The organism is Parasphingorhabdus sp., from assembly GCF_039939955.1.
Taxonomy (GTDB): Bacteria; Pseudomonadota; Alphaproteobacteria; order Sphingomonadales; family Sphingomonadaceae; genus Parasphingorhabdus.
On the sequence record NZ_JBDVHS010000005.1, the window covers coordinates 804,277 to 860,819 of the forward strand.

The following is a 56,543-nucleotide window of genomic DNA, read 5'->3' on the forward strand; positions in this document are numbered from 1 at the left end:
GCCGCCGGCTACAATTGCAAGCGGGCTATTGGAAATTGTTTTTTCTGACTTTGCGACAGCCTTTTTCGCGACATCCTTGGTCGCTGCGACGCGTTCCGCTGCCTTTTCACGACCCTCGCCGAGCAGGGATGCTGCGCGTGCTTTGCTATCGGACATTTTCTCGCGCGCTGCGAGAGAGCCTTCGCTCGCCATGTCCTTTGCTGTTTCAAACCGTTCCCGAGACGCGGCGCGGGCTTTATCGATATTGTCGGTCAATCTGCTCATATTCTAATCCTCGATTTTGTCCGTCTCGGCCGTTTTCTGTTTGGCGACAAGCTTGGCAATGGGTCTGCGCATCGCGATCAGGGTTGCGGTCGCTGCTACTGTTGCCGTGATGCCGGGATTTTGTCTCATCCCGTTGATGGCGCTTTGCCCCGCTTTCTTGACGCTGTCTGCGGCTTTCAGCTTCGCTTCGGCTATAAGATTGGACGGTTTCAGTCTTTCCTTGGTTTCAGCGCCATTGTCCTGCAGATTTTCTCGGGCTTGATCCCGTTCCATCGCAAGATTGCGCAGGCTAAATATATCATCATTATTTTGCGGCATTGTCATTCTCACGCATCATTTTCATCCAGTGGCAGTTTTCGGGCCCGCTTGATTGCCATGCTCATCATGATCGTCGCAATCAATAGTGCTGAACCGGCGGTTATGCCTGTTGCTGCCAATGGACCAAAATAGTCCGACAGGACAAGTAAAAGCCCTAAAATTAAGGCGATGATTGCCATGGTCCCCGAGATGATCGCAATTCCGAACAACAGCAAAAGTCGTTTGGTTGCGGCCATGTTGACCGACAATTTGGTACGGAAATACTCCACTTCGGCATGCGCCAGAATGCGAGCGTCTTCGATCAGGTCCGACACCTGCGACTTGAGAGATTTTACATCTGCTTCATCCGCCACAGAGGCTGCGGCTTCATCCGGAAGACGCTCTTCATCCAAATCTGGAATATTTTTGTCCTGCAACATCCGTCACCCGTTAATATGGTGGCGCCATGCTACACTCATGCGTCGCGATCATCCATCCCTGATTTGATCAAGCGGGATACCAGAAAACCGACGACGGCTGCGGCACCAATTGCGACGGCCGGGCTCTTGCGAACGAAACCGCGCGCGTCTTCAACCATTTCATCGACTTCCTTCGCATTCACTTTATCCGCGAAGGAGGAAACTGCATCGGCGGCCGAACGGGCATAATCACCATATTTCTCACCAACATTATCGTCGATGGTTTTGGCGCTATCCTCGATCAGCTTGCTGAGGTTTTCGATCGCGTCGCCGGTGCGCTCTTTCCCCTGATTGGCAGCCGATTTAGCTTTTGTCAGGGCGCGATCCTTAAACTCTTCGGTGGTGTTTGCGGCAGTGGCTTTCAGCGGAGCGGCTTTGCGCGCTTTTGATGCGGCTTTCTTCGGGGCTGCTTTTTTGGGTGCGGCTTTCTTCGCAGCGGGTTTCTTGGCCGCTGTTTTTGCCGTGGTCTTTCTGGTCGTTTTCTTGGCTTCTGCCATGATTAATATTCCTTCTTCATTTGCCCCTTGCCAACATCCAGCAAACAGATTGGCTTCTATTTGCGGTTCCCTTGCAAAAGAAATGGTAGCATTTGGCTAGAAATCAAGGGGCAAGGCGATGATAAAAGCGGTTCAATGGATTGCAAGAAGCCGGTCAGCGCGATAAGGGCGGGGCCAACTTCTTACTTCACCCGGAGCATTTCCATGACTGCAATAATTGATCTTCATGCCCGCCAGATTCTCGATAGCCGCGGCAATCCAACTGTAGAGGTGGATATTCTGCTCGAAGACGGCAGCTTTGGCCGTGCAGCGGTTCCTTCTGGTGCGTCCACTGGTGCTTATGAAGCAGTGGAACTGCGCGATGGTGATAAGAGCAAATATTCAGGCAAGGGTGTTCTCAAAGCAATTGATGCGGTCAATGGCGAAATTAAAGACGCCTTGGTTGATTTCGATGCCGAGGACCAAGAAGAACTCGACGCCCGGATGATTGCCCTTGATGGTACGGCGAACAAAGCCCGTCTGGGTGCGAACGCGATATTGGGTGTTAGCCTGGCTGCCGCAAAAGCAGCCGCTGATGCGCGCGGCCTGCCGCTCTATCGTTATGTCGGCGGTGTTTCTGCTCATGTTCTGCCGGTTCCGATGATGAACATCATCAATGGCGGTGAGCATGCAGACAATCCGATTGATTTTCAGGAATTCATGGTGATGCCGGTCGGCGCGGACAGCCTTGCTGAAGCCGTACGCTGGGGATCGGAAATCTTCCACACACTGAAAAAAGGTCTGTCTGACAAAGGGCTGGCGACCGCCGTGGGTGATGAAGGCGGTTTCGCGCCGAACCTTGGTTCCACGCGTGAAGCGCTCGACTTCATCATGGCATCGGTTGAAAAAGCCGGTTTCAAGATCGGCGACGAAGTGGTGCTCGCGCTGGATTGTGCCGCGACCGAGTTTTTCCGCGACGGCAAATATCATATCTCGGGCGAGGGCAAAGTGCTCAGCCCCGCTGAAATGTCCGACTATCTCGCGGCTCTCTGTAAAGACTATCCGATCAAATCGATCGAGGACGGCATGTCGGAAGATGATTTTGAAGGCTGGAAACTGATCACCGATGCGGTTGGTGATAAAGTGCAGTTGGTCGGCGATGATCTTTTCGTGACCAACCCGGAACGTTTGTCGATGGGCATCGACGACGGTCTGGCCAATTCGCTGCTGGTGAAGGTCAATCAGATCGGAACATTGTCCGAAACTTTGGCTGCGGTACGGATGGCGCATAATGCCTCTTATACGGCGGTCATGTCGCATCGTTCAGGTGAGACCGAAGATTCCACTATTGCCGATCTCGCGGTTGCGACCAATTGCGGTCAGATCAAAACCGGTAGCTTGGCGCGGTCTGACCGGTTGGCCAAATATAACCAGCTGATCCGGATCGAAGAAGAATTGGGAGATGTTGCGCATTACGCAGGGCGGTCCATATTCAGTTGATTGGCATTTCCTCTCTATTTTGAGGCATTTGGGCTCTCTTCATGCGAAATAATCATGAATAGTCTTGCCAGCGAATCACTTTTCTGATTCAAGGCTATTCCATGGCGCAGCGAGAAAAAATTGGAGACTTGATCAAGGCAGCCCTCGGGCCGGGCTTTGCACTCATGACTCTTCTTGCCATTGCCGGTTATGCGGTGCTCGGACCGACTGGAATTTTGGCGTGGGGCGAATATCAGGCGAAGCTGGAAACAAGCGGTGTCGAGCTGGCCAAGCTGGAAGCGGACCGAGATGCGCTGAAGAACCGGGTCGAATTGCTTGATCCAAAGGGTGCTGACCCGGATTTGATCGGTGAACTGCTGCGCAAGAAGGTCAATGTTGTCCATCCAGACGAAATTATCGTCCCGCTTAAATAGCCTTTTGCCGTTTCAATTCTCTATTCCAATTATTTAATCGGTCACTGAACCTAAGTACTTGGGTAACGGAACAGTTTTGGCTATGCTACCGGCTCGTTAGAAAAAGGATCCCGCTCGCGTGGCAAAACCTCCCCGGAAAACCGCCTCAACCAAAAAAACAAATGCGTCCAAACGGCCACCTGCCAAAACCAAGCCAGTGAATTCCACGGGCGGGTTGAAGGCGCCGATTTATAGCGCAACCAAAGCAGAGATGCTGGACTTCTATGAGCAAATGCTGCTCATCCGGCGTTTCGAAGAAAAAGCAGGGCAGCTCTATGGGCTCGGCTTGATCGGCGGATTTTGTCATCTTTATATCGGGCAGGAAGCGGTCGTTACCGGTCTGCAATCAGCGATCAATCCGGGTAAGGATAGCGTCATCACCGGTTATCGTGACCATGGTCATATGCTGGCTTGCGGCATCGACCCGAATATCGTGATGGCCGAACTGACAGGCCGCGCTTCCGGTATTTCGAAAGGCAAGGGCGGTTCGATGCACATGTTCTCGGTCGAACATGGTTTCTACGGCGGTCATGGTATCGTTGGTGCGCAGGTGTCACTCGGAACGGGTTTGGCCTTTGCCCATAAATATAAAGAAGATGGCGGCGTTTGCTTGGCCTATTTCGGCGATGGCGCATCCAACCAAGGGCAGGTCTACGAAAGTTTTAACATGGCGGAGCTTTGGCAGCTACCGGTGATCTTCGTGATTGAGAATAACCAATATGCCATGGGCACGAGCGTCAACCGCTCCTCCGCCGAAGACCAGCTCTATCGGCGCGGCGAAAGCTTCCGCATCCCCGGCGTGCAAGTCGATGGCATGGATGTGTTGGCCGTTCGCGGTGCTGTGGAAGAAGTGCTGGAAGATGTCCGCAGCGGCGGCGGCCCGGTGTTGATGGAACTCAAGACGTACCGCTATCGTGGCCACAGCATGTCGGACCCGGCAAAATATCGTAGCCGCGACGAGGTACAGGACGTGCGTGAAAAATCCGATCCGATTGAACGTTTGAAAGCGACCTTGCTAAAAAAAGGCGTGAAAGAAGAGGATTTGAAAGCGTTGGATAAGAAGGTTCGCAAGACAGTGATGGAAGCAGCTGATTTCGCTGAGGAATCTCCCGAACCGGAACTGTCCGAACTCTATACCAACGTGCTGGTGGAGCAATATTGATGGCGATCCAATTGAAAATGCCCGCCCTGTCGCCGACCATGGAAGAAGGCACATTGGCCAAATGGTTCGTCAAGGAAGGCGACGAAGTCACCTCTGGCGATATCTTGGCGGAGATTGAAACCGATAAGGCGACGATGGAATTTGAAGCCGTTGATGAAGGCGTGATTACGAAAATTCTGATTGCAGAAGGAACGGATGAAGTCGTCGTCGGCGCTGTCATTGCCGAAATGGCTGGAGAAGATGAAGAGGCTGGTTCGTCGACTGGCCATGCGCAACCAGATGATCCGAAACCGGAAGTGGTCAAAGAAGCCAAGCCGGCCGTGTTGGAAGTCGTGCCACCAGCCGCGGTTTCAAGGGCGGATGATCCCTCTGTTCCGGCGGGTACTGACCTGAATCCGCTCACGGTTCGTGAAGCTTTGCGCGATGCGATGGCCGAGGAAATGCGCAAGGACGGAACGGTCTTTGTGATGGGCGAAGAGGTTGCCGAATATCAAGGTGCCTACAAGGTCACTCAGGGATTGCTTGAGGAATTTGGTCCAAAAAGGGTGATCGACACGCCTATTACCGAACATGGATTCGCTGGTATTGGTGCCGGTGCCGCCATGGGTGGCTTGAAGCCAGTCGTCGAGTTCATGACCTTCAACTTTGCGATGCAGGCAATTGATCAGATCATAAACTCGGCCGCGAAGACCAATTATATGTCTGGCGGCCAGATGCGTTGCCCGATTGTTTTTCGGGGACCCAATGGCGCGGCATCGCGTGTCGGCGCGCAGCATAGCCAGAATTACGGTCCATGGTACGCCGGCGTGCCTGGTTTGATTGTTATCGCACCTTATGACGCAGCGGATGCGAAGGGTCTTTTAAAGGCGGCAATTCAATCTCCGGATCCCGTTGTGTTTTTGGAAAACGAGCTGCTTTACGGGCGGTCATTCGAAGTGCCGACGATCGACGATTATACGCTTCCCATTGGCAAGGCGCGGATCATGCGAGAGGGCATTGATGTCACGATCGTCAGCTATTCCATTGGCGTTGGATTGGCTTTGGAAGCCGCCGACAGCCTGGCATCTGAAGGCATAGACGCGGAAGTTATCGATCTGCGTACCTTGCGGCCCTTGGATACGGAAACCGTGCTAAAAAGCCTCGCCAAAACCAACCGTATCGTGGTTGCAGAGGAAGGCTGGCCAGTGTGTTCGATATCGAGCGAGATCAGCGCGTTGTGCATGGAGCAGGGCTTTGACGATCTGGATGCGCCGGTGTTGCGGGTGACCAATGAAGATGTGCCATTGCCTTATGCGGCCAATCTGGAGAAAGCAGCCTTGATCGACAGCGACCGTATCGTCGCGGCGGTGAAAAAGGTTTGCTATCGATAGCTGCGGAGCAAGCGTTGGACAGCCGTCTTAGCTAGGCGGATTGTCTATCGTCCCATAGACATCGCATTTCCACAATTGGCCGTTCGGGATAGAGCTGGCGTTTTTGAGGACATGGTCATCGCGTTCGCGGGTCACAAATGCGCTTTCATAGCGGATGACCGTATTGCCAAAAAACCGGTCTGAAACCAGTGGCTGGTATTGAAAAACGACTTCCGCAAAATTGACCGCGGTTGCACCGGATGCCATGATTTTCTTGCCGTCCGGTCCCATGCCGTCCGCTAGGGTGGCATCATCATGCCCGTCATCCTCATCCCCATAGGAGGATGCAAAGCTTCCATTGCCGCCGTAACAGCGCTGCCAACGGATCCATTGGCCTGCATCGGAGCCGGTTTCGCCATTGTCTTCCAAACTGGACAGAATGATGCGGGCATTTGACGAGAAGTCGATCGATTCGCCGGTCAGATGCGCACCGGTGAATATTTCCCGGATATCGGCCTCGTCAATGGACTCGCGTGCACGGGACGCATTGTCGGCGACCAGCATTGCAATCTGGCTGACCTGCATATGGGCGACGGCGAGATTGATGGTTTCCATACCAGCCATGCCGATGAGGAGCATTACCGGTGCGGTAAAGGCAAATTCGACAAGCGCTAGACCCTTGGTGTTTTGAACGATCGGTAGATTCTTGAATCTATCGACCATCTTTAGGCCACGGGATTTCAATGCATTGTTCATTTTACTCTGCCCCGTCCTAGTCCAGCGTTGATATGCAGGTTTCGATGAGCTCGACCTGCGCGCCAAATGGTTGATTGCGGACCGCTGTGCTGTTGGTGATGGTCATGTTTTCATCAAGGCCGATCATCGATGCCAATGGAAAGAGGCGCGGCGAGACAATATGGATTTTATAATTCACAATATCGTCGGGGCCGCCGGTCCCGCCGACACCATAGTCTACGTCAAATTCGCCGTTACCATTATTGTCGATGTAGCAGTCGCCCGGATCTACTGTGCCATTACCGTTGTTATCGGTGGTCAGTTTCTCCGGTTTGCCGATGTTGGTGAAATCATAATAGCTTTCGGTCGACACGGTGACGACCGCGTTTTTGAGAACCAGATCTTCCAGTCCATCATTAACCTGTTCACTGATTTCATCCGCTGTCATTTCCCCAATTGAGGCGTCGCGCGCTACCCGATGGAGCACTGATTCCGCCACGGTGTCCACATATCCGCGATAGCCGATATCCATGATGCCCAGCAGCATTAGCAGAAACGGTCCGGCGATAAGCCCAAACTCGACCAAAGTCGCGCCGGTTTGATCGGCCAGAATCCGGATTCTGTTGGAGATAGAACGGATCATTTAGACAACCTCAGTCCACCGATAGTCTTCGCAATATCGCCAAAAGCTGACTGAAGCGCTGCGTTGCTGGTTGCAGCGGCAGCATGTTCCGTACTGGTCGAACAGCTTGCGAGATGTGGCTGAATGGTCGAGCTATTGGTAAACTGGATCACCCAGATTGTGATGCCCTTCGCTTTGGCCGCACTGCACATCAGCTGGAAGCGCTGGGCCTGCCTCGCCTGATAGTCGTTTTTGTTTAAGTTCGTCGGTCCCAGGCGTCCGTCAAGGTCGTTATAACCGTAAACATTATATCGATCTTCGTAGACGTTCAAATCGCCATCGGTCATGAAAATCAGGTGCCGTGTGATGTTGAAGCCGTTCTTAGACTTCGAATTTTCGGTAGCAAACAAACCGGTTGGTGAGAGGAAGCGAGCGCCCCAGATCATACCAATCGTATGGTTTGTATTCCCGTCGGGGTCGAGAGCATCAATATAATCTTCGAGATTACCACCATAAATCGTGTTGCCGTCGGAATCCAAGCCAGGATCGGAATCATAGCTCGCATATTCGGCTAGGCGTCTGCCGGGCGCTGGGCAATCTGAAGAGTCAGCGTGATATCCACTTCGAACATATTCTACGCCGCTCCAATATGGCCGCCAACGCGTTGCTTTGTTGGTAGGAAGGAGGTCGATATCCAAATCATAGGCGTTGGCCGGAATGGCGTTGGTTGTTGATGTGATATCTGCATAGGTATCACGTTCCTCGATACATCCATTCCATCGGTCCGATGGGCCGTCCGTATCATCACTTGGATTATTATATAGTGTGGGCCGTAAAGCCGAAGGATTGCCAGATTTTATTGATGCGACATAGGCAGATACGTCATGATCAAATTCATCATATTCCCAGAAATCAAATTGAGCGCCGGGCTCCCAAACGGTTGTTTTGACCTCGGGTGAATCATAGCGTTCGACCTTGCGGATGCATTTTTTGTTATTGTTGTTTTTCCGCTTGTAGCTGTAATAGCTGAATTCATAAGTGACGCCGTCTTGAGCCAACGGGCTACCGGAACCATATCCATCATCGCCGGGATTCCATAGCGGCGGCGTTGACAAATTTCTGCCAAACTTGTCTTCGCACGCATCGCGGTCATTGCCATGGGCACCGGCAACATTGATTTCTTCATAGCTTACCACAGGATTGCTTGCAGGAATGACCCAATGGGCACGTCGGGTTTGGTAGTTCCATTCATCTTCTGCGGTTGTTCCGACGCCGCCGACGAGCCAAGATGGTTGTTCATCATATAATGTCTCACCGACATTGATCATCGCATTATAGGGCATGAAACCGTAACGAATCTGACTACCGCTGGTTCCACCACCGCTACCAAGAATACCGTAAAAATCCTCTACGGCGTCCTTGAGGCCGGTAATTTTCTTCTGCGATTCATTGCTAGTGCTTTGGCCGTTGGGTTTTCGATCCATCGAACCGGTAACGTCGAGAACCATCATGACATCGACATTGCCAATATCGAGGCGACTGGAGCAATCGGTTTTCAACTTCATCTTTGTATATCCGAAGATCCGCATGATCGACGTATTCATCGTGGTTTCCATGAAACCGTTGACGGTTTTGTCGCCGGAACCGTCTACAAATCGTGGATTATCTTCGCCGTTGATCTGGACAAAAGGGTCGGTATCGAATGTGCCTTCGGGAAAGTTAAAGTCGAAAAACCGACGGGCTTCGGCTTTGTCGGCGGTGGACAGGGTTGATCCTGACATCGCGCGGCGACCGGCGAGCACGCCGGCATCGCAAGCCTGTTGCAAACGGGCTTGGGCCATATAGGCGCGACCAATATCGACGCCACCGCCGATAATCCCGGCGATCGGGAACATTGCGGCTGCTGCCAAGATATAGACGTTACCCGCAGTGTCTGATCGCAGTGCGTTTAAAAAGCCTAAAACTGAACCGTTGTCTTTATTGCCAAGCATACGCTCTGGCCCCCTAGAAATAACCCAATTAGAACAGTTCAAATAGAGGAAAAAGGGTTAGTGCCGGTGCAAGAGACATGGTTAATGGGACGTTTACCTTGATTTTGCCGTCAAAACTCGCAACCGCAGAAACATGAATGATGCGCTGCAAGAGCTGGAACCGCTACATCGATTGATCGTGGCCTACGCAAAACCGGCGGATCGCGACCGCTATGCGCTGCTTTTCGCCCTAGATACGCGATTTGCGGAAATCTTCCGTTCAACATCGGAAGTATTGATTGGACAGATGCGGTTAACATGGTGGCGGGATATTTTAACCAAGACTGCCGCGGATAGGCCATCGGGCGAGCCATTGATCGAGCAGCTTAATCTGCTCGAAACGCAAGGCGGAAATGTTACGCCGCTTTTGACGTTGCTCGATGGCTGGGAAGTGATGCTCGAGGATTTTCCTTGGGAGCAACGCCAGTTTGACAATTACGCGATAGCCCGCGGCCGAGGGTTTTTTGACTTCGGTCTGGGTGGCGCGGATTCGTTAAGTGAGGGGCAGGCCGCCCATGGGCAGGCGTGGGCCTTATGGGATTTCGCGCGACATTGTTCCGACGAAAATATGCGGCGGGTCGCTTTTGAACGCTGCACGGAAATTTTGAATTCCGCGCAGCAGCCGGGTTTTGACAGAAGCGGACGACCACTCTCAATACTCTGCAAGCTGATGATCCGGGATGTTAAGAAGGGGAAACTGGCAGTAGATCTTTATAATCCGGCTAGCGCCGCGCGCATCATATGGCACGGGATAGCTGGTCTCTAGATTGATAGCCGCTGATCCGCGAGATCCGCTTATGAAGAAATTTGTCGCCGGTGCCGCCGGTATGATGCTGATGATGACGGCAGGGCTGTTTGTCTGGATCGGTGCGCAGGGGCAGGATATCCCCATTCCCGCTGCACCCCCGCCGCCCGAACAGGTAGAACCGGAAGGCCTGCCGGAAGCCGTATTGGATGCCGAAACTCTGGGTGCAGCACCCCCGACACCGCCCAAAGCCTATAAGCTCTCTCGCGAGGAAGTCCGGTTTAACCGCTATGATCGCAATCGTGATGAAATCATCACGCGTCTGGAGATGATGAGCAGCCGAACCGATTCATTCCGCAAACTTGACAAGGATGGCAATAATCTTTTGACCTTCGAGGAATGGGCCGTTGCGACAAGTGATCGTTTTGCCGGCGCGGATGGCGACGGCAACAATCAACTGACCCGCACCGAATTTCGGACCACGCGGCCCAAGCGTTCTAAGCCTCGATGTAAATGTTAGGCGTTTTGATGGTCCATTGCCGTCGAAGCATTTAGCCATGAAGCGAAATCTTCTCGGGCTCGCTTGGTATAGGCCTCTTTGCGTTCTTTCTTTTTGATGCGCTGTTCAAACGGGGGAAACAGACCGAAGTTGACGTTCATCGGTTGATAGTCCCGCGCATCGGCGCCCCCTGTGATATGGGACAAGAGGGCGCCAAATGCAGTTGTTTGCGGCGGCAAGGTGAACGGCTCGCCTCTGATTTCTGCTGCGACCATCCGACCGACCATGAGCCCGACTGCTGCGCTTTCCACATAGCCTTCACAGCCCGTAATCTGGCCGGCGAAACGGATATGCGGTGCTTTCTTGAGACGCATTTGCTCGTCGAGCAATTTCGGCGCGTTGATGAATGTGTTGCGGTGTAGGCCACCCATTCGCGCAAATTCTGCATTTTCAAGGCCAGGAATGGTTTTGAGCAGGTCGGTTTGTGCACCATATTTCAACTTGGTCTGAAAACCGACCATGTTCCAGAGCGTGCCGAGGGCATTGTCCTGCCGGAGTTGCACCACGGCATGGGCGCTTTCACCCGTATGGGCATTGGTCAAGCCGACGGGCTTCATTGGGCCAAATCGTAGTGTTTCCCGCCCACGTGAGGCCATTACCTCGATCGGCATACAGCCTTCGAAATAGGGCGTATTCTTCTCCCATTCCTTGAAGTCAGTTTTCTCGCCATCGAGCAAGCCTTGGATGAAGGCGCTATATTGATCTTGGTCCATCGGACAGTTGATATAGTCCTTGCCATCGCCTTCCGGGCCGACCTTGTCCCAGCGCGACTGCATCCACGCGATGTCCATGTTGATGCTGTCTTTATAGACAATCGGCGCGATGGCATCGAAAAAGGCGAGGGATTCTTCTCCCGTCGCTGCGCCGATGCTTTCCGCTAGCGTCATCGCTGTGAGCGGGCCGGTGGCAACAATAGTCAAGCCGCTTTCCGGCAGTTGATCGACGCGCTCGCGGACAATCTCGATATTCGGATGTTCGCTTAGCCGTTTTGTTACGCCATCAGAGAAATGGTCGCGATCGACGGCAAGCGCAGAACCGGCAGGCAGGCGATGCTGATCGCCTTCGCCGATGATGATCGAATTCAAGTCACGCATCTCCTGATGCATGAGCCCGACGGCGTTTTTTTCCGCGTCATCCGACCGGAAGCTGTTTGAGCAAACGAGTTCGGCCAAGCCATCGGTTTGGTGCGCTGGCGTCATATCACCGCTACCTCGCATCTCGGAAAGACGTACTTTTACGCCTGCTTCCGCCAATTGCCATGCAGCTTCTGATCCGGCGAGTCCGCCACCAATAATATGTACATCTGTCATGCGCGCCCTACTGTTGTGGTCAGGCAATAATGTCAATCTGGCAGTTCAGCCTTTCACCTGTTAGAAACCAAGAAATATTATTTGGGGCCAAGTTATGAAAAGCGCATTTGCCGAATCCAGACCGTTTCTGCTGCTCAGTCTGCTATTCGGGATTAGCTATTATTTTGTCAGAGACAGCAATATTCCGGGTCTATATCTGATTGCCTGGAAAGGGGCAGGGGTCGCGTTCCTTGCCATCTATGCATGGGTTCGCCTGCACCGCCTTGATGGGAAGGTCGTTGGCGGGATTATGGCGCTGGGTGCACTGGGCGATATGGTCTTGGAATATGATCTGACCATGGGTGCTGTAGCATTCATGGCCGGTAATCTACTGGCGATATTATTCTATTCCCGTTTTCGACGACACAAGCTGGGTTTCAGCCAGAAACTCTTCGCGATCCTATTGGTGCCTATCTCTGTGTTGATAGCCTGGAGCCTGCCATCTGATCGATCGGCGGCGCTTGGCGTGGCATTTTATTGTCTGTCTATTTCAGGAATGGCGGCAATGGCATGGACCAGCCGCTTCTCGCGCTACCAGGTCGGCGCCGGTGCGGTTCTGTTTCTGATCTCCGACTTGTTAATCTTCGCGAGAATGGGCCCGCTGTCGACAAGCGTCGTCCCGCATATCTTTATCTGGCCGCTATATTATTTCGGTCAGTTCATGATCGCGACTGGGATTGTGAGAACGTTGCGGCACGAAATGGCGGCGGACAGTGCCGACCCGGTTCACGGCTGATGCGCGGCAATTGTTGTCCGGTGCAGCAGCCGGTCATGGCCGTCATAGCCGCCGGTTGCGCAATGTAGCAGCGAGCGATTGTCCCACATGACGAGCATGTCGGACTGCCATTGGTGGCGATAGATAAATTCATCGCGGCTTTGCCAAGCATATAATTGTTGGAGCAAGGGCAGGGCGTCTTCTTGCGCCATGCCTTCGAAACCCATGATATAACCCATGCAGCTGAACAGCCCTAGGCGTCCGGTTTCTGGATGTTCGCGGACCAGCGGGTGGGTCTGTGTTTCCCGCGCCGATTCATCGGGACGAATGGCCATGCTGCGGCCCTCGTCCTTTTCGCCATAAGCGCCGTCGGGAGCGTAGGCGAGCCCCGCGCTGTGAATAGCGATCAGCCCGCCATATTGCGCGCGCATCTCGTCGGGCATCGCATCCAGTGCGGCATGTTGGTTGGCGAATAAAGTATCGCCGCCGACCGGCGGAATAGTGATCCCAAACAGGCAGGTTCCCGCTGGCGGATGGGCTTGAAAACTCCAGTCGGTGTGCCAGTTTTCTGCAAAAAGCGGGCTTTTCTCATCCGCATCGCGCCGGATAGCGGCAATATTCTTGCGACCCTCGATAGGATCGAAAAACGGATCATGGCCGAAGTCGCCAAAATAGCTTGTGAACCGCTCCAGATCATCATCGGTCATCGCCTGATCCGGGAAGGATAGAACATGGTGTTCCAACCATGTTGATCGAATGGCTGCGACTATGTCGTCGGAAAGCGGTTGGGTCAGGTCAACGCCCGTTACTTGCGCCCCGCAGGACTGTCCGGATGGCGTAACCTTAATCAGATTCGCCTTCTGGTTTTTCTGGTGTCGCTACATTGTCATCGGAGGCTTCACCTTCAGAAACGTCCTGTTCGACCATTTCGTCGGCAACGGAATCTTCTGCTTCGTTTTCTGATTCCTCTTCCTCGTCGATCTTGGCGGCACCGACGACCTGCTCGCCGTCAGCAACGTCGAACAGTTTTACGCCAGAGCTATTGCGGCCAATCACGCGCATATCCGCGACTTTCATGCGGATAAGCTTGGCCTGATCGGTGACCAGCATGACCTGCTGGTCGTCGGTGGCGCGGAAGCTGGCGACGACGGTGCCGTTGCGCTTGATATTGTCGATATTCAAAATGCCCTGACCACCGCGACCGGACTGGCGATATTCATAAGCGCTGGACCGCTTGCCATAGCCGTTGGCGCAGACGGTGAGGACAAATTCCTCCATCTCGGCAAATTCGGCCATGCGTTCGGCGGACAGTTCCGGCGCATTTTCATTGTCTTTCCATGATGCCGCTTTCAGATATTGATCGCGCTCTTCGGTTGTCGCTTCAAAACCGCGCAGCACCGACAGAGAGATGACCTCGTCATCGCCCTTCAGCGCAATGCCGCGGACACCGGTGGAAGTGCGGCTCTGGAAGGAGCGCACGGCATCGCCGGCAAAGCGGATCGCCTTGCCATTTCTGGTCGCAAGCAGGACATCGTCATTATCTTCCAGTAATTTCACGCCGATCAGCCGGTCGTCGCTGTCCTCGTCGAATTTCATCGCAAACTTGCCGTTCGACGGGACGTTGGTGAAACTGTCCATACTGTTGCGGCGCACGCTACCCTTGGCAGTAGCGAACATCACGTGCAGGTCGGCCCATTCCGCCTCGTCTTCCGGCAAGGGCAGGACGGTGGAGATCGTCTCGCCGTCTGCCAGAGGCAGCAGGTTGATCATCGGGCGGCCTTTGGTCTGTGGTCCACCTTCGGGCAATTTCCAGACCTTCAGGCGATAGACTTTGCCGTGGGTCGAGAAGAATAGCACCGGTGTATGGGTGGAGGTCACGAACAATTCGGTGACCGCATCCTCATCCTTGGTCGCCATGCCAGCGCGGCCTTTGCCCCCACGACGTTGGGCGCGGAATGTGTCGAGCGGTGTCCGCTTGATATAGCCGCCATGGGTGACGGTCACGACCATTTCGGACCGCTCCATCAGATCTTCGTCTTCCAGACCGTCCCAGGCAGCGGTGATTTCGCTGAGGCGCGGCGTTGCGAACTGATCGCGTACTTCTTCCAGCTCTTCGCGCATCACCGCGTAGAGTTTTACGCGATCGGCCAATATTGCGAGATATTCCTCGATCGCTGTCGCCAGTTCCTTCAATTCGTCGCCGATTTCTTCGCGACCAAGGGCTGTCAGTTTCTGCAGACGCAGATCCAATATGGCCTTCACCTGAACCTGAGATAATTTGTAGCTATCGCCCTCAACCTCTGTTTCGGTCGCTTCGACCAGTTTGATATAGGGGGCAATCTCGGCAATGGGCCATTCGCGGGCAAGCAAGGATTCACGGGCTTCAATAGGGGTTGCCGAGGCGCGGATGATCCGCACGACTTCATCCATATTGGTGACCGCAACCACAAGGCCGAGCAAGACATGCGCCCGTTCGCGTGCCTTGTTCAGTTCAAATTTCGTCCGGCGGGTGATGACTTCTTCGCGGAATTTGACAAAGGCTTCGATAATATCGCGCAGATTGAGCACTTCCGGACGGCCGCCGCGAATGGCGAGCATATTGGCCGGAAAGCTTGATTGCGCAGGCGTGAAGCGCCAGATTTGATTGAGCACGACATCGGCGGTCGCATCGCGTTTCAGTTCAATAACGACCCGGACACCGGCGCGACTGGATTCATCACGAATGTCGGAAACGCCTTCGATCCGCTTATCCTTTGCGGCCTCGGCAATTTTTTCGACCAAGCCGGATTTGCCGACCTGAAAGGGGATCGACGTCAGGACGATGGAGCGTTTGTCGCCTCGGCCTTCTTCTATTTCATGACGCGCGCGCATCATGATCGATCCGCGGCCTTCTTTATAGGCGGACCGTGCCCCCGATTGTCCCAATATCAAGGGAGCCGTCGGAAAGTCCGGTCCAGGGACGATTTCGATCAGCTCATCAATCGTAATCCCGGGGTTTTCGATATAGGCAAGGCTGGCGTTGATCACTTCTCCCAGATTATGGGGAGGGATATTGGTTGCCATGCCGACCGCGATACCGCCAGCGCCATTGACCAGCAGATTCGGGAAACGGGCAGGGAGAACGTTCGGTTCCTGACGGCTGCCGTCATAGTTGGGAATGAAATCGACGGTATCTTTGTCGAGGTCATTGAGCAGGAAATTCGAAACTTTGTTCAACCGTGCTTCGGTATAGCGCATTGAAGCCGGCATATCCGGATCCATCGACCCGAAATTGCCCTGACCGTCGATCAAAGGCACACGCATGGACCAGTCCTGCGTCATCCGTGCGAGCGCCATATAGATCGCGCTGTCGCCATGCGGGTGATAGTTGCCCATCACGTCACCGACGATTTTCGCGCATTTGCGATAGGGGCGTCCGGCGACCATGCCGCCTTCTTGGGAGGCAAATAAGATACGCCGATGAACCGGCTTCAAACCGTCGCGCACGTCCGGTAACGCGCGGCTGACGATGACCGACATGGCATAGTCCATATAGCTGGTCTTCATCTCATCGACGATGTCTACCGGCTCAATGCTGGATGGTGACGGTGGTGTGGTTTGTTCGTTCACAAACAGGCCTTTTTCATGGATTTTTTCTTGTCGATTCTTGTAGGGGAACGGGCCGGTAAAAGCCAGTCTTTCGGGCCAGTTTTACAATAATATTACAGCATAGAAATCAGGGTTTGATTTCCGTACCGTCCCACGCAAATATCTTTCCGCTATCAGCGGGCTTCAGGGCGCCTAGAACGGAGATAAGTTGTCTCGCTGCCCGATCCGAATCAAACAGTTTCGCAGCGGGAACATTGTTCTGGAATGGCTGGCTGAGGGCGGTATCCACCGTGCCGGGGTGCAGGGCGACGATCACGGACTTGTCATTCTTGCGCGACCATTCAATCGACAGATTGCGGATCATCATGTTCAGCGCGGCCTTCGAGGCGCGATATCCGTACCATCCGCCCAGTCGATTGTCCGAGATGCTACCAACCCGTGCAGAGAGTGCCGCAAACCGGATGGTCTCTTTCCTGTTCATCAGTGGCAGAAAATATTTGGCGATCAGTGCCGGGCCAATCGCATTGACCTGATAATTGTCCATCAGCCAGTCGGGGTCGAGCTGGCGCAGGCTTTTCTCCGGTCCGTTATTCTCGTTATGGAGAAGCCCGGTTGCGACAAATACCAGCGAGGGCGCGATCTGGTTGTTCGTAAGCCATTCTGCCGCCGCGCGGATGCTGTCTTCGGCCGTCAGGTCGAGCGGGACGGGGCTGTCGCCGGACCGGGATAGCCGGATGACGGTCTTATATTCGGGGCTGGACCGTAAGATATCAGCGACGGCCGCGCCAATTCCTCCCGACGCACCGATAACAACGGCTGATTTTTGATTCATGTACGGAGGAAGCGAAGGCTGCTTTCTGTGCTGCCGTCGGCATCATAGCGGTACCCGTCATAGTCGAAACCCTTGAGCGTCTCTGGGGCAGTCAGATGATTTTCGCATATATAGCGTGCCATCATCCCGCGCGCGCGTTTTGCTTCGAAACTGACGAACTTCGGTCCATCGGGAGTGTTTTTGCGGAAATCCACTTCGATGATCTGACCCGGCAATTTCGCAACATGCGGTTTGACGGCCGCCCAATATTCATTGCTTGCCAGATTAACGATGGTGTCTGCCCCAATGGTTTTTAGGTCTGCGGCCAAAGCACTGGCAATCTTATCCTGCCAGAAATCGGTCAACTTGCTGTAGCGAGGGGCCCATTTTGTACCCATTTCCAGCCGGTGAGGGCGGATGGGGTCTAGGGGGCGCAGCAGTCCATAAAGTCCTGAGAGAATGCGCAAATGACCCTGTGCAAAGGCGATTGCATCCTCGCCGAGGCTATGCGCTTCAAAACCGTTGTAGACATCGCCATTATAGGCATAGATTGCCGATCGTTCCGGTTGATCGAAAAATGCGCTGTACCGTTTCCGGTTCAGAGCGATCAAATTGTCCGAAACGGGCATAATCGCCTTCAGCTTCTTTGTTGTCAGATTTCCGATTGCCTTGGCCAGCTTCGCCGTTTCGTCTGGAAAACGGTTGGCGGATGGCGGTGTCGCGGGAATCTCGGATTCGAAATCGAGCGATTTGGCGGGAGAAATAATGGCTAACACGCGATTTTACCTCACTATACAATATCAGATGCTCAACGGTGTCACGGAAGGGGTGCCGTTCAACATCTATTCAGCGGATTCACCCTAGAAAAGCGGTGAAAGCTTGGTAATAAGGCCAAGAGTATATGGTGCAACCATATTCCGGAGAACCCGTTTCTCCCAAATAATCATTATCCGGAGGATATTCATGCGTTTTTTATCTCATTTTTCCATGGCTGTTGCGTTGGCGACGGCTGGCACGCTGGCAATAACAGCGCTGCCGCAGGAAGCGCAGGCGGCGAAGAAGAAGAAAAAGAAAGACGAGTCTGAAATTAAGATCAGCAAAGAAGTTCGGCCAGCAGTGGCTGCGATCCAAGCTGCAATGGCGAGCGAAGACCCCGCAACGGCGAAGCCGCTGGTGGAAGCCTTGCTTGGCCAAACCTTGGCTCCAGATGACCAATTTGTCGCTGGCCAGTTGGCTATCCAGCTTGGCGGAACGTTGAAAGATACCGGATTGCAGGAAAAGGGTATCATTGCTTCGCTAGATAGTGGGCGTACGGGCGCTGATCGACTGCCCGCCTTTAACTTCTTTGCCGGTAATTTCGCATATGGCGCTGAACGCTGGGCAGATGCTGCGCAACGGTTCCAAGCGGCATATGATCTTGGCTATCGCGCGAACAATATTGAACCACTGTTGCCCGAGACGTTTTTCAAACGGAACATGTACCCTCAGGGCTTGGCAAAGTGGGATGAAATTCTCAAAAATGCCAATGCGTCCCCGACCAAAGCACCGGAGTCTTGGTACCGGTTAGCCCGCGATCGTTCGCTGGCGAGCGGAGACAAGGTTGCATATGCCACCTGGGCGGCCAAATGGGCCGCTGCTTATCCTTCAGGAGATTCCTGGGGTGACGCGGTGGCAGCAAGCCGCCGGACAACGCAATCTGACAGCATCCAGAATCTCGAAATCTTGCGCTTCATGAAAGCCACTGACGCGTTGAAGACCTCTCGGGACTATCAGGAGTTTGCGGAAGAGGCGCAGCGTAAGAACTTGTTTGGTGAAGTGGTCGCGGTCTTGGAGGAAGGGCAGGAGAAGGGGCTTATCAGCTCTTCTAGCCCGCTGATTTCGGAAGTACTCGCGCCTGCGAAGCGCGAAGTGTCTGCCGATCGGGCATCACTGCCGACGACACCTTCTGCGGTACGCGGCTCTGGCAGCAGCTCGGTGATGATGAACTTTGCCGATGTCTGGCTCGGTTACAAAGGTTATGATAAAGCCGTGGCTTTCTATGAAGCTGGACTTGCCAAGCCAGGGGCTGATCTGGATCGCGGTAATATGGGCGTTGGTACTGCTCATGCCCATGCTGGTGATTTTGATGCTGCAAAAGCATCGTTCGCAAAGGTTTCCGGTAGCCGGGCGCCGTTGGCTGCGATGTGGCAAACGTGGATTGGGCAACAAGCTGCACCTGCTGTGCCAGTGCCGCCGACACCGCCAGCCACGCCTGAACCGACAAGCTAGTCGAACAGGCTATTCGTGATTGAAAAGGGCGCCTTGAGCGCCCTTTTTATTTCTGGATTGGAACGCCCGGCAAATGCTTGGCCGATCGAATGGTCAGTGATGTTTTTACACTGGCCACATTCGGTGCGGCCGTCAGTTCGCTGGTTAAAAAGCTCTGGAATTGTTGAAGGTCTTTAGCGACCACCTTCAAGATAAAGTCGATTTCACCATTCAGCATATAGCATTCCCGGACTTCGGGAAGCTTTTGCATATGGTCTTCAAAGGCTTGCAAGTCGGCCTCCGCCTGGCTTTTCAGGCTAACCATCGCAAAGACCGTGATTGTATATCCCATTCGGGCGGGATCAATGGCCGCGTGGTACGATTTGATGACCCCATCATCTTCCAATGCGCGCATACGGCGGAGGCAAGGCGGGGCCGTCAAACCGACGCTATTGGCAAGCTCAACATTGGTAATTCGACCGTCATCTTGCAGTCGTTCCAATATACTCAGATCGATTTCATCTAGGGTCGTGTCAGCCATAATGGTGTAATATCCGTTCGCGAATCATATTATGCTTATAATATAATAAGTAGGCCAAGCAACGCTTTCTCCCATGTCCCACATTGTGACGCGAACTATTCCTAGCTTCCGGTTGCCCTAGGAAAAGGTTATCACCCGGTTAATAGTTTTTGTAAAACGACCATATTTGGGATCCAATATTGCGCTTCGATGACCGCCTGACCACCGTATTAAAAGGCAGCCTTCCGGAAGGTGTAGCTGCTGCTACCCAGTGGCGCCAAGTTGTGGATTTACTGGCCCAGAAGCCCGGAGATTTGGCCAGCCACGATATCCAAGTCGGGCTGACCCAGCTCCATGATTTGCATGACAGGGTTTCCGAGCAAGACCGTCTGGCGGCGGTGCAATCGCTCAACGGCCGATTGCGTTCCGCTCCATTGCTGGTGTATTTAAGTGCCGATAGTGACGCTATTTGTGATGCCGCGATGGCTGCAGCGGACCTTACACCCGAAATTAGTGTTGATGCATTCCCGCGGCTCTCGCCACGTGCGCAAGCATGGTTGCAATCGCAAGGCTTTGCACCGGTGGATATCACGCCGGATATCCTGACACTGACGCCCGAAAGCGAAGAGCCGCTGCCTGAGAGTGAATCGGTAGCAAAACCCGTCGATGATCCGCAAGACAGTGCTTCAGATGAATCGGTGAATCAGACCGAAGAATCGCAGATTAGTGCGCTCGTCGAAAAGATCGCCGACTATCAAAAAAATCGGCCTGCCGAAACGCTAGACCCCCAGATCGGTGATGGTGGAGATAAAAGCTTCTTTGTCGAAACATTGGAGACGATTCGCTTTGAAACCGATGAATCTGGCGCAGTCGTCTGGACGGAAGGGCCTCCTAAAGGTGCGATTGTTGGCATAACCATCGCTCAACCGGCCTTTGATGAAGGACCTGGACCCGATGCATATGGTGCGGCTGCATTCCGTCAGCGCATGCCGATGGAAAATGCGCGGATGCGGCTATGCGGAGCGTCCATTATCGCTGGCGACTGGCGGATGAACGCTACGCCCTATTTTAGCGAGGCAACGGGACGTTTTGAAGGTTATCGCGGAATCATGCGACGGCCCAACATGGCTGAAGATGCCGGACACGCGGGACTGGATGTCGAACGCCGGGAGCAATTGCAGCAATTGATCCATGAACTGAGAACGCCGCTAAACGCCGTGATCGGTTTCAGTGAAATTATCGAACAACAATTGTTTGGACCGGCATCTCATGAATATCGGTCTTTGGCGCGCAATATCATGGATGAAGCGCGACGCCTGTTGGCCGGATTTGAAGACCTCGATATTGCAGTGAAAGTTGATGCCGGACAGTTGCCCGAATCCACGGGGAGCACAGGCGCTGATTGGTTGTTTGAACGGATTACGCAGCGGCTCCAGGGACTGACCCAGAGCAAAATGGTTGACCTGAACATCAGCAAAGCAGAACCGGTGCGGCCGTTCGCTTTGGATAGCGAGGCGGTCGAACGGATTTTTGCCAGACTATTGTCGGCAGCGATTATCTCTTGTGAAAATGGGGAAACCTTGAACGGCGAGCTGCGGACCCGGATCGGGATGCAGCCGGCGAATCAATTTACTTTGTCGCGACCATCCCGGATCAAAGGTGTTGCAGAAACTGTCTTGCTCGATCCATCTCAGGGCATCGATGATGATGAAGGGAGCGAATCCTCCCTGCTGGGTCTTGGCTTCTCCCTTCGGTTGGTCCGCAATCTGGCGCAGGCCGCTGGTGGTTCCCTCGCGATCAACGATGACAACATTGCATTGACCCTGCCGGCAGCGCCGACTAGCAAAGTTAATGTTCGGGAAACCGAATTAGAGTAGACGACCTGTAAGCAGTATAGTTTTGTCACAATCGGCAAAATGGCACTGTCAGATTTTTCTGCACAGGAAACAGACCGATGAAAATCGATAAGCCTGACGATCATGTTCAATGGCCCGAAGATTTCGGCAGACGTTTTCTGATATCAGTAGACACCGAAGAAGAATTTGACTGGGATGCGCCCTTTCAGCGCGATGGTCACACAACCGCTTCGATTCCTATGCTGCATGAATTTCAGGCATTCGCCGAAAAACATCGAATCAAACCGGTCTATTTTGTCGACTATTCGATCGTTGATGATGAAAAGGGCGTGGCCTTCCTTCGGAGTGTTGCGGAACAGAAAACCGCTGGAATCGGTGTTCATCTACATCCTTGGGTCAACCCGCCGTTCGAAGAAGATGTCAATGTCCACAACAGCTTTGCCGGAAATTTACCGAAAGAGCTGGAGGAAGAAAAGCTCGTAGCGCTGCGCGACGCCATCCAGAATAAAATTGGCGTTATGCCCACGACCTATCGGGCTGGCCGCTATGGCATCGGTCCCCATACGACCGAGCTATTGCTGAAACATGGTTTTGTGATGGATAGCAGCATTCGGCCGCGCTTTGACTATAGCGAGCAGGGCGGCCCGGATTTTATGGCCGTTGGTTCGGAGCCTTTTTGGTGGGGCCGTGATAACCGATTGCTCGAAGTGCCACTGACAACGGTATATTCCGGTCTTTTGCGCAAACAATCCGGTTTGATGGCAGCGATCATGAACAAATCGCCGCTGTTCAATGCATTATGTTCCCGCAGCAAGATGCTGGAACGCATTCCCTTAACACCCGAAGGTATCTCTGCACGCGAAACGAAAGAAGCGATCGACGTCGCGTTAGACGATGATTTGCGATTGCTGGTTTTCTCCTTCCATTCTCCGTCATTGGCTCCCGGTCATACGCCATATGTACGGACGCAAGAAGATCTGGATGGATTTTATGATTGGTGGCGGGACGTCATAGAGCATCTCGAAAAACGCAATGTGAAACCCATTGATATAGAGCAGTTGATAGCGGCGGCATCCGGCGTTTAACATATGATTGGCATCAACATGACGAATCGTCATGATCTTTCTTGCCAAATCATCACGGCTTCCGCTATCGGACCATCCCATGAGATTTGCTCGGAAAAAGCTGCTCATACGGGCCTGTAGCTCAGTTGGTTAGAGCTGGCCGCTCATAACGGCTAGGTCGGGGGTTCGAGTCCCTCCGGGCCCACCATATATTTTTCCAAAAGCCGTGAATCGTTCACCTGATGAGCGGCGGCAAAAAGAAGCGCGAAAAACCCTTTGCTTTTCGTAAAAGCACCGCCTAGGGGAAGCGCGCGTCGGGGAGTGGCGCAGCCTGGTAGCGCACCTGTTTTGGGTACAGGGGGTCGCAGGTTCAAATCCTGTCTCCCCGACCATTTTGTATTTTGGCAATCCCCGCCGGCGGCATGTATGACCCAAACATCTTGCACGCCGGCGTTGCCTTTCCCCTACTATAAACGTCTCATGAAACTGCGTTGTCGTTTGCCCGGCTGTTTGGCGGATCGGTGATCCTTTGAAAGCAGTTCAACGATCCGATTGTGAACTCGAGTCAGTCATAATCAATAGTGATAATCATTCGCATTGACTTTTTACATTTGCTCCCTAGTAGTTGCGAACGATTCGCATAAGGGGATATCATGAAGAACTTTGTATCGCGCCGCGCTTTGACGGCGCTGTATCTTGCTGGCGGTAGCGCCTTGGCTTTATCCAGCCCGGCGCTGGCGGAAGAGCAGATTTCCAGTGATGAAGCACTAATCACCGTCACAGGCGAACGGATTGAACGCTCGCTTCTCGATACGGCTTCCAGTGTTGCGGTTTTCGATTCCGCGCGTCTTGCCGAACAGGCGGGCTCAGACCGGATAGAACAGATTCTTGACATCGTCGCCAATGTGCAGCGCGGTTCTGGCGATCTCGGCGTCACCATTCGCGGTCAGGACACGACAGGCGTGCTGATCGGTGCCAATGCGTTTCTGGGTGGCACACGCCCGCGCGCGACGCTGCGGCTCGATGGTCGTGCGTTGAACTATAATGAATTTATCTATGGCCTTGGACCGATCTGGGACGTCGAGCGGATTGAAGTTTTCCGAGGGCCACAGACCACTACCCAGGGTCGCAATGCGATCGCCGGTGCGATTTTTGTTGAAACCAAGGATCCGACCTTCGAGTTTGAGGGCGCTGCCCGCGCGATCGTCGGCAATTATGATACGGTCCAGACATCTCTGGCACTTTCCGGCCCACTCGTCGAGGATCAGCTGGCCGCCCGGATATCGGTCGACTGGCGTGAACATGAAAGCTGGATGAACTATCCTGACCCCGATATTTTCGTCGGTGCGAACCGCGAAGATGACGACTTTATCAATGTCCGCGCGAAATTGCTGTTCACCCCGACGGCCATTCCGGATCTGGAATTGTTGCTCACCTACGCGCATCTCAATGCCAACAACCCGCAGAGTGAAACCGCTGATGACCCGATCGAGGATCGTTTCCAGGCTGTGCAAAACGGGGCGCATTGGGAGACCAAGGTGGATTCCCTGGTGCTTGAGGCGAACTATTCTTTTTCCGATGCGTGGCAGGCGAGTGTCACCGGCACCTATGCCGATTCGACAAGCGAGCGTTTCTCGCGTCCTGGTGCGGGTAGCTCGTTCGTCGACGCGGATGAATATTCGATCGAGGGACTGCTGCGGTTTGCGCCAACGAACGGAAAGCTGAGCGGGCTATTCGGCATGTCCTATTTTGCGGCGGATCAAGATGAAACCAGCGATCTTTCGGCCTTTCTCGGTTTTGGCGATTTTGTCGACAGCCAGCGCAGCTTCGGTATCTTCGGTGAAGCAACGCTCGACCTGACACCAGCCCTGCATCTGACTGTCGGCGCCCGTTGGCAACAGGACAATCAGGACCGGGAAGGCGCGCTGGGGCCGGTATCTCTCGACTATGATAAGACGTTCGATGCGTTTTTGCCCAAGGCGGAATTGGCTTATGATATAAGCGAAGATGTTGTTATCGGTGTGACCGCACGAAAAGGTTTTAACCCGGGCGGCACCACGATTTCTTTCGTGACCGGCGACATTGATGAATTCGGCGCAGAGACTCTATGGTCTTATGAGCTGTTCTCGCGGGCCAGCTTGGCCGACGGCGATCTGCTGTTAACCGGCAACGTCTTCTACACTGATTTTACCAATGCCCAGCGGCCGCTGATTTCAACCGCAGCTGCAGCGAATGGCACGATTGTTGAATATACCGAATTTGCCAACGCACCATCGGCGGAGAGCTATGGACTGGAGTTGGAGGCGGTCTGGAAAGCTAGTCCGGCCGTTCAGTTCCGCGCCTCCATGGGTTTGCAGGACTCTAAGATTACGGAAACATTACTTGCGGCCGATCCAATGCTGGGCAAGGAGTTTCAGCGTGCGCCGCGGTTTAATGTCGCTTTGGGCGTTCACCTTAATCCGATCGAGCCGTTGACGTTCGATCTGGGGCTGCGTCACAATTCAAGCTATTATAGCGACGATGCCAACAATCCGGCCTTCGAGATTGACGGCGTAACAATGATCGACGCCAAGGCCGCCTATGATTTTGGACCGGCCAGCACCTTTGTCTATCTGCGCAACGCCACGAACGAGGATTATAAGGTCTGGCAGTTCCGGCCTGGCAATGCCTCGCTCGGTGATCCGCGTGAATATGGCATTGGTCTGGAAATGACCTTCTGATGAGCGCGCGCCGATTTTTCCGCCTGACACATGGCTGGATTGGTGCGGTCCTGGCGCTGTTCCTTGTGCTCGTCGCGGGGTCTGGTGTCAGCCTGGCTTTCATGAGCGAGATGTTCATCGCCCAATATGGCGACGTTCTGGAGGCAGAGGCGCCGGCCAGCAGTTCCGCCTATATAGAAATTGACGAAATGCTTGCCGCAGCGCGGGACTATCAGGGCGAAACCTTCATGGTAGGCGGGGTGCTGATGCCCCATAGCCGAATTCCTACCGTGTCGACCACGTTGGTCTTTGGTATAGAAGAGGGTGGTGATCCGCTCAATCCGTTGATGGTTAGCGTGGATCCATGGACAGGCGAAGGCAAAGGCTCTTTCTTACTGGCTGATGCGTTCAGCCACGACATGATCGATTTTCATTTTGAATTGTTGATGGGCGATTGGGGCGTGGTTTTTGTCTCAATATTGGGCTTCTTGCTCGTCGGCTTCGCGATCACCGGGATATGGCTCTGGTGGCCGACAAAGGGTTCGGCGCTGAAAAAGATGCGCAAACCAATTTTGCGCGGCCGATGGCGCGACAAGCTGTTTCATCTGCATGGCTGGCTGGGCGTATGGACAGCAGTGCTTGTCGTGTTTTTTGCTTTGACCGGCACAGCCACGTCCAAGCCGGAATGGTTCGGTCCGTTTTTATCCAATCCTATGGAAGCTGGTCCGACCGGCGATCAATGGGCGGAGCAATGCGCGGGCAGCGTCAGTCTGGGACGTGCGGTGCATCAGGCGCAGCAGCGTTTTCCCGGAACTGAGGCCACGACCCTGTCTGCCTTTCCAGGTGACCCCTATATGATTTATCTGCGTGCTGATGGCGACGTTAACCGGCTGATGGGCGATACGATCGTTTGGGTGCATTCCTCTTGCGAAGGGGTGATGGCGACGAAACAGATTTTTGAGGAATCGGCGAGCGAAGGCCTTGGCGGATCGATGTTGTCGATCCATGGTGGCTATATTTTTGGACCCATTGTCGGTCCGATATTGGTTGTCCTGACCGGATTGGCGCTGCTTTTCTTCAGCATCAGTGGCGTCTTTGTATTCTTCACGCGAACCCTACGTCGCAAAGCAATCGACACTTCGACGGAGATTAGCGGACATTCACCCTCGCGCTAATATCGAATGGGGCTGGCAAGAAAGCTAGCTGCCACCGGACACTATTTGGCGCCAGAGTCGATAGCCTTTATATACCAAGAAAATGCACAGGATCAGCATCACCGATGCGATGATTAATGCGGCAACGGGATTGGCAAAGGTCAGGAAAAGCAGGCCACCGGTCGCAATATCTTCACCTGTCGAGACAACGGCATTGCTGACAGGCTCCGGACTGGTGTTTACGAGTGCGCGAGCGCCAGCCTTTGCGCTGTGGCTTATCATTGCAGCACCGCCACCCAAAAGAAAAACGATGACCTGCCAAGCCGGATCACCGGCATCGACCACGGCAAGTGCCAACAGGGCGCCGCCCAGAGGCCGAATCGCTGTGTGAATCGTATCCCAGATACTATCGAGCCAGAGAATCTTGTCGGCGAAAAATTCAGCCACAGCACCAAGTGCACTAATGGCCAAAACCCATGGATTTGCGAACGCGTCCAGCATCTGTAAATTTTCAGGCAGGCTGATCCACTGCAGCCGCATTGTTAGTCCGGTGACAAAGACCGTAAGATAGAGCCGCCAGCCCGAAATAAGGCTGACGCTACCGGCCAATCCCAATAGCTCAATAATTCCCATATCCTGACCCTGCCACGGTGATCCTATTTTGGCAAATTGGTTTAGACTGGGTCCTATCAATCAAAACACTTGGCAAAGCAGTCGGTTGCAGGTCATATGAAGATATGACCGAAACAAAAGCTAACAGCGAAGCACCCGCCACGGATGCAATTACTGGTAAACCGATGCCAAAACCCATTCCTGCTTCGACCTTGGTGATATTTCGCGATCAACCCGGTAGTGACGCGCCCAATCTGTTGATGGTGGAGCGTTCGGCGAAAATGGCTTTCGCCGCTGGCGCCGCGGTATTCCCCGGTGGCCGTATCGATGATGCCGATTTCGATTTCGCCAAAGCGCTTGGCCATGATGATTTTGAAGAATATGGCGGGCGTATTGCCGCGATCAGGGAATCGATCGAGGAAACCGGTATTGCGGTCGCGGTGGAAGGTAATCTTGGTGCCCAGCGCGTTTCGGAAGCCCGCGCAGCGCTGCACGAAGGCACCGTATTGGCCGATATCTGTGGCCAGTTCGACTGGCAACTGGAGCTAGAGAAGCTAGTGCCTTTTTCGCGCTGGTGTCCTCCCTTTGCAGAAAAGCGGGTTTTTGACACGCGTTTCTATATGATATCTCATGATGATCATCAGGCGCAGGCGACGGTGGACGAGACCGAAAATTACAACCTGTTCTGGGGCAACGCTCAATCGGTGCTCGATCGCGCTGAAGCAGGCGAGGTGAAGATTATCTTTCCGACCAAGCGTAATCTGGAACGGCTTGCGCAATTTGGATCGTTCGACGAGGCGGTTGCCCATGCGAAGGATTATCCGTCGACTATGGTGTCCCCCCACATCGAAAAACGCGATGACGGTGCGCATTTGTGTATTCCGGAAGGCATTGGCTATCCGATTACCTCGGAGCCTATGCAGGCGGTTCAACGCGGCTTTGGTAAGTAAGTCGACGCTGGCAGGGAAGGCGTAGCCGCTATATTTGCTAGGGGCGGCACGCGGAAAATTGGCCTATGGACTTGTCTTGCCGATAAATTATACAGTCTCTCACATGCTATCAATGATAGAAGGAATTGCGATATGGCCTCTCAAGCGACCTTTACCAAGATGCAAGATGGAACGCTCGAAGAGTGGAAAATTATTGGTGCGGCCCATAAAGAGGAATTCAAGAACACGGCAGATCGTTTTATCGATATGCTGAGATCATTGGAGCAGCATACGCTTGGCTTTGCCTGCGATCAGCTCCAACATTCCTTGATGACTGGAACGCTTGCGCGCAAGGCAGGGGCTAGCGATGAGGAAATCGTGATCGCGCTTTGCCACGATATCGGCAAAGCGATCAATGTCCCCAATCATGGACCGATCGCAGCAGAGATGATGCGGCCGTATATCAGTGAAGGCAGCTATCATGTGATACGCAATCACCAGGCATTTCAGGGCGAACATTATTATCATTATATGGGCGCGCCACGGGATCTTAGAAAACAATGGGTGGATGAACCCTGGTATGATCTTGCGGTCAAGCTGGTCGATGAATGGGATGCACCTGCATTTGATCCGGATTTTGAGGTGGACTCATTGGAAAGCTTTGAACCGCTGATGCGCAAGGTCTTTCACGACAATCCGGTAGCGGCTGGATAGCCAAGACGCCGGTCAGTCATATATTGCCCGGAATGAGATGATTGCGACGCAATGCCTCGTGCAATATCGTTTCCAGCAACTGCTCGTGGCTGAAACCTGCCATGTGCGCAGATTTTGCGACGACTTTTTCAGACCATAGATTACAGTTCAGGTTGATCTCGATAAAATTCACTTCTCCGGTGTCTCTATTCAACCGAAACTCGATGCGGCCGTAGTCGAATGGATCAAATTCACGCGCAATTTTAGATGCCATTACACCAATTTTTGTGGCCAAATCGGATTGTTCTAGAAGCTGTAAAGAGGCTTTCTCGTTGCTCGCTATCAAGTCTCTTTTCTGATCATAGGTCCAAAGGGTCTGGGTGTCTTCACGCTCATATATCAGCATGGGCAGCGCCTTCGGGCCATCGACGCTTAGAAATGCTGCCTGCACATCCAAGCCATCAAGATAGGGTTCCACAATGACATCATGGCCCTCTTCATGCAGTTCAGTGATACGGCGGGACACGTCCGACCAACTATATGCGTCTGAAATGGCCCAGCTTGCCGATGATGCGTTCGGCTTGATTACCCAGCGATCTGCTTTTGGACAGTCACTTTCGTTGATAGGTGCGCCGCGTCGATAACAAAACCAAGGCGCGGTTGGGACACCGACGTGGCTTGCGAGCATCTTCGACATCGCCTTGTCATCCCCGATGCCACGCATGATGGGGCCCGCGCCTACATAGGGAATTCCGTGCATATTGCTCAAAAGCGGGACCATCATTTCGCTATTCACAAATCCGCAGCGATTGAGAATCGGGAACACCAAATCAACTTTCGGGTGCTCAAACAGACTTTCCAAATTGTCTGCGATCGACAGGTTGAGGCCAAGATTCTCAAGACTTTTGCGAACTTCATGATGATAGATGGCATGGTTGCCATCTTCAGGATGCAGACCACCTTTCCATAGCGCGTGTTTCGCTAGGAAAAGGAACTTCAACTGTTCTTTTGCTTGTTCAGGAATATTTTGGGGAGTGGGGGAGGTGTTGGGGGTCATTTTTTATTCGATAATATTATCTCGACAATTTTATATGTGCGCTCGTTGTCCACATCTACCGCCTGACTGCCGTCGCTGAGCGTGACGGCACGAATATCGACCCCAAAGCGTTTCGACAGGCGCTTGCCTGCTTGTTGCAGCGTCAACCGTCGGCGCCATATCTGTATGATATTCCAAATCCCGAATACCCTGATAAGCCGTGTAGGGTTTTTCATAAACTGTCCGCCGCTTCGGAAAACCTCAACCGCAGCAAGCGCTTTTTCACCACGAATGGCGTAAAGGTTGCAATTGGCATAGGCACCGCAGCGCATTTCATAGAAATTTTTCTGGGCCTCGGGATGAACGGCTAGAACATCCGGTCTCGCGGCCAAAGCGAGAAGCGCGTCTGCGCCATCTTCCAAACCCATCATCATTTTGTCGAGAGACTCGTGCGTCAATAGCACATTGTCTGCCGTGGTAATGAGAAACGGCGCTTGAACAGCTTTCGAAGCCGCCAACACACTGCCTGCGATATTCTCGTTCGAGGTGACGAATTCAATGGGGAGTGCAGCTGTGCTGTATTTCTCGACCAATGGCTGCAAAGCAGCTTGTCCATCCTCTTCAATTACAATGACAATCTTATTGAAATTGGGGTGACTGGTAAGAGTAGTCAGAACCCGTTCTATCAATGGGATGCCTACTATTGGTACCAAGCATTTGTGGCTCTCTGAATGTTTTTCAGCTAGCTCATTGATGACACCAGTTCTTTGCGCAGCGAGCACAATGACGTCGAAACGTTCCATAAAATCCCTCTGAAATAGTGTTCAGTTTAATCTTGGTTTTGCGTTTGCGACCTGAACGTAAAATTAATTGCAGTCCGCATAAGTTTGCAAGCAAAATTTGCGCAGGCAGAAACATTTGGATCGTCAGTCGGATATATGCCGGACTAAATTGCTATCTGCGGTTCTTGGATAGGTTCCAAAGAGCCAATATTTTATGGAAGAGTGGTGCGCCCGGCAGGACTCGAACCTGCTGCCTCAAGATTAGAAGTCTCGCGCTCTATCCAGATGAGCTACGGGCGCACTCTGAAAGCGCTTTAGCGGTCTTTTAACGGGCTGCAAACTTTGATCTGCGTGGGTCGGCCATAAATGTTGAATTGTCGCAATGCTGGGTTAAGAACAGTCTATGAACAATAACCCTATCCAGCGGACATCCGCTTCCAGCCAGACCGGCCATCGGTTCCGATATTATGATTTCGTGATGGCAGCCTTTGTTACGATATTGCTGCTCTCCAACGTTATCGGTGCTGCGAAACCGACGTTTATCACAATTAGCGGCGAGCAATGGGTCTATGGTGCGGGCATATTATTTTTCCCGCTTGGCTATGTAATCGGCGACGTGCTGACTGAAGTTTATGGTTATGCGCGGGCCCGGCGAGTCATTTGGGCAGGCTTTGCCGCATTGCTATTCATGGCCTTTATGAGCTGGGTGGTAGTGTCTTTGCCGCCTGCAGAAGGCTGGGAAGGGCAGGCCGCATATGAAAGCGTGTTCGGCCAAGTACCACGCATAGTAGGAGCCTCGATTGTGGCCTTCTGGGCTGGGGAATTTGTGAACAGCTATGTGATGGCCCGGATGAAGGTCTGGACGCAGGGCAAGGCCTTGTGGAGCCGGACCATTGGGTCCACCGTCGTCGGGCAGGGGGTCGACAGCCTGATTTTCTATCCGCTAGCCTTCCTAGGCGTGTGGGAGACATCAGCGGTACTCACCGTGATGGTTACCAATTGGCTATTGAAAGTATTGTGGGAGGCAGTGCTGACACCTGTGACTTATCTGGTCGTCGGATGGCTCAAACGGCGTGAAGGTGTCGACATCTATGATGAAGACACAAATTTCACGCCGTTTAGCACGTCGGCCTGATTAGTTCAGAAGACCTTTCTGTTCGGCATGTCGCGCGAATAGAAAGAACGCTACACCAAAAATAACGATCAGGATTGGCATTGCCCAACCTTGTTCGGCAACAAATTCCTTATAGCCATCGATGATGAAATAGCTGCTGAATTGGACAATTACCGCCAGCAACGAAACAAGGAACAAGCGAACGGCCAAGCGTTTGCGGATCAGCAAGGCAATGGAGGCGGCCAAGCCAGCGAAAACGGCAATAGCAAATGCCGCAGTCACCCAGGTCGGTTGTGTGGATAGCAGTTCCTGCTGCACTTGCGGCAGGGCGGCGAATTGCTCCGCGCTCATCAATATTTGTTGAAAATAAGCCGATACGCCCAACGCATTCCAGAGAAGCGCGACCACGCCAACGACCCAAAACCAGATTGGTGCTTTTGTCTTATCCGTCATAACATCCCCCTTTTTTTCTTTAGCTGCCAGACAGTTTGAAACGCTGCTTGATAAGTTTCAAGTGAAACCGGCTATTGAGTGATTATGTGAATAACCAAGGCAAAATAAATCAATTTAACCGATGTAAAATGCGATGCTAACCGGCGGTTGTTAAAACAAATGGAGTCAATAATGATCGGTAGAAATATCCCCCAAGTTACCCTGAAAACCCGCGTTCGTGACGAATCGGTTGATGGTGAAAATCCTTTCCGCTGGCAAGATGTCGATACTAAAGACCTTTTCGCCGGCAAGCGCATTGCCGTATTTTCTTTGCCCGGTGCTTTTACCCCCACATGTTCGAATGAACAGTGCCCGGCTTACGAACGTCTCTATGACGAATTTAAGGCGCGCGGCGTTGACGAGGTCTATTGTATCTCCGTCAATGATGCGTTCGTAATGTATCAGTGGGGCGAGTCCCTGGGTCTGGAAAAGGTAAAATTGCTTCCAGACGGATCTGGTGACTTCACCCGTCGGATGGGCATGTTGATCAAGAAAAACCATCTTGGCTTTGGTGATCGTAGCTGGCGCTATTCGATGATCGCTGATGATGGTGTGGTCAGCGCTTGGTTCGAAGAGCCCGGTATCAACGATGATGGTGTCGATAGTGATCCATATGTCGAATCGACTCCGGAAAAGCTCCTGAACTGGTTGGATGACAACAAAGCGGCTTAAGCACGTTCAGTATAAGATTATGAAACCGCGAGCGAGAAATTGCTCGCGGTTTTTGTTTGTGTGATAGAATGGCATCATGGAGCGCCTGAACAAACCTATCATCATGACGGCGCAAATGGGCAAGGCGGAGTTCGCTTGGGCGGATAGGTTGCGCAAACGTCATTTTCCACCTGAACGGAACTTGATTGCAGCCCATATCACACTGTTCCATCATCTGCCGCCGCAGGCATTGGATGAGATCAAATCTGCTGTCATTGCCTTGACCGGCAGCTTGCCCAAGCCAGATGCAAAACTATCCGGCTTGATTCATCTCGGCAAAGGTGTCGCTTACCAATTGCATTCGCCAGAATTGTTGTCCCTGCGGATGGAACTGGCGGACCGCTTTGCTGGCCTTCTGGTCGCGCAGGATCAGCAAACACCGCGGTTGCACATAACGGTGCAGAATAAGGTCGCTCCCAAAGAGGCACAGAGTCTTCTTGAAGAACTGTCAGCCGACTTTGAACCACGACCTTTCGCAATTCACGGGATCGGGCTGCACTATTATGTTGAAGGCCTCTGGCAAGATATTGGCGCTTGGCCCTTTCGAGGCCGTTAGCGAACGCCGACTTCCTTGATTGGAATCTCGGTATTGACGAGTTCGTCTTTATCGAGGTTCAATCCCTCCACCACGGCTTTGCGGCCTTGAACATAGTCTTTCGTGGCGTTTACACAGTCGAGCGCCACGACCTTACCGTCGCGATAGTAGATCACCGAAAAACTGCGGGAATCTGGATCGCCGCGCACAACATAGCTGTCATGCCCGGTTGAAAGTCCAACGGTTTGCAGTTTCAGATCATATTGGTTCGACCAGAACCAAGGCACTGTATTATATTCGGTTTCTTCACCAAGGATATCAAGCGCAGCCACTTTAGCCTGATCGTTGGCGTTCTGGACCGATTCGAGCCGGATCATCGCACCATCGGCAAAGGGATTGCTGTGGGCAGCGCAATCGCCAATGGCATAAATGTCTGACAAGCTGGTGCGGCAATGTTGGTCTACATCGACGCCATTGCCAGTCGCTGCGCCAGCGGCAACAAGAGGGCCGGTCTCCGGGATAATACCGATGCCGACTATGAACATGTCCGCCTTCAGCATTCGTCCATCGGTGAGTGTGACGGCGGTTGCAATGCCATCGTCACCGGTTTCAAAACCCGCCACGGTCGCTTCCAGCTCTAGCGTGACACCATGATTGCGGTGCTCGGCTTCATAAAAGCGGGAAAGAGCCTCACCAGCGACACGGGAAAGGACCCGGTCCAGCGATTCGACCACCGTCACCTTCTTGTCCAATTTGGTCAGCACAGCGGCAGCCTCCAACCCGATATAACCGCCGCCGACTACAACGACATTTTCGACTTTTGGCAAAGCAGCCATGATTTTGTCGACGTCGGCACGGGACCGGACAGCGTGAATGTTGCGCGCCTGGCTTCCGGGGCAATCGAGCATCCGGGGAGAGCCGCCTGTTGCCCAAATCAGCTTATCAAAGCTGATTTCATCGTCGGATGTCAGGGCGACTGTTTTGCCTAGATGATCGATTCTTGAGACTCTGTGGCCGGTAAGTAAGTCAATATCGCGCTCTGCCCAGAAGCTTTCGGGGCGCAATAAAATGCGTTCGAAAGGTTTCTCGCCCGCTAGATATTCCTTGGATAGGGGCGGGCGTTCATAGGGCGGATATTTTTCGTTTCCGATCAGGCCTATCGAGCCTTCAAACTTCTTTTGGCGTAAAGCGATGGCTGCTTGAGCGCCAGCATGACCAGCCCCAACAATCAATATGTCATAAAATGCGTTCATAATTTCCCTTGATGCCACGTATCGGCCTGAAAAGCGCTGTTAGCGCGGATAGCATCGGCCGCGCAAGTTTTAGTGTATTTCTTGCTAGAGCTTGTTGACCAGACCGGAAGCTGTGATTATAGCGCCGCCGTCCAGAGAGAGTTTCGTGACGATTATGATAATCGCCGGGACCGGTTGGCGGAGTAGCTCAGGTGGTTAGAGCAGTGGAATCATAATCCATGTGTCGGGGGTTCGAGTCCCTCCTCCGCTACCAAACTAACGAGGACATACGAGGGTTTGGTTGGGCTTTCTCAATGTTATCCTATGTGATCAACATTTGAACGAATAACTCATATGTTTCTATGGGTTAGGACATGAGGGCGCGCCGATATTGCACTCACGTCCTACAAATCACTGTCTGTCTATCGATCGCTGACAGGGAGGGGGGTGGGACAGATTGTTTGGGGTCTTGAAACTCATGGGGTCACGAACTCGAATACCAGTATTCAAAAAGGCGCAATAATCCCACCTTTCCACGTGATTGATTGGTTACGGGCCAGATTGACTTAAGATTTGACAGTAACCGGTTAGTCGTTGATTATGTTAGTATAATTGGGAGTCTCAATATGCAAAATGTTCTCAAGTTCTTAGCTGGAGTTTTGATGCTTACCAGCTGGCCGAGCGTAGCAAATGCAGCGGGCCATTGGAACCCGGTGGTTGTTGAGCGGGTCGGCCTCAATCAGCATGGTACCGCCTTTATCACAGTAGACACTAGCACATCAACGGCCACTTCCACGCCCCCGGCCTGCTCAACCAATGGATATTGGCATGTCGCCTTCGACGCCAAAACGGCAACCGGACAAGCGCTGTTATCTATGGCGATATCCGCCAAGCTATCCAAAAATCCGGTCCGCCTAATCGGAAACAATATTTGCGACGCCTATTCAACGATCGAGGGCGTTAACGTACTCGACCTGATCCCAACAAACTAAGAATCCGCGAGCATGATACAACAAATATTGCAATTCAGCCTTTTGCAATGACACTTGGGGGTGAGATCGGAATCGATCGAGATAAATGGTGCCGGTCGCGTTAAATCTACCAAGATTTGCAGGTGCTAGCGCCTCGATGCAGGTGAAGTTTTTTGTCCGCAATGCGGTTGCGGGGCAGAGGTTCGCTGGGATTGGCGATCAAGTGAGCAGCGAGGCGAAGCTTCCGATCATTCAGCTTGGGTGATCTGGTAATGGGTAGAGAAGTGTAGTTGTAATTTTACGCATTTGGTAAACTGTCACCGTAATTTGAAGTTCTTCAATTCTTCAAAGTCTTGGGCGTTCCAATCTAAGTCTGGATCGTCATCAGGATCCGGTTTGTACATAGCCCTCACTTTTTCAAATGTCGTTTCTATTAACTGCGATCTATCTGAAACAATCTGAGATACGCTAGAGTCAAGAAAACCTGTGTCGGATAGATATAGGAATGTATGCGCGATTACCGTTCTCACAATATCGGTTGGATATTTGCTAAGAAACTTATCGTATAAATCAAACATTTCACTGTAATATTGATCAGATTCGACAGAATTCCCCTCTAAAACAAGTGATTTGTGGGAAGACACAAAATATTCCAAAGTTTCTGTAACAATAAGTTTCATAATTTTATCATTTATGGCTTCCGCCGCTTTGACTTTTTTTGTGGAGAATTGCGTATTCTTGTAGTTCCATCATCGTATACAGATCGTAAATCTGAGTTAAGCCGTGCTTGCGCTATTAGAGTATGATGGCCTTTAAGGTCCTACCTATTTTACAGTTATTGACATCCTATATCATTGGTGACAGCATCATAAATTCGATAGGGTTTAAATGATATATGACAATGTGTGGCACAATCATAAAGAGTCTTTGTTGTATCTCAAACCAAGATGATGGCCTTGAGATCGCTTGCGAATATGATGCGGCGAGCAATCGGACGCGAACGGTGGCAACGGACTTTTTGTAATCCCGGCCAAGCAAGGGACGACCTACCGGCCATATTTAAATAAATAGGGGAGGGTGGAATGCAAAAATATATTACATCATTATTGGTTATAGCGACATTGTTAGCTTCTTCCGGAGTTAACGCAGCAGCATGGTGCCAGGGCAATATTACGAATATTGTAGTCCACAATAATGGAGCAGTAAATATCTATTCGACATGGCGCTCTGCGTGGACGGTTATTTGCAATGTTAAAACGGAATGGAAGGATGTTCCTTCAGAAGTTTGTTTCACTTGGTTTTCGATCGCCAACACGTCCATTGTAGAAAACAAAACAGCCGTGGCTTATTATCCAGCAATAGAGCAGGCCGATTGTGCAACGATGGACCTAAACACTTCTGCGCCCGGCCCGGGATATCTAAGGTTGAACCAATATTGATCATCAGAAATCATGGAATTATGCACCGAAAGGAAGTTCTTATGAAGAAAAATATCTCGAAAATTACTTCGATAGCCTTAGCATCATTACTATTCACGAGTGCGGCCCATGCGGCTGGTGGCACGACGAGTGACGTTGTTCCTACATCAGTTGAGATTGTTCGCAATGATGGTTTTATGGTTTTTGGCGAATTCGGTAATCCTGCGGCGACGCCATGCACTACAGATAATGCAATCTGGGTTCCTATAAGTCATCCACAATATGAAGGGCTATTATCGACGGCAATAACCGCCGTTGCGGGGCAGCTGAAGTTGAAAGCCTATGTTCACACTTGCACGGCAATTGGCTGGCACGGTGGTACTTGGAATACGGTTGAACCTTCTGGGGTATTATATATTTCAAGATGAGGGATGCGGGCGTTAGAACGTAATTACAGATAATGTAATTGTTGAGAATGGAAATAGTGAATAGATGATGGTGAGTTGGGATGACGGGTGCATCAGCCCGTGGCCTTTCTCCGGAATCTGAGTGACAGTTTATCAAATACACAAAGGTAAAGTCACATTGCTCCACCAGGAATGGTACGCATCAATATGATCTAAGTTCACCGCCACTGTCGCTCCGTCAATAGTGATCAAACGATTCCGCGAATTCCTCCGAATTTAGTCTGAAAGGCTAGCGTTTGCTCTGGGCGCAGAAGCGGATATTAGCCTAATAGCGTCGTAAGTTTTCACGCTTACTCTTTTTGGTTAAGTTTTCCCGGTCGATAGTCGGCTGAAGCTTGCGCGAGCAAATCTTCCAAGGTCATCGCTGGCGTTTTGAACTTCTCTTGCGAGAACAACATGGATTGGTCGGCGTAGTGGGGGGAGTTTTCGTCTTGTGTGGCTGAGCCAAATTGGTGGATGGTCTGAATATTCGCTACCCCATTTGTATCCCAATCGACATAGAGAATATAGCTGTCTCCCGCAATTGCGGCGAGTGAACCGTCTTTGGGGTTCTCAATCGAATAAATCGCGCGGAGGACATCAGGTCCGCCGGTTAGCGGCAAGTCAACTTTGCCACGTTTTAGCCGGTTTACTTCACCCCACGTCGGATCGATTCTGTCAAAGCCCTGCTCATACTCAGCGATCGCCTGACGCAGCGCCTTAACGGGGTCGGTTTCCTCCGGTCCTTCGTCGTTAATCTGTATGCCTTTGGCAATTTGGCCAGTGCGAATGGCCAACCCAGCTGCGCGTTGATCGATATTTGTGCTGCCATCCCAACTCGCGAACAATGCGAGCGCTTTTTCAAATTCGATCTTGTCCTTTATGTTTGGGTTTTCCGCAAGTTTACGGAGAAATATGCGTAGTCTTGAATCTTCCGCATAGCGGTTATCCATCTTGTAGCGCAAAAATTCCTCACCGCTGATCGGTGTGTCCCCGCCATAAAGCGCTTGTGCGCGCAGACCGCGATTGGTGGTCACGTCAGATATCCCGTAATGGGGCGGAAAATCCGCACGTTTGGGTTTGTCGGGATCACCCGTCGATTCAAACGGCGTGTGATTGGCATTGACAACATAGCCGGTTGACGGGTTGCTTACGATCGGTGCAGCCGAACCAAAAGGACGTATGCCTTTCCAGACCAAATCACTCCGGTCACCCGGCACGGCTATACTCCAATCCCAACCGGCAGCCCTATCAGGCACCTGGGCATTGTAATAATAGCCGATGTTGCCTTCCTTGTCGGCATAGACGAAATTGAAGCTTGGAATGCCTTGTATCTGCATTGCCGCTAACCACTCCTGCTTGTTGGTCGCCTTGTTCATCTTGTACCATTGTTCAATCGCTTTGATATTCCGGTCTCCGGCGAAGGAAGCCGCAAAAAAACCTTTCGGCGTATCGAAAACAGGTCCGTGGACAGAGCGGCGGATGATCTGTTTGGAAGGAAAACTGAATGGACCCCATAGCTTTACACGGATGGTGATTTCTTCCATTTCGAAATCAAGCCATTTTCCGTCCATCATATATTGCGTCGGACCTTTTTCATCGTTTACCTTCAGCTTGAAGAAATCGACCAGGTCGGGTTTGTTGACGGTAATCGCCCAGCCAAGATCAGGACTGGTTCCGTGCGATATAAAGGGTGTTCCGGGGAACATGCCGCCAATCATATCCCAACCTTCTTCCGATTTGAGCCGTGCTTCATACCAAGCGGCTGGTCCCAAAAAGGGTTGATGTGAATTTACCATCAAACGGGTATGTCCATCGGTGGAGCGCGACGGCGCAACGGCGATGCCATTGGATCCGGGAACGATACGGCGATCAAGCTTCATGTAATTCTCGCGCGCTCTAAAGGCAGTCTCAGTTAGTTCTATATCGCCGTCAAACAGTTTCGTTAGCTGTTGATCAAGGCCATAGTAGAACGGCGTACGGGCTACAAAACCGGCAATAATATCTTGCGGTGTTAGGGGAGCAAACCCGGGTTCGCAGCGCCCTTCCATTTCTGCGCAATAAAGATTGATTCCAGCGGAATAGGCCTCCAATATCGCACGCGTATCGGAAGAAAGGTCGGTTTTATATTTCTCGTTCGCCACTTTGCGGGCCTGAATCGCAGCAACTAAATAGTCTGTAATGGCTCCTTCTTCACCGGTTGCCAGACCCATTTCACCGCGCGTGAAACTACGACCTTCTTGTAAGTTCGTGATATCATCTTCAGCCTGTGCATAGGCAAGCCCAAAGGCGACATCTGCATCGCGCTTGCCATATATATGCGGCACACCATATTTGTCGCGGATGATGCGAGCATCATAAGCCTTGGCTGCCTCAATTGCTGCCTCTTCATCAAAATTCTGTGGACCCGGAGTCCACAGCCAGAAAGCAAGACTGCCAAGCAACAAAACAAGTAATAGGCCAAAAATTTTGAAAAAGCGCTTCACGACATAACTCTCCAACAGATAAAACCGAAGACTCGTACGCATCACTATCTTATCTTGTCAAAAAAGCTAGTTTTAACTATCTATACCAATTTTGCGGGGGTTTTTATGTGTAAATCTTGAGTGACAAGGATGTATCAGTTGTGAAAGGCCCACAGGCGACGTTATTTGGTCAAGGCGCGCGAGTTGGCGGCGTTAATTTTGTCCAAAATCGCGCATCAACGGATGCAGCCCGTTTTGAATATGGCAATGTCAATTCGCCGCGCGGTTTAATATTCTCGGCTTCATCAAAAACAAGCTGCATAATATCAACCAGATGATGCCAAGCACTCCACAAAGTGAATAACACATCTGCTTCAAATCATCTGACGACGGACACGCATGCGCAAATGGGCCCATGATGCGAGATCGAAGTTTTTTAACGGAAAAAATGTGCCGGTGCGATTATCATAATCGCACCGAATGCCCCATATTATGGCTCTTTTATGCGAGCTCTTTCCCTGCAAGAGGGAATGTCTTGCGGACCAGTGTCGGCGAGTCCATGAAAAGCGATATTGTGAGCTTCGGCTCCGAAGAAAGCCAGCTGGGCGTGAAATGGTCGGAGTTGGTCTAACTCTTTTGTTGTCCATAGGACATGAAACGCTGAAGCACTTCGCTGATCTCTGTATCGGAAAGCAGTTGCGGACCACCTATTGCAAGCGTGCCATAATAATAGGAGGCCTGCACTTCGATTTCGTTGGCAATCATCAATGCCATTGACAAGTTAGAAGCGACCGCGATCTGTCCGTGATTGGCCATCAAGCAAGCAAAACGCCCGTCCAGCGTTTCAATAATATGGCTGGCAAGTTCAGCAGAACCAAAAGATGCATAGGGTGCCAGCCGGATTTCGCCATCGCCGCTAACCGCCGTCATATAATGCAAGGGCGGAATACTCTTTTGGGCACAGGCAAGCGTTGTAGCAAAGCGGGAATGGCAATGCACAATAGCATTAACATCGGGGCGCTTCATGAGGCCCGTATGCATCTGCCATTCACTCGAAGGTTTAATCTTGCCTTCATAATGGCCATCCAGCGATATCAGCACGATTGTTTCGGGCGATAATTTTTGCGGAGGAATGCCCGACGGTGTGATCAACAAGCCGTCACCGCATCGTACAGAAGCATTACCCGCCGTGCCATGATTAAGGCCCTGACGATCCATTTCCTGCATGACGTCAACAAGTTCAGTGCGTAATTTTAACTCTGCATCATCCATTATATGGATTCCATTGTCTCAAGTACCTGGTCAATTCCTTTTAGCGCACCCAATGTTCCTGCACCCTGCGCCACAAACGAGGCTGTCGCTATGCCGCATTCTGCAGCTTTCTTCATGTTCATATCTCGAACAAGTCCGCAAATCAGTCCCGCACAAAAGGAGTCTCCGCAGCTGGTCGTATCAACCGGCGTAATCTTATAGGCTGGGAATCGAGTGATTTCACCGTCGATTAATCCAATCACCCCTTCAGCACCCAATTTAATAAACACATGCTTTGCACCCATGGTTACAAATTGCCGCAACGCATCTTGCATGGCGATATCGCCCAATAAGACCGCAACCTCGGCGCGGCTGGGCATGAAGACGTCGATATACGGCAAAAACTGCTTCAGCACATCCAGCGTATTTGGCTGTGGCGCAATCAGATCACACGTCACGGTGACCCCGGCTTGTTGCAAAGAGGCGAGTGCCTGCACTGTATCATCGCTTGACAGCATCGGGAAGCTGACCCCGGCAAAATGAAAAACCTTAGCCGAACGCGCTGCAGCCAACGCCTCCGGCGTCAAGGTTGTCATTACGCTGGCACCCAACATATGGAAATTAGGGCGCTCACCGTCGGATCTGATCGGCAGCACCGTTGTTGAGGTCCGCATCGTTGGATTTTTGGCCAGATGTTCGATATCCACGCCGGCATCTGACAACAACAAACTTACAATGCGGCCATTTACATCTTCTCCAATGGCAGAGATTAGCGCGGTATCCAGCCCGAGCTTTGCTGCAATAGCCGCCGTGCCGCCTGCTGTACCAGCAGGAGCCAGCGAGATATCTTCAACCATTTCGGCCTGCTCGAGTAATGGCAAAGCATCTACCGGGCGGACCAAAATATCTAATGTTGTCAGTCCAATACATGCTAAATCCACGACCGAAAGCTCCCTTGGTCAAATAACTATATCAAGACACTTGTAATGCCCTACACATAAATTATAGTAAATGCTATAATATTTGGAAGGAAGAGAAAAATGAGTGGTGCAAATGACCAGGCTTTGAGAGCACGTGCAGAACGCGTCATCCCGGCTGGCATGTATGGTCATCAGTCTACAAATTTCCTTCCGCCCAATGCGCCGCAATTTTTTGCAAAAGCCAAAGGCTCCTACCTTTGGGATTATGACGACAAAAAGTATCTTGATTTCATGTCAGGCTATGGCCCCAATCTGTTTGGCTATTGTAACGATGAAGTAGATACGGCCTACAAGGAACAGATGGACCGTATTGACGTTGCCACTGGGCCAACCGGTTTGATGGTCGAGCTGGCCGAGGCATTTTGCAATCGTGTGACCCATGCCGACTGGGCAGCCTTTTGCAAAAATGGCACGGATGCAACCTCAATGGCTTTGATGACCGCGCGTGCGCACGCCGACAAACGTAAAGTCCTGATTGCTAGCGGTGCCTATCATGGCGCAGCCAACTGGTGTACACCTTTTCCTTCTGGTACGCTTCCGGAAGAGCGGGCGCATTTCATCTATTATCAATATAATGATGCGGAAAGCTTGCACGCGGCGGCAGCCGAAGCCGGCGACGATCTTGCCGGCATATTTGCCTCTCCTTTCAAACATGATGTTCTTGTCGACCAAGAGCTACCGGATTTGGAATATGCCAAGGCAGCCCGTGAAATATGCAACGAAAAAAATGCGCTTTTGATTGTCGATGATATTCGCGGCGGATTTCGTATCGAACGCGATTGTAGTTGGCATGCTATGGGCATTGAGCCCGATCTTTCAAGCTGGGGCAAAGCAATCGCCAACGGTCATCCGCTATCATGCTTGTTGGGGTCCGAACGGGCTAGGGAAGCTTTCAAGAAACTCTATGTGACTGGCTCGTTCTGGTTTTCTGGCGCGGTCATGGCGGCATCGCTCAAAACTCTCGAACTGATCGATAGCACAGATTACCTGGAACATACGATAATGCTCGGCGATCAGCTTCGTTCCGGGCTGTCCAAGGTCGCCGCAAATTACGAGTTGAATATCAGTCAAACCGGGCCATCACAAATGCCGTTGATCATGTTTAACGACGACGAAGGCAATCGGGACATGACGATCGGTGGCGCTTTTGCGGATGGCATGATCAAGCGCGGTGTCTATTTTCATCCATTCCACAATATGTTCATCAATGCAGCAATGACAGAGAAAGATATCGCTCTTGCGGTTGAAACTGCCGATGAGGTGGTAAAAGATATTCGAAGTGCCTGAGCAACCTTCAAGTTTTGTCGCCTAGCGCCCCAGCCATATTTGTGCGACATGGGTATATGATATTGAAGCGCTGAAACAAGCTGAAACAAACTGTCACCTAGTTGCTGTCTCTTTCCGTTAAAAAGCGTCAAATACAATATCATTTCTGTGTCTACTCTCGCGGGGAATAAAAGTAATAATGGGCAATGAACAAAAATTTCAGGTGAGAAACCGGCCTACGCAAAAAAGAGCGCAGGAAACTTTCGATCTTATTTTGCATACTGCCGCTTTGTTGCTTGAAGAAGTTGGCTTCGATAAGCTCAACACCAATTTGATATGCAAGCATGCGAATATTACGCCACCCGCACTTTACCGATATTTTTCGAACAAATATTCGATATTGGAAGAGCTTGGTCGCACCTTGATGGATGTGCAAAACCAGTCCTCTTTCCGGTGGATGGAAGAATATCGGAACCAACCGTTAGAGGATGAAGACTTGGCTCAATTGTTGCGTGAACAATATGTCATCACAAAAGAGTTTCACGGAGCCAAATGGATCATGCGGTCATTGCGTTCGGTACCCAAGCTAGCCCAGGTTCGATTTGATTCGCATGCGCTGATGAATGGTGAGTTCACACGCTGGTACTCTGAGAAATTGCCCGATATCGATCCGAAAATCATCGAACGCCGAGTACGGGTAACCAATGAAGCGGGCTACGCGTTGATCGAAATGTTGCTCGATGGTGACCATGATGATGCAGATGAGGTTTTTGCCGATGCTGCCATTATGTTCACAGCTTTTTAGACACACATTTTCCGTTCTCATTTGGCAGGCTTCTGCTTGACGTAAAAATAATAGCTATTACTATCTATCTTCTGAGAAGGAGGCCATTTTTGTGTCCAATAAAGTTGATCCATCTAGATTTACAAAAGACTTTGTCTGGGGTGCGGCAACTGCAGCTTATCAGATTGAAGGCGCGGTAGATAAAGACGGCAAAGGGCCGTCGATATGGGACAGCTTCACAACTAATCCGGATAACATCGCGGATGGCACAGATGGGATTATCGCATGTGGTCATTATGATCGACTGGAGCAGGATCTTGATCTGATTGCGGAGCTCGGGCTCACTGCTTATAGATTCTCTATTGCGTGGTCACGCATCTTTCCGGACGGTAAAGGCGCGGTAAATCAGGCCGGCTTGGATTTTTACGGCCGGCTGATCGACGGGTTGCTGGCGCGCGGTGTGCGGCCTTTTCCTACTCTATTCCACTGGGACATGCCGCAGGCTCTTTATGATGAAAATGGCGGCTTTATGGCGCGCGATACCGCCTATTATTTCGCCGATTATGCCGAAACCGTTGTGCGCGCTCTAGGCGACCGGGTAAAAAGCTGGATTACTCTGAATGAGCCATGGGAACATACGTTCATGGGGCATTTGGAGGGCGTACATGCACCCGGGGTCACCCGGTTCGACATGTATATGCCGCTCATGCATCATCAGCTTTTGGGGCATGGTTTGGCATTGGAACGCATCCGCGCTGCGACGCCAGATGCCGAAGCGGGTGTTACGCTTAGCCTGACACCAATGCATCCGGATACGGATAGCGATAAAGACCGTGCGGCGGCCCGGCGGCTGAATGAATTTTTGAACTTCGTCACGCTCGATCCGCTGTTTAAGAGCCAATATCCGGGGGAGCTGACCGAACGCTTCGCGCCCTTCCCAGCAGATATACGCGATGGCGATATGGACATTATTTCGGCAAAGGTCGATTTTGTCGGCATCAACACCTATCAGCGCGCCTTTGCAAAACACGATGACGCGACGCCGCTATTGCAGGCAAGCGAAGCGCGAGGTGAAGAGCCACGGCAGACCGAATTTTATAAAGACGGCACGCTGCATAGTACGATGGGCTGGGAAGTATATCCGGACTCGCTTGGCGAGGTGCTGGGTTGGATACGCAATGACTATGGTAATCCTACCGTCTACATGACTGAAAACGGCATCGCGCTTGATGATCATGTCGTGGACGGCAGGGTGGAAGACCCGCTACGAGCCCAATATCTGGAAGACCATATTGCGCAAATTCAATCAGCTCAGGCAAGCGGCAGCGATATTCGCGGCTATTTCGTCTGGACATTGATGGACAATTTTGAATGGGCGGCAGGTTGTGAGAAACGTTTTGGCCTGATCCATACCAATTATGACGACTTGACCCGTATGATAAAGGCCAGCGGATACTGGTATCGCGATTTCATCGCAGCGGTGCAAAAAGGCTCTTAGATGGGCGAATTGCCGCTCAAGCAAAAGCTAATTTATGCAACCGGAAATCTCGGCATTGCGCTGATTACCGGACTGCATATGCTGCATCTGGTTTATTTTTTTCTGCCGCCAAAAGATGCTGGGCTGCCTTACCTGATTCCGCAAAGCAGCCTCTTTTTGGGACTTACGGCATTGGGTCTCGTCATTGCGACCACCAGAATGCTCGACGCGGTGTTGGACCCCGTTGTTGCCAATTATAGCGACCGTCTAAATCACCGGCTCGGGCGGCGAATTCCGTTGATGCGCTGGGCGATCATACCCTTCGCGGTTTGCCACGTGCTGGTTTTCATATTGCCGGTAAATGACGACATCAGCATGATCAACATTGCGTGGCTTTTGGCATTGCTGTCGGCTAGCGCGCTGTTTTTCACCGCTTATGCCATCCCCTTCTACTCGCTGATGGTCGACCTCGCCAAATCGAGCGACGACAAGGTGGATCTGGGAACGATCAGCAGCGCATTCTGGTTTGTAGGTTTTCTGTCCGTCCATTTCGCCCCGTGGGGCTGGATCATACTTGCCGAAGCGCTGAGTATATCCACCGCGCTCAGCATACAGATTATCTTTGCCGGCATTGCTTTGCTCGGTACGCTGTGTCTTGCGCTCCCTGCTTTCCTGATCCGCGAAGATCAGATTGAATCAGCAGCGACAAAGAGCACCAAAGCACCGCTGATCGCGTCTTTAAAACATGTCCTTAAAAACCATAACTTCCGCTATTATCTCGGCGCTAACACCCTCTACACCATAGCGACCAGCATCTATGAGGCCGGACTGATTTATTATATAACCGTTCTTGCCCGGCAGGAAGCTCAGGTACAGGGATATCTTGCGCTTGTTATAGGGATGTTGACGCTGGCGAGCTATCCGCTGGTGAATATCGCTGCCAAGAGGCAGGGGAAAAAACGACTGTTACAGATCAGCCTATTTTTGTTCGCTGGTGCCTTTGCCGTGACCAGCCTGTTCGGAATTTTTGAAGGCAGTTTCCTGATCCTGGTCGGCATATTGGTGATCATTTCACCCTTTGCGCAGGCATCATTCGGCATATTGCCTCAGGTGATGACATCGGATTGTGCCGCCTATGACACCAGCAAATCGGACGAGGATCATGCCGGCATGTATATGGCAGCCAACGGCTTTTTTGCAAAAGTCGGCCGCAGCATCGGAGCGATATTCCTGACCTCTTTCTTGCTGTTCGGCAAGGATATTGGAGATGATATGGGGATCCGTGTGGCGGCGGCCTTTGGCGGGGTTGTATCAATCATCGGTGCGATCATTCTTGCAAAATATGATGAGCGGGAAATACTCACGTATATGGACACACATAGCAGGCAGGATGCTGCGCAATGACCTTTTTGAGCGTATCATACAAGTCGCGGACACCTATGTTTCGCACAAAGAACCCGCAAAAATGGCGTGGAGCTGGGGCGAGTCCTTCCTCCGCTACCAAATAACAGCATCAATCGATGATGAAGCGCAGTGCATATTCGATTGGCCTTTGGCTACAAGAGTTCTGCTTCATTTCTCCCGAAATTTGCACTTCGCGGTTAAACCCGCTTTAACCGGTATTTAACTGCAAATTGCTACCAATTTCCGTTCGCAGTTTCGTGGCTCAGGCTGCTTGGTTTTTATGTGTTGGGAGCGCAAATTGTGCGTAAAAATGCCAATCAAAAGTGGCTTTCTAGCAAAATCAGCCTGCTGACCGCAGCCGTTGTGGTTCTTGCCCTATGCTTAGTTGAACTGCTTCTCATTGACCGGAAATATGGTATTTTTACGGGCGGTTTTGGCCAATCTCAGGCTCTAGTCTGGATTTGGGAACGGTTGCTGTTTGCAGCAGGTTACCTATCCGCAATGCTGCTGATTTCTGCGATCTTATGGTGGTTTGTGTACAAATTAACCCGCTATCATGGATCGTGGCCACCGGTGTTTCTCTTCGCGACCTTGGGCGGTGGAGCATTTTGTCTTCTGCTCTTTCTGCAATATCAACTGCATAGCTATTTTAGCGACGCATTGAGCTTTAGCCTGCTCAAAAACTTGGGCGGCGGCAGCTTTTCCGATGCGCTATTGTTCGCAACGAACGAGATTGCATTGGCCTTCGGGTTCTTGTTGATCGCTGTAACCGGGATATGGATTGTCTATAGACTGTTGCAGCGGTTTTTTCCTCCGGTGGTTCGCGATGATCACGCCGCAGTTCAGAAAAGATATATCATTCCCATATTTCTGACCACAATCTTGCTGGTTTGGGTTGTGCCATTGTTTTCGGTCAATGTGAGCAATGGTCTGGAGCGGAGTCTTTCTTGGCGCACTATCGTCTCTGCCGCCAACCTGAGTACTGATTTTGATCGCGACGGATATGGTTTGGTTTCGCGACTGCGAGACCGTCATCCTTTCGATTCTCGACTACATCCACTGGCTTTGGATGTACCCGGAAATGGTATTGATGAAGATGGCTTCGGCGGAGATTTGGTCATCTTGCCGGTTGCTTCACAGAAACCGAATATGCCCATCGAAGGACCGAAGAAACATCTGATAGTCATCATATTGGAAAGTGCCCGTTTCGACCTTTTGGATGCTCGCGTGGACGGCAAAGAGGTCGCACCTAACCTTGCGGCGATTGCGCGCGAAGGGAGTGTGATTGCTCCAACTTATAGCCATACGGGATTTACGACGGCTTCTTTAAAGGCGTTATTTACGGGTTCCATAGCGCCGCCCAAAGATACGCCCTCTCTCTTCCGGGAACTGAAGCAAAGCGGTTATGAAATCGGTATATTCTCTGGTCAGCCCGAAGATTTTGGAGGTATTTCCGAAACCGTTGGTATGCGGGCAAATGCAGATGTCTTTGTTGATGGCACCAGCCTGAAGGAATTGCGTGCGTTCAATAGTGCCGCGCAAGGTTCGATCTTGGTCGATGAGAAGTATCTGTTGGATGCCTATGCTGAGGCCAATGTCGGAGTGAAGACCTGGCAAAATCCGCAGATGCTATATTTCAATTTTCAGTCCCCGCATTTTCCATATCATCATGATGGTATGCCGGCGGCGCTTGTAGAAAAGCCCTTGAACCGGTCGGAAATTAATGAATCCAATGCGGCGGCGGTCCAGAAGACATATTGGAATGCCATTGCCTATGCCGACAAGCGGCTCGGGGAATTGGCCGATGACCTGAAAGAGCGAGATGTTTGGAAGGACAGCATTGTCGTCATTACCGGTGACCATGGTGAAGATCTGTTTGAAGATGGGTTTCTTGGCCATGGGCATAAGATTAATCGACGGCAATATGGTACGTTCTTTGTCACCAACCAGCCGGGTATAACGCTTGAATCCCCAATCGGCCTGAGTGACTATCGCGGCATCATTCTTTCAATGTTGAACGGTCAGATTCCAAAAGAAAAATCCGAACCGGTGTTGATGCTGGTTGGAGGTCTGGATAGCCCGACACAGATCGGGATGGCCTATGGCAAGGACCAGCTTCTGACGTTGCGTCTGGATACAGGCATAGCCTGTAGCGGTTTAGACCAGCGGCAATGTGTACAGTATCCGGACGCCGAGGGATCAATGAAGCGAGAATTGGATATTCTGGTTCGCTTGTGGGGAACCACCCGCTGGCAAGCGAGCAATTCGTAGAATTGCGCGCGATAATATTTCTTACAAATTGACCTGAAATTGAGGGCTCTCAAAAGGGGCTATCACCGCCCAAAAATATTCTTCGCGTGTTTTGGATGTGATAGCTCTTGCCTAGCGGCGTTGAGCATCCCTATTTGCATTCAACAGAATCATCGTCATCGGGAATGAAATATGGCTGAAACGCATCGCACAAAAATGCTCATCTTGGGTTCGGGACCGGCTGGTTTGTCAGCTGCTATCTACGGCGCCCGTGCGGGACTGGAGCCGATTGTCGTTCAGGGACTGCAACCAGGTGGTCAGTTGACCATTACCACCGACGTGGAAAACTATCCGGGATTCCGTGACGTCATCCAGGGGCCATGGCTCATGGAAGAAATGCAGGCACAGGCCGAGAAAGTAGGCACGCGGACTATTTTCGATACGATCGTAGATGTAGATTTCTCCCAACGTCCCTTTCGGATGACAGGCGATGGCGGCGACATCTATGAAGGCGACACGCTGGTGATCGCAACCGGTGCGCAGGCCAAATGGCTGGGCCTTCCGGGTGAAGAGGAACTATCAGGGAAGGGCGTTTCGGCTTGCGCGACCTGCGATGGTTTTTTCTATCGTGGGAAGAAAGTCGCGGTAATCGGTGGCGGCAATACTGCGGTTGAAGAAGCACTCTATATGACCAACCATAGCGATGATGTGACGCTGATCCATCGTCGTGACAGCCTCCGTGCCGAGAAAATTCTGCAGGATCGCCTTTTTGCCAATCCGAAAATTTCTGTGCTGTGGAACAACAATGTTGAAACCTTTGTTGGCGGCGGTGACCCGGAAGGTTTGGTTGGATTGGATCTTGTCGATACGCAGACCGGTGAAAAGAGTCATCTGGCGGTTGATGGTGCCTTTGTTGCCATTGGACATGCTCCTGCAACTGAGATTTTCAAAGGCCATCTCGATCTAATCGACGGCGGTTATATACAGGTAGAACCAGGCACGCCAAAAACCGCAATTCCAGGCCTGTTTGCTTGCGGCGATGTCATGGATCATATCTATCGTCAGGCCGTGACCGCTGCAGGTACAGGTTGTATGGCGGCGCTCGATGCAGAGCGCTTTCTGGCCGAACAGGAATTCGAATCGGGCGCGGCGGAATAGTCAGGCTGACTGTAACGCGTCCAATAATCTTTCGGTGAGCCAGTCTTTGGCTGATACATCAGCAAAGCTATGGGATGCACTATCAAGAGATTCGACGGTGATATCGGGTTTCTGGCGCAACGTGCCAAAATCAGAACTGTTCCAAGCTGCTAGAAAAGCGCGCGCCGTCGTGTCGCGTTTGGCAAGTAGAATATGGGCTTTCCCGTCCAACCCGGACAGGCTATCGCGCAATCGCAGCGACAAGGCGCTATTGTCTTCTGATTGAGAGGCCTGTTTGAGGCCTTTTAGCAGTTTTTTGAAATCAATTTTGCCAGACAGCAGATCAACAATGGTTCGCGGGTTTCTGATGCGGTCCCAGTAGCGCGCTCGGATGGCTGCGGATGAGATGGTTGGTTCTTTTATATCTGTCTCGTTGCTGGTTTCGATCACCCAGGGATTGGCCAATATATGTCCATCAATTCCGGCATTCGTTCCGAATAGCGCGAGGGCCGTTGCGGCATCGCAATTGCCAAAGGCAATGACCGTTTTTACCTGGGACTGATGTTGTCGGAGAAATGTGGCGGCAGCGGAAATGTCTGCGGAACTGCTGAGAAACTCGCAGTTTTTTCCCGTGGATTCGCCGATCCCGCGCCGGTCATAGCGAAGCACTGGAAAACCCTGTTCCGAAATTCGTGTGGCCAATTGGGCCATACCGCTATGAGCCCCTGAACGAATTTCATTGCCGCCACTAACGATCAGCAGGGCGGTAGAGCTTGTTCCGGAATCTAGGGTTGCCGCTAGCATGTCGCCTTCACAGGCTATCTGGTGAAAGCGCCGCGTCATTGGATCATCCATTCGGCAATATCCTGTGCGATAGCGGAGGACATCGCCAGATCATCGTCCGGTTCGGCGCGTAGCCATAGAGCAGATCCAGGGATTTGGGCGTCACTGGGCTTATTATCAGTTTCGAGGCGGACGATCCGCTGATTTTGAAATTCCGGTATCGCTGCGCCGTTCATTTCGGCAAATAGTTTGGAACCGATGATATTGCCGGCCAGTTCAAGCGATCCGGTTTCGGCTTGCGTCGTCAGATCAGCTAGGCTTGTATTCGATCCGGCTTCGCGCTCTGCGGCAACCTTGGTCCGCATCATGGTCCGCAACAACGTCGCACCTTTAACAGGAGTGAATATCCAATGATGGGTCGACTGCATTCCTGCAACCGCCAAAACGCCCCCGCGAAAGGAAGCAATATGAGAAATCTCATGTTGTTGTGCGCAAGATTCTAGGGCTTTTTGCCAGCTGACCAGCGTGGCATCATTCGGGGCAACCAAGCTTTCGTTGGCGCCCGGTAGATCTGGCAGGAAACTAGCGATTTCAACGCTAGCAAGCGCCCGCATGACGTCGATCAGCATCTTGCGCATGCGATTCATTTCGTCAAATAAAGGCGGGATAAGCAGGACACGGTGAGAGGATTTGGGCGCCATGCATAAGCAAAGCTCTTTGCGATCCGCAAATTCGTAAGAGACGAATGCGGGGGTCAGGGTCACTCCGTGACTTTCATCTCGGCAAAGGCAACCAGATTGCCAAAAGTTTCGAAAAGCTCACCGTCAACTTCATCATCATCAATCATGATGTCGAGGCGGTCTTCCAATTCGGTAAGCAGCCCGGCAACAGCCATACTGTCCAACTCCGGAAGTGCGCCGAAAAGCTCGGTTTCCTCTGTGAATTCCGCGACCAATTCTTCGCTCAGGCCCAAAATATCCTGCATCACGGCTCGCACTGCGGCTTCTGGTGTCAACTCGACCTTATTCTGCATCAAAAACCCTCGAATCCCGATTGTCGGCGTTTCCCTAAAGCGAAGGGCGCTTTCCGGCAAGGCCCGAGGCATAGTGCCGCAAAATAGATAGCCAAGACAGCGGATTGTTTGGCCAATAGAACTCTAGTCGATAGCGGTCCCGGACGTCTTCCATCCATTCGCGTTTATAGCCGTCATTGCCGGTTCCAAAGTCTATCAGGTCAACATGATCAACATCGATCGCATGTTGAAACATGGCAACCGACAGCAAGGTTCCAGGTGACGATTTTGTCGCGTCTTCAACATGGGCCAGCTTGTGGATCAGAGCTTCGCCATTTTCTACGGTCCAAAACTGGGCTGCGACCGGTTTTCCATCAATATAGGCGAGACCCAGACGCATACATCCCGCTGCCGCTTCTTGTTGCGCCAGCTTCTTTAGGAAATCGGGATTGCCTTCTTCGGGTTTCCAGCTGCGCTCGTAAACGGATATATAGTCATCCCAATCCTCATCAGAAAATTGTTGTTCTATCCGAATAGATACCAGATTTTTCTTAGCCTTGCGACGAACGGTATTGCGCAATTGGCCGGGGCGTTCCGCCCAATATTGGTCGAAAGGACGACCGTTGACGTTGAGGATATGATTGTCGTCCGCCTTTGTTTTGAAAACAACCCATCCCGCTTGCTCAAACGCTCTTTGCATGAGGCTCGCGGAAGAATCTTCATCGGGGACGGGTGAAATTTCGATATGATGAGATTTGGATTTCAGCTTTGTCGCCAGTTTGGCGAGCAACGCCAATTTGGTCACTTCGTCATATTCACCAGAGAAAATCGGGCGAAAGGTGAAATTATACCAATTGGCCAGAGCGCTATGTCGGCCAAGGCCTGTTTTCATCAAGAATAGCCATGCTTCCGCATCGCCTTCGTTACTTTGGACAATTAGGGGGGATTTGTTGGGTAAGCACAGTTCGTGCAATTGTCGCAGCCATTCGATCCGATCGAACAGGGACTTTTGGACCGATCGACCCAGATTTTCTTCAGCTATAGCTTGCACAGACTGAAAATTGCTATGATATTCGCTCGTCATGGCTAATGTCGTGTTTGTCACAAATTTGCTCTTTTTCCTATAGGTCAACGCAATTGAATATTGAGCCCAAAACTGCTGCATTTCCGTTAGATCACCTCGCGATAGGTGAAAACCCGAATGCTGATGCGCTCATGACGCGTTCTGGGCGTCTTAGCTATAAGATGTTAAATCATCGTGTTGGTTTGTTGGCTGCATGGTTGCTGGGGCAGGGCGCTGCCAAAGGGGACCGGGTGGCAACATGGCTGCCAAAGACAGAACTGGCTTGTGTCATGCCGCTGGCAGCGGCGCGAGCCGGTTTGCTCCATGTGCCGATCAATCCACTACTCAAGCAGGCGCAGGTTGCGCATATCGTGGCGGATAGCGGGGCTAAGCTGTTGATCAGCAACGCCGGGCGCCTGAGAACATTGGCTGATAGCGAGATCAGTAGCGATTGTGTCTTGTTCGAAGACAAGATTGTTGCGAACGAATTGGAAACGATCGCAACACCTATGGAGCCCGCAGCGGCCACTACTGATGTCAATGATCTCGTCGCGATATTATATACTAGTGGCTCAACGGGGCGGCCCAAAGGGGTCATGCTTAGTCACGCAAATCTGTCGCTTGGCGCGCGTAGTGTTGCAGACTATCTGAAACTTTCTGCCGATGATCGCACGATATGCGTCTTGCCATTGAGTTTTGACTATGGGCAGAATCAACTGCTTTCGACGTGGGCCGCAGGCGGATGCGCGGTCCCGCTCGATTATCTGACGCCGCGCGATGTTTTGAAGGTCTGTGCACGCGAAAAAATTACGACATTGGCCGCAGTACCGCCGCTTTGGGTGCAATTGGTGGAGCATGAATGGCCAGTGGATGCGGTCGCATCTATGCGGCGGCTGACCAATAGCGGCGGCGCGCTTACTCGGACATTGGTCAAACAATTGCGTACGATATTTGGCCCTGAAACTGATATTTACGCGATGTATGGGCTGACGGAGGCTTTTCGGTCCACCTATCTTGAACCCAGTCTGATCGATGCCAACCCAACGAGCATGGGTACGGCCATTCCATATGCGGAAATATTGGTGGTGGATGAAGATGGCACCTTAGCGGGGCCTGATAAAGCCGGTGAACTGGTTCATTGTGGGCCATTGGTGGCGCAGGGCTATTGGAATGACCCTGAACGCACCGCGCAGCGATTTAAAGCCGCACCGGAAGCATCGGAATATGGCGGCACTGCGGTTTATTCCGGCGATACCGTGAAGCGGAACCGAGATGGGCTGCTCTATTTTATTGGCCGGGATGATTCGATGATTAAAAGCTCTGGCAATCGGATCAGTCCTACAGAGATTGAAGAAGCGGCGGTTCAATCAGGATTTATCGCGGAGGCGGCGGCCTTGGGTGTTCCGGATGAACGCCTGGGCCATGCGATCCGATTATTTGCCAGACCGATTGAACTTGGTTCGGAAACGGATGCGATTGCCGAGCGGTTGGCAAAATATTTGAAGCAGAATTTACCGAATTTTATGCACCCTCGGGATATTATCCTGCTTTCTGAATTTCCCAAAAACCCCAATGGAAAACTGGACCGGAACGCATTGGCCAGCATGGATGTTGAATGATTAAGACCAAACCCACCGGGCCGATCCCATCTGGATATGCAGCAATTGATGGCGAACTCGCCGTTGGTGGACAGAAAGCGAGCGTGCTGGTTTCGGAAAATGGGTCACCGCTTTTCGTCTATTCGCGCGGCTGTCTGGATGCACGCATGGCGCAATTGCGGACGGCTATGCCCGATGGATTGGATTTGCATTATGCGATGAAAGCCAATCCTTTCCAGCCGGTGCTCCGTCATATGGTCGGTCTGGCAGATGGTATTGATATTGCGTCCGGCGGTGAACTAACGATGGCGTTGGAGGCGGGCGCCACGCCGGACCATGTTAGTTTTGCCGGACCGGGCAAACGGGACGCGGAACTGGAGCAGGCGATCCAGGCCGGTGTGACGATTAATCTTGAATCGCCCAGTGAATGCGAACGAGCTCTGCGTATCGGTGCTGCCTGTGACAAAAGGCCGCGATTGGCCATTCGCGTGAATCCTGATTTTGATCTCAAAGGGTCGGGGATGAAAATGGGCGGCGGTGCCAAGCCATTCGGTATGGATATAGAATTGGTCGCGCCAACGGTGAAACGAATTTTAGACGCCGGTGCAAATTGGCGTGGTTTTCATATATTCGCTGGGTCACAGGCGTTGAACGCAGACGCTATTATCGAGACGCAAGCCCAGACACTGGATCTCGCAGCGCGTTTGGCGGCGGCCATTGGTCAGTCGCCGGAACACGTCAATCTTGGTGGTGGCTTCGGTATTCCCTATTTCCCCGGCGATGTGTCGTTGGATGTCGATAAGGTTGGGAAAGCCTTGTCAAAACAACTTGCGCAATTGCCAGAGATATTATCCTCAACCCGCTTTGCGATCGAACTGGGCCGTTATCTCGTGGGTGAAGCGGGTGTTTATCTGACCGAAATTGTTGATCGCAAGGAAAGCCAAGGGCAGACCTTTTTGGTCACCGACGGCGGTTTGCACCATCAACTCGCGGCAAGCGGCAATTTCGGAACCGTGGTGAGGCGGAACTATCCTGCTGCCATCGCCAGCAGGTTCGAAGAGGAAGCAGTAGAGACGGCATCCATTGTCGGTTGCCTCTGCACCCCGCTCGATCGTTTGAGCGACAACGCAGCCATGCCCAAGGCGGATGTCGGCGACATCGTTGTAATTTTCTGCGCTGGCGCCTATGGGGCCTCCGCAAGCCCAGCCAACTTCCTTGGTCAGGGACCGGCAAAAGAGATATTGGTAGATTAGTCTGAATGTTGTTGGCCGCAGTCAAAGCAACAATGAAATTATTAGTAAATTCAACTAATCCTAACGCTATGTTCACTATTATCTCGCTATAGCCATCTCGTGACTTTGCGCTAATTGCCCGTTTTCCGCAGGAGATCGGGCGTTTTGCAGAGGTTTTATACGAGGTGAGAAAATGC

54 protein-coding genes and 4 tRNA genes (1 of these 58 running past the window's edge) are annotated in these 56,543 nt (G+C 51.9%); 31 read left to right on the forward strand and 27 right to left on the reverse strand.

Annotated features, from left to right (window positions below):
• The 4 genes in view from ABJG22_RS09055 to ABJG22_RS09070 are tightly spaced (at most 35 nt apart) and all read right to left on the reverse strand, a layout consistent with a single transcriptional unit that may run on beyond the window.
• On the reverse strand, window positions 1-264 hold the start of the coding sequence (locus ABJG22_RS09055; RefSeq protein ID WP_348019908.1) for a hypothetical protein. It extends 276 nt beyond the left edge of the window; the window shows 264 of its 540 coding nt (coding positions 1-264); its start codon is at window positions 262-264; the stop codon falls past the left edge of the window.
• Window positions 265-267: 3 nt separating this feature from the next.
• A complete protein-coding gene (locus ABJG22_RS09060; protein ID WP_348019909.1) occupies window positions 268-582 on the reverse strand; it encodes a hypothetical protein in 315 nt (104 codons plus the stop codon).
• An 8-nt stretch (window positions 583-590) separates the two neighbouring features.
• Window positions 591-1,001, reverse strand: coding sequence for a phage holin family protein (locus ABJG22_RS09065; RefSeq protein WP_348019910.1), 411 nt, complete (start codon window positions 999-1,001; stop codon window positions 591-593).
• A 35-nt stretch (window positions 1,002-1,036) separates the two neighbouring features.
• Window positions 1,037-1,537 (reverse strand): hypothetical protein, encoded by a 501-nt coding sequence (locus ABJG22_RS09070; protein WP_348019911.1) that lies wholly within the window; start codon window positions 1,535-1,537, stop codon window positions 1,037-1,039.
• A 204-nt stretch (window positions 1,538-1,741) separates the two neighbouring features.
• Here ABJG22_RS09070 and eno point away from each other — a divergent pair, with 204 nt between their 5' ends.
• The 4 genes from eno to ABJG22_RS09090 all read left to right on the forward strand — a co-directional run bounded on the left by eno (window position 1,742) and on the right by ABJG22_RS09090 (window position 6,000).
• Window positions 1,742-3,016, forward strand: a complete 1,275-nt coding sequence (gene eno / locus ABJG22_RS09075) for a phosphopyruvate hydratase (protein ID WP_348019912.1) — start codon at window positions 1,742-1,744, stop codon at window positions 3,014-3,016.
• Between the two features lie 101 nt (window positions 3,017-3,117).
• Window positions 3,118-3,429, forward strand: a complete 312-nt coding sequence (locus ABJG22_RS09080) for a septum formation initiator family protein (RefSeq protein WP_348019913.1) — start codon at window positions 3,118-3,120, stop codon at window positions 3,427-3,429.
• A 118-nt stretch (window positions 3,430-3,547) separates the two neighbouring features.
• Window positions 3,548-4,630, forward strand: a complete 1,083-nt coding sequence (pdhA, locus tag ABJG22_RS09085) for a pyruvate dehydrogenase (acetyl-transferring) E1 component subunit alpha (protein ID WP_348019914.1) — start codon at window positions 3,548-3,550, stop codon at window positions 4,628-4,630.
• The gene (locus ABJG22_RS09090; RefSeq protein ID WP_348019915.1) at window positions 4,630-6,000 is read left to right on the forward strand and encodes a pyruvate dehydrogenase complex E1 component subunit beta; all 1,371 of its coding nucleotides are present in this window, start codon (window positions 4,630-4,632) and stop codon (window positions 5,998-6,000) included. Before pdhA ends, ABJG22_RS09090 begins: the two co-directional genes overlap by 1 nt.
• A gap of 27 nt (window positions 6,001-6,027) precedes the next feature.
• Here ABJG22_RS09090 and ABJG22_RS09095 read toward each other — a convergent pair whose 3' ends face one another.
• From ABJG22_RS09095 to ABJG22_RS09105, 3 genes are read right to left on the reverse strand one after another with little or no spacing between them, the layout of a single operon-like run.
• Window positions 6,028-6,735, reverse strand: a complete 708-nt coding sequence (locus tag ABJG22_RS09095; RefSeq protein WP_348019916.1) for a TadE family protein — start codon at window positions 6,733-6,735, stop codon at window positions 6,028-6,030.
• Window positions 6,736-6,751: 16 nt separating this feature from the next.
• A complete protein-coding gene (locus ABJG22_RS09100) occupies window positions 6,752-7,357 on the reverse strand; it encodes a TadE family protein (protein WP_348019917.1) in 606 nt (201 codons plus the stop codon).
• On the reverse strand, window positions 7,354-9,327 hold the full coding sequence (locus tag ABJG22_RS09105; RefSeq protein WP_348019918.1) for a pilus assembly protein TadG-related protein: 1,974 nt from the start codon (window positions 9,325-9,327) through the stop codon (window positions 7,354-7,356). The genes ABJG22_RS09100 and ABJG22_RS09105 overlap by 4 nt, the downstream gene beginning before the upstream one ends.
• A 133-nt stretch (window positions 9,328-9,460) precedes the next feature.
• Here ABJG22_RS09105 and ABJG22_RS09110 point away from each other — a divergent pair, with 133 nt between their 5' ends.
• Both ABJG22_RS09110 and ABJG22_RS09115 read left to right on the forward strand, forming a co-directional pair.
• Window positions 9,461-10,132 (forward strand): hypothetical protein, encoded by a 672-nt coding sequence (locus ABJG22_RS09110; RefSeq protein WP_348019919.1) that lies wholly within the window; start codon window positions 9,461-9,463, stop codon window positions 10,130-10,132.
• A gap of 31 nt (window positions 10,133-10,163) precedes the next feature.
• On the forward strand, window positions 10,164-10,631 hold the full coding sequence (locus ABJG22_RS09115) for a hypothetical protein (protein WP_348019920.1): 468 nt from the start codon (window positions 10,164-10,166) through the stop codon (window positions 10,629-10,631).
• Here ABJG22_RS09115 and trmFO read toward each other — a convergent pair.
• The gene (trmFO, locus tag ABJG22_RS09120) at window positions 10,628-11,980 is read right to left on the reverse strand and encodes a methylenetetrahydrofolate--tRNA-(uracil(54)-C(5))-methyltransferase (FADH(2)-oxidizing) TrmFO (protein WP_348019921.1); all 1,353 of its coding nucleotides are present in this window, start codon (window positions 11,978-11,980) and stop codon (window positions 10,628-10,630) included. The genes ABJG22_RS09115 and trmFO overlap by 4 nt on opposite strands.
• A 94-nt stretch (window positions 11,981-12,074) precedes the next feature.
• Here trmFO and ABJG22_RS09125 point away from each other — a divergent pair, with 94 nt between their 5' ends.
• Window positions 12,075-12,755, forward strand: a complete 681-nt coding sequence (locus ABJG22_RS09125) for a lysoplasmalogenase family protein (protein ID WP_348019922.1) — start codon at window positions 12,075-12,077, stop codon at window positions 12,753-12,755.
• On the opposite strand, the gene ABJG22_RS09130 is transcribed toward ABJG22_RS09125, so the two are convergent.
• From ABJG22_RS09130 to ABJG22_RS09145, 4 genes are all read right to left on the reverse strand, one after another.
• The gene (locus tag ABJG22_RS09130) at window positions 12,746-13,585 is read right to left on the reverse strand and encodes a TauD/TfdA family dioxygenase (RefSeq protein ID WP_348020340.1); all 840 of its coding nucleotides are present in this window, start codon (window positions 13,583-13,585) and stop codon (window positions 12,746-12,748) included. The two genes, ABJG22_RS09125 and ABJG22_RS09130, sit on opposite strands and share 10 nt — an antisense overlap.
• Complete coding sequence (gene gyrA, locus ABJG22_RS09135) at window positions 13,578-16,343, reverse strand: DNA gyrase subunit A (RefSeq protein ID WP_348019923.1); 2,766 nt, start codon at window positions 16,341-16,343, stop codon at window positions 13,578-13,580. The genes ABJG22_RS09130 and gyrA overlap by 8 nt, the downstream gene beginning before the upstream one ends.
• 106 nt (window positions 16,344-16,449) lie before the next feature.
• Window positions 16,450-17,154 (reverse strand): SDR family NAD(P)-dependent oxidoreductase, encoded by a 705-nt coding sequence (locus tag ABJG22_RS09140; RefSeq protein ID WP_348019924.1) that lies wholly within the window; start codon window positions 17,152-17,154, stop codon window positions 16,450-16,452.
• Window positions 17,151-17,909 carry a YaaA family protein gene (locus tag ABJG22_RS09145; RefSeq protein WP_348019925.1) on the reverse strand — a complete coding sequence of 253 codons (759 nt, stop codon included), beginning with the start codon at window positions 17,907-17,909 and terminating at the stop codon, window positions 17,151-17,153. Before ABJG22_RS09145 ends, ABJG22_RS09140 begins: the two co-directional genes overlap by 4 nt.
• A gap of 187 nt (window positions 17,910-18,096) precedes the next feature.
• On the opposite strand from ABJG22_RS09145, the gene ABJG22_RS09150 reads away from it, so the two are divergent.
• Window positions 18,097-19,401 carry a hypothetical protein gene (locus ABJG22_RS09150; protein ID WP_348019926.1) on the forward strand — a complete coding sequence of 435 codons (1,305 nt, stop codon included), beginning with the start codon at window positions 18,097-18,099 and terminating at the stop codon, window positions 19,399-19,401.
• Between the two features lie 46 nt (window positions 19,402-19,447).
• Here ABJG22_RS09150 and ABJG22_RS09155 read toward each other — a convergent pair whose 3' ends face one another.
• The gene (locus ABJG22_RS09155; protein WP_348019927.1) at window positions 19,448-19,921 is read right to left on the reverse strand and encodes an Lrp/AsnC family transcriptional regulator; all 474 of its coding nucleotides are present in this window, start codon (window positions 19,919-19,921) and stop codon (window positions 19,448-19,450) included.
• Window positions 19,922-20,100: 179 nt separating this feature from the next.
• Between ABJG22_RS09155 and ABJG22_RS09160 the strand changes: the two genes are divergently transcribed.
• From ABJG22_RS09160 to ABJG22_RS09185, 6 genes are all read left to right on the forward strand, one after another.
• The gene (locus ABJG22_RS09160) at window positions 20,101-21,777 is read left to right on the forward strand and encodes a histidine kinase dimerization/phospho-acceptor domain-containing protein (RefSeq protein WP_348019928.1); all 1,677 of its coding nucleotides are present in this window, start codon (window positions 20,101-20,103) and stop codon (window positions 21,775-21,777) included.
• 77 nt (window positions 21,778-21,854) lie between these two features.
• Complete coding sequence (locus tag ABJG22_RS09165; protein WP_348019929.1) at window positions 21,855-22,841, forward strand: polysaccharide deacetylase family protein; 987 nt, start codon at window positions 21,855-21,857, stop codon at window positions 22,839-22,841.
• A gap of 110 nt (window positions 22,842-22,951) precedes the next feature.
• Window positions 22,952-23,028, forward strand: a tRNA-Ile gene (locus tag ABJG22_RS09170).
• Between the two features lie 107 nt (window positions 23,029-23,135).
• Window positions 23,136-23,212 (forward strand) — tRNA-Pro (locus ABJG22_RS09175).
• Window positions 23,213-23,473: 261 nt separating this feature from the next.
• Entirely contained in the window at window positions 23,474-25,540 is a 2,067-nt protein-coding gene (locus ABJG22_RS09180; protein ID WP_348019930.1) for a TonB-dependent receptor, read from the forward strand.
• Window positions 25,540-26,694 carry a PepSY-associated TM helix domain-containing protein gene (locus ABJG22_RS09185; protein WP_348019931.1) on the forward strand — a complete coding sequence of 385 codons (1,155 nt, stop codon included), beginning with the start codon at window positions 25,540-25,542 and terminating at the stop codon, window positions 26,692-26,694. The genes ABJG22_RS09180 and ABJG22_RS09185 overlap by 1 nt, the downstream gene beginning before the upstream one ends.
• Before the next feature lie 24 nt (window positions 26,695-26,718).
• On the opposite strand, the gene ABJG22_RS09190 is transcribed toward ABJG22_RS09185, so the two are convergent.
• Window positions 26,719-27,306 (reverse strand): DUF4126 domain-containing protein, encoded by a 588-nt coding sequence (locus tag ABJG22_RS09190; protein ID WP_348019932.1) that lies wholly within the window; start codon window positions 27,304-27,306, stop codon window positions 26,719-26,721.
• 104 nt (window positions 27,307-27,410) lie between these two features.
• Here ABJG22_RS09190 and ABJG22_RS09195 point away from each other — a divergent pair, with 104 nt between their 5' ends.
• Both ABJG22_RS09195 and ABJG22_RS09200 read left to right on the forward strand, forming a co-directional pair.
• Window positions 27,411-28,235 (forward strand): NUDIX hydrolase, encoded by an 825-nt coding sequence (locus ABJG22_RS09195; RefSeq protein WP_348019933.1) that lies wholly within the window; start codon window positions 27,411-27,413, stop codon window positions 28,233-28,235.
• Window positions 28,236-28,367: 132 nt separating this feature from the next.
• The gene (locus ABJG22_RS09200) at window positions 28,368-28,928 is read left to right on the forward strand and encodes an HD domain-containing protein (protein ID WP_348019934.1); all 561 of its coding nucleotides are present in this window, start codon (window positions 28,368-28,370) and stop codon (window positions 28,926-28,928) included.
• Window positions 28,929-28,944: 16 nt separating this feature from the next.
• On the opposite strand, the gene ABJG22_RS09205 is transcribed toward ABJG22_RS09200, so the two are convergent.
• From ABJG22_RS09205 to ABJG22_RS09215, 3 genes are all read right to left on the reverse strand, one after another.
• On the reverse strand, window positions 28,945-29,964 hold the full coding sequence (locus ABJG22_RS09205; protein WP_348019935.1) for a phosphoribosylglycinamide synthetase: 1,020 nt from the start codon (window positions 29,962-29,964) through the stop codon (window positions 28,945-28,947).
• A complete protein-coding gene (locus ABJG22_RS09210; RefSeq protein WP_348019936.1) occupies window positions 29,961-30,746 on the reverse strand; it encodes an NTP transferase domain-containing protein in 786 nt (261 codons plus the stop codon). Before ABJG22_RS09210 ends, ABJG22_RS09205 begins: the two co-directional genes overlap by 4 nt.
• A 202-nt stretch (window positions 30,747-30,948) precedes the next feature.
• Window positions 30,949-31,025 (reverse strand) — tRNA-Arg (locus ABJG22_RS09215).
• A 103-nt stretch (window positions 31,026-31,128) separates the two neighbouring features.
• On the opposite strand from ABJG22_RS09215, the gene ABJG22_RS09220 reads away from it, so the two are divergent.
• Window positions 31,129-31,860 carry a queuosine precursor transporter gene (locus ABJG22_RS09220; RefSeq protein ID WP_348019937.1) on the forward strand — a complete coding sequence of 244 codons (732 nt, stop codon included), beginning with the start codon at window positions 31,129-31,131 and terminating at the stop codon, window positions 31,858-31,860.
• Here the strand turns inward: ABJG22_RS09220 and ABJG22_RS09225 are convergent, their stop codons facing one another.
• Window positions 31,861-32,292, reverse strand: coding sequence for a hypothetical protein (locus ABJG22_RS09225; RefSeq protein WP_348019938.1), 432 nt, complete (start codon window positions 32,290-32,292; stop codon window positions 31,861-31,863).
• A 171-nt stretch (window positions 32,293-32,463) separates the two neighbouring features.
• Between ABJG22_RS09225 and ABJG22_RS09230 the strand changes: the two genes are divergently transcribed.
• Both ABJG22_RS09230 and ABJG22_RS09235 read left to right on the forward strand, forming a co-directional pair.
• Window positions 32,464-33,003 carry a peroxiredoxin gene (locus ABJG22_RS09230; protein ID WP_348019939.1) on the forward strand — a complete coding sequence of 180 codons (540 nt, stop codon included), beginning with the start codon at window positions 32,464-32,466 and terminating at the stop codon, window positions 33,001-33,003.
• 76 nt (window positions 33,004-33,079) lie between these two features.
• Window positions 33,080-33,598: a 2'-5' RNA ligase family protein gene (locus ABJG22_RS09235; protein ID WP_348019940.1), complete on the forward strand. Its 519-nt coding sequence runs from the start codon at window positions 33,080-33,082 to the stop codon at window positions 33,596-33,598.
• Here the strand turns inward: ABJG22_RS09235 and ABJG22_RS09240 are convergent.
• Complete coding sequence (locus ABJG22_RS09240; protein ID WP_348019941.1) at window positions 33,595-34,830, reverse strand: FAD-dependent oxidoreductase; 1,236 nt, start codon at window positions 34,828-34,830, stop codon at window positions 33,595-33,597. The two genes, ABJG22_RS09235 and ABJG22_RS09240, sit on opposite strands and share 4 nt — an antisense overlap.
• Before the next feature lie 176 nt (window positions 34,831-35,006).
• On the opposite strand from ABJG22_RS09240, the gene ABJG22_RS09245 reads away from it, so the two are divergent.
• Both ABJG22_RS09245 and ABJG22_RS09250 read left to right on the forward strand, forming a co-directional pair.
• A tRNA-Met gene (locus tag ABJG22_RS09245) sits at window positions 35,007-35,083 on the forward strand.
• Between the two features lie 352 nt (window positions 35,084-35,435).
• Window positions 35,436-35,801, forward strand: coding sequence for a hypothetical protein (locus ABJG22_RS09250; protein ID WP_348019942.1), 366 nt, complete (start codon window positions 35,436-35,438; stop codon window positions 35,799-35,801).
• Between the two features lie 296 nt (window positions 35,802-36,097).
• On the opposite strand, the gene ABJG22_RS09255 is transcribed toward ABJG22_RS09250, so the two are convergent.
• Window positions 36,098-36,460 (reverse strand): hypothetical protein, encoded by a 363-nt coding sequence (locus tag ABJG22_RS09255; RefSeq protein WP_348019943.1) that lies wholly within the window; start codon window positions 36,458-36,460, stop codon window positions 36,098-36,100.
• Between the two features lie 402 nt (window positions 36,461-36,862).
• Between ABJG22_RS09255 and ABJG22_RS09260 the strand changes: the two genes are divergently transcribed.
• Window positions 36,863-37,219, forward strand: a complete 357-nt coding sequence (locus ABJG22_RS09260; RefSeq protein ID WP_348019944.1) for a hypothetical protein — start codon at window positions 36,863-36,865, stop codon at window positions 37,217-37,219.
• Window positions 37,220-37,260: 41 nt separating this feature from the next.
• A complete protein-coding gene (locus ABJG22_RS09265; protein ID WP_348019945.1) occupies window positions 37,261-37,626 on the forward strand; it encodes a hypothetical protein in 366 nt (121 codons plus the stop codon).
• A 329-nt stretch (window positions 37,627-37,955) separates the two neighbouring features.
• Here ABJG22_RS09265 and ABJG22_RS09270 read toward each other — a convergent pair whose 3' ends face one another.
• The 3 genes from ABJG22_RS09270 to ABJG22_RS09280 form a co-directional block, all read right to left on the reverse strand.
• A complete protein-coding gene (locus ABJG22_RS09270) occupies window positions 37,956-40,130 on the reverse strand; it encodes a penicillin acylase family protein (RefSeq protein WP_348019946.1) in 2,175 nt (724 codons plus the stop codon).
• A gap of 606 nt (window positions 40,131-40,736) precedes the next feature.
• A complete protein-coding gene (locus ABJG22_RS09275) occupies window positions 40,737-41,381 on the reverse strand; it encodes a class II aldolase/adducin family protein (protein WP_348019947.1) in 645 nt (214 codons plus the stop codon).
• Window positions 41,381-42,301, reverse strand: coding sequence for a sugar kinase (locus tag ABJG22_RS09280; RefSeq protein WP_348019948.1), 921 nt, complete (start codon window positions 42,299-42,301; stop codon window positions 41,381-41,383). The genes ABJG22_RS09275 and ABJG22_RS09280 overlap by 1 nt, the downstream gene beginning before the upstream one ends.
• Before the next feature lie 99 nt (window positions 42,302-42,400).
• Here ABJG22_RS09280 and ABJG22_RS09285 point away from each other — a divergent pair, with 99 nt between their 5' ends.
• The 6 genes from ABJG22_RS09285 (at window position 42,401) to trxB (ending at window position 50,679) form a co-directional block, all read left to right on the forward strand.
• A complete protein-coding gene (locus tag ABJG22_RS09285; RefSeq protein ID WP_348019949.1) occupies window positions 42,401-43,627 on the forward strand; it encodes an aminotransferase class III-fold pyridoxal phosphate-dependent enzyme in 1,227 nt (408 codons plus the stop codon).
• 178 nt (window positions 43,628-43,805) lie between these two features.
• Window positions 43,806-44,411: a TetR/AcrR family transcriptional regulator gene (locus tag ABJG22_RS09290; RefSeq protein WP_348019950.1), complete on the forward strand. Its 606-nt coding sequence runs from the start codon at window positions 43,806-43,808 to the stop codon at window positions 44,409-44,411.
• 91 nt (window positions 44,412-44,502) lie between these two features.
• Complete coding sequence (locus ABJG22_RS09295; protein ID WP_348019951.1) at window positions 44,503-45,888, forward strand: GH1 family beta-glucosidase; 1,386 nt, start codon at window positions 44,503-44,505, stop codon at window positions 45,886-45,888.
• Window positions 45,889-47,271, forward strand: a complete 1,383-nt coding sequence (locus ABJG22_RS09300) for an MFS transporter (protein ID WP_348019952.1) — start codon at window positions 45,889-45,891, stop codon at window positions 47,269-47,271.
• 300 nt (window positions 47,272-47,571) lie between these two features.
• The gene (locus ABJG22_RS09305) at window positions 47,572-49,542 is read left to right on the forward strand and encodes a sulfatase-like hydrolase/transferase (RefSeq protein ID WP_348019953.1); all 1,971 of its coding nucleotides are present in this window, start codon (window positions 47,572-47,574) and stop codon (window positions 49,540-49,542) included.
• Window positions 49,543-49,713: 171 nt separating this feature from the next.
• On the forward strand, window positions 49,714-50,679 hold the full coding sequence (gene trxB, locus ABJG22_RS09310; protein WP_348019954.1) for a thioredoxin-disulfide reductase: 966 nt from the start codon (window positions 49,714-49,716) through the stop codon (window positions 50,677-50,679).
• Here the strand turns inward: trxB and ABJG22_RS09315 are convergent, their stop codons facing one another.
• From ABJG22_RS09315 to ABJG22_RS09330, 4 genes are read right to left on the reverse strand one after another with little or no spacing between them, the layout of a single operon-like run.
• Window positions 50,680-51,513 carry a hydrolase 1, exosortase A system-associated gene (locus tag ABJG22_RS09315; RefSeq protein ID WP_348019955.1) on the reverse strand — a complete coding sequence of 278 codons (834 nt, stop codon included), beginning with the start codon at window positions 51,511-51,513 and terminating at the stop codon, window positions 50,680-50,682.
• The gene (locus tag ABJG22_RS09320; protein WP_348019956.1) at window positions 51,498-52,142 is read right to left on the reverse strand and encodes a hypothetical protein; all 645 of its coding nucleotides are present in this window, start codon (window positions 52,140-52,142) and stop codon (window positions 51,498-51,500) included. Before ABJG22_RS09320 ends, ABJG22_RS09315 begins: the two co-directional genes overlap by 16 nt.
• A 59-nt stretch (window positions 52,143-52,201) precedes the next feature.
• Complete coding sequence (locus ABJG22_RS09325) at window positions 52,202-52,474, reverse strand: phosphopantetheine-binding protein (RefSeq protein WP_348019957.1); 273 nt, start codon at window positions 52,472-52,474, stop codon at window positions 52,202-52,204.
• 34 nt (window positions 52,475-52,508) lie between these two features.
• On the reverse strand, window positions 52,509-53,558 hold the full coding sequence (locus tag ABJG22_RS09330) for a GNAT family N-acetyltransferase (protein ID WP_348019958.1): 1,050 nt from the start codon (window positions 53,556-53,558) through the stop codon (window positions 52,509-52,511).
• Window positions 53,559-53,590: 32 nt separating this feature from the next.
• Between ABJG22_RS09330 and ABJG22_RS09335 the strand changes: the two genes are divergently transcribed.
• Both ABJG22_RS09335 and ABJG22_RS09340 read left to right on the forward strand, forming a co-directional pair.
• Window positions 53,591-55,135 carry an acyl-CoA ligase (AMP-forming), exosortase A system-associated gene (locus ABJG22_RS09335; RefSeq protein WP_348019959.1) on the forward strand — a complete coding sequence of 515 codons (1,545 nt, stop codon included), beginning with the start codon at window positions 53,591-53,593 and terminating at the stop codon, window positions 55,133-55,135.
• Window positions 55,132-56,367, forward strand: a complete 1,236-nt coding sequence (locus ABJG22_RS09340; RefSeq protein WP_348019960.1) for a pyridoxal-dependent decarboxylase, exosortase A system-associated — start codon at window positions 55,132-55,134, stop codon at window positions 56,365-56,367. The genes ABJG22_RS09335 and ABJG22_RS09340 overlap by 4 nt, the downstream gene beginning before the upstream one ends.
• Window positions 56,368-56,543: the final 176 nt, after the last annotated feature.

Excerpts from the sequence above, each read along its gene's own strand:
- ABJG22_RS09060 (WP_348019909.1), bottom strand. The coding sequence starts at position 582 with ATGCCGCAAAATAATGATGATATATTTAGCCTGCGCAATCTTGCGATG.
- ABJG22_RS09065 (WP_348019910.1), bottom strand. The coding sequence starts at position 1,001 with ATGTTGCAGGACAAAAATATTCCAGATTTGGATGAAGAGCGTCTTCCG.
- ABJG22_RS09070 (WP_348019911.1), bottom strand. The coding sequence starts at position 1,537 with ATGGCAGAAGCCAAGAAAACGACCAGAAAGACCACGGCAAAAACAGCG.
- eno (WP_348019912.1), top strand. The coding sequence starts at position 1,742 with ATGACTGCAATAATTGATCTTCATGCCCGCCAGATTCTCGATAGCCGC.
- ABJG22_RS09080 (WP_348019913.1), top strand. The coding sequence starts at position 3,118 with ATGGCGCAGCGAGAAAAAATTGGAGACTTGATCAAGGCAGCCCTCGGG.
- ABJG22_RS09090 (WP_348019915.1), top strand. The coding sequence starts at position 4,630 with ATGGCGATCCAATTGAAAATGCCCGCCCTGTCGCCGACCATGGAAGAA.
- ABJG22_RS09095 (WP_348019916.1), bottom strand. The coding sequence starts at position 6,735 with ATGAACAATGCATTGAAATCCCGTGGCCTAAAGATGGTCGATAGATTC.
- ABJG22_RS09100 (WP_348019917.1), bottom strand. The coding sequence starts at position 7,357 with ATGATCCGTTCTATCTCCAACAGAATCCGGATTCTGGCCGATCAAACC.
- ABJG22_RS09105 (WP_348019918.1), bottom strand. The coding sequence starts at position 9,327 with ATGCTTGGCAATAAAGACAACGGTTCAGTTTTAGGCTTTTTAAACGCA.
- ABJG22_RS09110 (WP_348019919.1), top strand. The coding sequence starts at position 9,461 with ATGAATGATGCGCTGCAAGAGCTGGAACCGCTACATCGATTGATCGTG.
- ABJG22_RS09115 (WP_348019920.1), top strand. The coding sequence starts at position 10,164 with ATGAAGAAATTTGTCGCCGGTGCCGCCGGTATGATGCTGATGATGACG.
- trmFO (WP_348019921.1), bottom strand. The coding sequence starts at position 11,980 with ATGACAGATGTACATATTATTGGTGGCGGACTCGCCGGATCAGAAGCT.
- ABJG22_RS09125 (WP_348019922.1), top strand. The coding sequence starts at position 12,075 with ATGAAAAGCGCATTTGCCGAATCCAGACCGTTTCTGCTGCTCAGTCTG.
- ABJG22_RS09140 (WP_348019924.1), bottom strand. The coding sequence starts at position 17,154 with ATGAATCAAAAATCAGCCGTTGTTATCGGTGCGTCGGGAGGAATTGGC.
- ABJG22_RS09150 (WP_348019926.1), top strand. The coding sequence starts at position 18,097 with ATGCGTTTTTTATCTCATTTTTCCATGGCTGTTGCGTTGGCGACGGCT.
- ABJG22_RS09155 (WP_348019927.1), bottom strand. The coding sequence starts at position 19,921 with ATGGCTGACACGACCCTAGATGAAATCGATCTGAGTATATTGGAACGA.
- ABJG22_RS09165 (WP_348019929.1), top strand. The coding sequence starts at position 21,855 with ATGAAAATCGATAAGCCTGACGATCATGTTCAATGGCCCGAAGATTTC.
- ABJG22_RS09180 (WP_348019930.1), top strand. The coding sequence starts at position 23,474 with ATGAAGAACTTTGTATCGCGCCGCGCTTTGACGGCGCTGTATCTTGCT.
- ABJG22_RS09185 (WP_348019931.1), top strand. The coding sequence starts at position 25,540 with ATGAGCGCGCGCCGATTTTTCCGCCTGACACATGGCTGGATTGGTGCG.
- ABJG22_RS09190 (WP_348019932.1), bottom strand. The coding sequence starts at position 27,306 with ATGGGAATTATTGAGCTATTGGGATTGGCCGGTAGCGTCAGCCTTATT.
- ABJG22_RS09195 (WP_348019933.1), top strand. The coding sequence starts at position 27,411 with ATGACCGAAACAAAAGCTAACAGCGAAGCACCCGCCACGGATGCAATT.
- ABJG22_RS09200 (WP_348019934.1), top strand. The coding sequence starts at position 28,368 with ATGGCCTCTCAAGCGACCTTTACCAAGATGCAAGATGGAACGCTCGAA.
- ABJG22_RS09205 (WP_348019935.1), bottom strand. The coding sequence starts at position 29,964 with ATGACCCCCAACACCTCCCCCACTCCCCAAAATATTCCTGAACAAGCA.
- ABJG22_RS09210 (WP_348019936.1), bottom strand. The coding sequence starts at position 30,746 with ATGGAACGTTTCGACGTCATTGTGCTCGCTGCGCAAAGAACTGGTGTC.
- ABJG22_RS09220 (WP_348019937.1), top strand. The coding sequence starts at position 31,129 with ATGAACAATAACCCTATCCAGCGGACATCCGCTTCCAGCCAGACCGGC.
- ABJG22_RS09225 (WP_348019938.1), bottom strand. The coding sequence starts at position 32,292 with ATGACGGATAAGACAAAAGCACCAATCTGGTTTTGGGTCGTTGGCGTG.
- ABJG22_RS09230 (WP_348019939.1), top strand. The coding sequence starts at position 32,464 with ATGATCGGTAGAAATATCCCCCAAGTTACCCTGAAAACCCGCGTTCGT.
- ABJG22_RS09235 (WP_348019940.1), top strand. The coding sequence starts at position 33,080 with ATGGAGCGCCTGAACAAACCTATCATCATGACGGCGCAAATGGGCAAG.
- ABJG22_RS09240 (WP_348019941.1), bottom strand. The coding sequence starts at position 34,830 with ATGAACGCATTTTATGACATATTGATTGTTGGGGCTGGTCATGCTGGC.
- ABJG22_RS09250 (WP_348019942.1), top strand. The coding sequence starts at position 35,436 with ATGCAAAATGTTCTCAAGTTCTTAGCTGGAGTTTTGATGCTTACCAGC.
- ABJG22_RS09255 (WP_348019943.1), bottom strand. The coding sequence starts at position 36,460 with ATGAAACTTATTGTTACAGAAACTTTGGAATATTTTGTGTCTTCCCAC.
- ABJG22_RS09260 (WP_348019944.1), top strand. The coding sequence starts at position 36,863 with ATGCAAAAATATATTACATCATTATTGGTTATAGCGACATTGTTAGCT.
- ABJG22_RS09265 (WP_348019945.1), top strand. The coding sequence starts at position 37,261 with ATGAAGAAAAATATCTCGAAAATTACTTCGATAGCCTTAGCATCATTA.
- ABJG22_RS09275 (WP_348019947.1), bottom strand. The coding sequence starts at position 41,381 with ATGGATGATGCAGAGTTAAAATTACGCACTGAACTTGTTGACGTCATG.
- ABJG22_RS09285 (WP_348019949.1), top strand. The coding sequence starts at position 42,401 with ATGAGTGGTGCAAATGACCAGGCTTTGAGAGCACGTGCAGAACGCGTC.
- ABJG22_RS09290 (WP_348019950.1), top strand. The coding sequence starts at position 43,806 with ATGGGCAATGAACAAAAATTTCAGGTGAGAAACCGGCCTACGCAAAAA.
- ABJG22_RS09300 (WP_348019952.1), top strand. The coding sequence starts at position 45,889 with ATGGGCGAATTGCCGCTCAAGCAAAAGCTAATTTATGCAACCGGAAAT.
- trxB (WP_348019954.1), top strand. The coding sequence starts at position 49,714 with ATGGCTGAAACGCATCGCACAAAAATGCTCATCTTGGGTTCGGGACCG.
- ABJG22_RS09315 (WP_348019955.1), bottom strand. The coding sequence starts at position 51,513 with ATGGATGATCCAATGACGCGGCGCTTTCACCAGATAGCCTGTGAAGGC.
- ABJG22_RS09320 (WP_348019956.1), bottom strand. The coding sequence starts at position 52,142 with ATGGCGCCCAAATCCTCTCACCGTGTCCTGCTTATCCCGCCTTTATTT.
- ABJG22_RS09325 (WP_348019957.1), bottom strand. The coding sequence starts at position 52,474 with ATGCAGAATAAGGTCGAGTTGACACCAGAAGCCGCAGTGCGAGCCGTG.
- ABJG22_RS09340 (WP_348019960.1), top strand. The coding sequence starts at position 55,132 with ATGATTAAGACCAAACCCACCGGGCCGATCCCATCTGGATATGCAGCA.